Genomic DNA, 57671 nt, shown 5'->3' on the forward strand with positions numbered 1-57671 from the left:
CTAGCCTTTTCGTGGATTATCCAGCATGTATCACGATGAATCATTACCGGAATACGGTAATTCCTCACCCGGTCACAGCCGCGTCCCACGGCCGAACCTGGAGGTGTGACATGCCCACGAATGACTCCGCTCCCGCCCGTCGGGGCTGCGGCACGATGCCGGTGCATCATCTGCTGATGGCCGAGGACCCGGCGTACGCCGCGGCCCGTGTCCGGATCGAGAACCAGGCCTTCGCCTACGAAACCGGCGCCGAGGCGACGGCGCGTGTCGGCCTGACCCACATCCCCGTCGTCGTGCACGTGGTGTTCAACACCGCCGCGCAGAACATCGACGAGGAACAGATCACCAGCCAGATCGACGTACTGAACAAGGACTTCCGAGCCGACAATCCGGATATCGAGCAGGTACCGCCGGTCTGGAAACCGCTCGTGGCCGACAGCCGCATCGAGTTCCACCTCGCTACGGAGGACCCGGACGGACAGCCCACCGACGGCATCACGCGTACACAGACCCAGACCACGAAATTCAACATCCGGACCAACGACGTCAAATCGGCGGCGAGCGGCGGCCACAAGGCATGGCCCGCCGACCGCTACCTCAACCTCTGGGTCTGCCCGCGCATCTTCGACCCCAGGGACGACAACGAAATACTCGGCTACGCCCAGTTCCCCGGCGGTCCCGCGAAAACGGACGGGGTGGTCATCGGCCACCAGTTCTTCGGTACGACCGGCACCGTCTCCGCCCCCTACAACCTCGGGCGCACGGCGACCCACGAGGTGGGGCACTGGCTCAACCTGCTGCACATCTGGGGCGACGACGGCGACGGCTGCAACGGCAGTGACTTTGTCGCCGACACCCCGAACTCCGGCGGCCCCAACTTCCGCGTCCCGCACTTCCCCAAGCTGACGTGCGGCAATGGTCCCGACGGCGACATGTTCGTCAACTACATGGACTACACCGACGACAAGGGCATGTTCATGTTCACCAAGGGCCAGGTCGCCCGCATGGAGGCCGCCCTCGACAGCGACCGGTCGTCCTTCAACGGCGCCTGACGCCCGACAGGTCCTCGCCCTGGTCGGCGCGGCGTCAGACGCTCGACAGCACCTGCGGTGCGAGGTTCTTGATCATGGTGTTGGTCCAGCGGATCTGCCGGAGCGTTTCCGGGTGGCAGGACGAGGCGGTCTCCAGGAGCCGGTTGTCCCTGGTGGCTTGCGCGGCTTGGGCGAGCATCTCCCAGTGGACCGAGTTGCCGGAGGCGGAGAGGTAGAGGTCGCGCAGATCGTGCAGGAGGAGGAGTCCCGGTTCGGGGCGTCGGCCGAGGGCTTCGGCCGTCTTCTCGCGCACGGTGGCCAGGATGCCGGGGGGCGCCTGGCCATCGGGTCCGGCGAGATCGAGACCGTAGTGCCGGGCGGTGTCGGCGAGCCGGGCCACGTGCTCACGGGACCAGCGGGCGAGGTCGGTGGCCACGTGGTGGATCTCGTGCTCGGTACGGTGGCGCTGAACCGCCGCGAGCAGGTCCCTCTCCAGAGACCGCTCACCGTGGTGCAGCGCGCGCAGCGTCAAGGTGATGCCCTTCACGGTCGGCCCTCCTCCACGGCCCCGGCCGTCGTGTGGACGGCGTACGCGTCGGGGCCGCCGGTCGTGGGCGGGACGCTGCCGGGTACGGCCGGTGCGGACGCGGTGGTGGTCGGCGCGGGGGCGGGGGTGCCGTCGCCGCGTTCGACGAGGGCGATCCGGGCGGCGGCGGTCTTGAACAGCGGTTGCTTGGAGGCGGGGTCCCAGTCGGTGACGGTGGTCTCGTTCGCCGCGCGCCCGGCGCCCTCGGACGGGCGGTGGCCCCCGGGCGTGTCCCAGTAGCCGTAGTGAAAGGGCAGGAAGACCGTGCCGTCGCGCATGGCGGTGACCCGCAGCCGGCCGCGGACGGCGCCGCGAGCGGTGGTCACCTCCACCACGTCGCCCTCGCCGAGCCCCCGCGTCGCGGCCTCGGCGGCGGAGAGCTCCACCCACACCTCGGGGGCGGCGGCGTTCAGTTGCGGGGCACGGCCGGTTTTCGTACGGGTGTGGAAGTGGTAGAGCGTGCGGCCGGTGATGAGCTGGAGGGGAAAGTCCGGTGAGGTGTCCTCATGCGGGGGCAGGTAGCCGGCGGCTTTGAGGACGGCCTTGCCGTCGGGGTTGAGGGAGCGGTACTCGACCGGTTCGACGGAGGCGCCGGTGACCAGGTCCTTGCCGTAGCTCTCGCACACGTCGGGGTGGGCCCAGGTGATGCCGCCGGTGTAGAGGCGCTCGGTGCCCTGCGGGGCCTGCTCGTTGCAGGGCCACTGGATGCCGCTGCCGCCGCGCAGCTTCTCGTAGGTCAGGCCGGTGTAGTCGCACGGGCGGCCCGCGCTGCACCGCTTCCACGCCTCGAACGCCGATTCCGCGTCCCGCCAGGTGATCAGCGGGCCGCCGTCCTTGTCGCGGAAGTCCATGCGGGCGGCGTAGTCGAGGAAGATGTCCAGGTCGGGCCGGGCCCCGCCGGGCGGGTCGACGGCCTTGTCGGACAGGTGCACCGTGCGGTCGGCGTTGGTGAAGGTTCCGGTCTTCTCGCCCCAGGTGGCGGCCGGCAGCACGACGTCGGCCAGCTGCGCGGTCTCCGTCAGGAACAGGTCCTGGACGACGACGAACAGGCGCTCTTGGGCGAGGATCCGCCGGATCCGGGCGAGTTCGGGCAGGGAGACGGCCGGGTTGGTGCCGCTGATCCACAGCATCCGCACGGAGCCCTGCTCGGCGTAGCGGAAGATCTGCATGGCATGGGTGGGAGGCGCGTAGTGCGGGATGCTCTCCGGCGTCACGTTCCACACCTTCGCCAGGTCGGCGACGTGCGCGTCGTTCTGCCAGTTCCGGAAGCCGGGCAGGTCGCCGTCGGCGCCGCACTCGCGGGTGTTCTGAGCGGTGGGCTGGCCGTTCATCTGCAGTACGCCGCAGCCGGGGCGGCCCAGCATGCCGCGCAGCAGGTGCAGGTTGTTGACCTGCACGGCCGCGGCGGTGGCCTGGTGCGACTGGTAGACCCCCTGCAGAACCGTCGACAGCAGCCGCTCGGCACCGCCGATGACCTCGGCGGCCCGCTCGATCTCCGGCGCCGGCACGTCGCAGATCCGCGCCGCCCACGCCGGGTCGCACTTCTCCACGCGGGCCGCCAGTTCGTCGAAGCCCACCGTGTGCGCCCGTACGTACGCCTCGTCGACGCGGCCCCTGCGGATGGTCTCGTGCAGCAGGGCGTTCAGCAGCGCGACGTTGGTCCCCGCCCGGGGCGCCAGATGGACCGTGGCGCGGCGGGCGACGGGGGTGGGCCGGGGGTCCACGCAGACCAGACGGGGCGGTGCGCTTCCCGCGAGGCGGTCCAGGACCCGCATCCACAGCACCGGCTGTGTCTCCGCCATGTTGTGCCCGAACAGCGCGATGACGTCGGCGTGATCGACGTCCGCGTACGAACCGGGCTGGCCGTCGCAACCGAACGTCTCCTTCAGCGCCTCCGCGGCGGTCGCCGTGCACAGGCGGGTGTTGCCGTCCAGGTGATTGGTACCGATGCCGGCCCGGGCGATGACTGCCAGGGTGTAGTACTCCTCCAGGAAGAGCTGGCCGGTGGTGTAGAAACCGAGCGAACCCGGCCCCCGCTGCTCCAGCAGCTCCTTCGACCCGGCCACGACCCGGCCCATGGCCGTGTCCCAGTCGGATTCCACGAGCCGCCCACCGTCGCGGACCAGCGGCCGGGTGAGTCGGTCCGGGGACGCGTTGGCCTGCCAGCCGAAGAGGTCCTTGGGGCCCAGCCGACCGCGGTTGACCCGGTCCCCCGCACGCCCCCGCACCCCCACGATCCGGTTCCCCGCCACCGCGATGTCCATCGCGTCACCGTTGGAGTGCAGAATCGACGCCGACCGCACCCACCGCTCGACGTCCCCGGGCGCCAGGCCCTCCCGCAAATGCGTGTCGGTGCGGGCCGGCCAGGCACTGCCCGGTCCGTACGGCGTACGCACACCCCAAGGCTCGGCGATCCGATCCGTCATGGCTTCCACAGCCACACACCTCTACCAGGTCCGGCGTCCGCGCCACGCGTACCCGCGACCGCACATGGGCACGCCTCACCCGCACAGCTCCACGGCCCGCACCCACGGGGGTGCGATGCGGCGGATCCTGCGGCCGGTGCACATGTCCGAGATGTGCCGACCGGGCGACGGCACCCACGGCAGGCCGCTGAGGGCCCGTCCGGGCCCTCAGCGCAGTCGGTGACGGTCACTCATAGGCCGTGACCAGGGCGAACGCCTCCTCACGGACGTCCGGGTGGGCATGCCGGCGCAGTGCGCGTACATGTTCGCGCCAGGGCGACGCCCAATCGGCTCGGTCGCCACCGACCTCGGTGAGGGCGACCGCGAACAGTCCGGCGGCGTAACCCCCGTCGTCGACCAGTGTCCGTGCCGCGTGGGCGAACGCCTCGGCGTCGCCGTTCCGCGACCGCAGGGCCCGGCGGAGGTGGGCGGCCGTAGGGGCGGCGAGCGCCGGGCGGCCTTCGTGCACCTCGGCCAAGTGCGTCAGTGCGGCTGTCAGCGTGTCCGCCCCGGCGTCCGGATCGAAGGTGTGGAGGAGCATCCGCACCGCGAGGGAGGTGAAGTCCGGGTGGCCCGCGAGCAGATCGGCGATCTCGCGGGCGACCGGCGCGCTGACGCGGGCGCGTCGGGTGCTGTACGGGGTGAGGATGTCGACCATGTGCTCGACCCGTCGGCGGGCCGGGCGGTCGCGGTCGGTGGCCGCGTCGGGCGTGCCCGCGCGGGCGTCGGCGGCGATCAGCGCGGCGAGCGTCTCCATGAGGGGAGCCACGTCCGGTGTGCCGGTGGGGGGATCGGTGGCCATGGCGCAGAGCGCCCCGGCGGCCGTCGACCAGGTGTCGCGGTTCTCCAGGTCGGTGACGGCGGCGGCCAGGGTTCCGGGCTCGGGCCCGATCCGGCCCGACCATTCGGCCAGCGCCCGGTATCCGTGGAGGACGACCTCGCGGTCGTCGGAACGGCACAGGGCGGCGACCAGCCGGGCGTAGCGGTGGCGGTGGTGCTCCGGCACGTCGGGCGACCGGACCCCGAGCACCGCCACTCGCTCCTCGCGCCGTCCGGCGGCCGCCGTCTCCACCGTCTCCCAGGCCTCTTCGCATGCCAGCAGCCCCGTCGTGAGCGCCAGACAGACGGCCCGCACGTCCTGGTGACGGGAATGGGCGTACACGTCCCGGAGCAGGACCGCGGCCTCCCGCACGGGAAGCAGGGCCGCCGCGATCCGCGCCGCTTCCTCCTGGCTGGTCACCCGCGTGTCGCCCCCGTCGAGCAGCGGCGGGCGCAGAGCCCCGGCCAGTACGGAGGGCGGGACGTGGCGCGCCGCGCGCCGTGCCGCGGCCATCGCGATCCTGGAGCGGCTCCCCTCTGCGTGGGCGAGCAGCGTGGACAGGTGCTCGTGCGGACGCTCCGTCCTGGCCAGCGCGGCGAGCGCGGCCTCGGCGACCGCCGTGTTCCCGGAGGCGGCGTGCCGCAGCAGGATCCCGGTCCCGTTCCCCGGGAGCCACGCGGCCGGCGCGACCGCCCGTGCGCGCAGGCCATCGGGGAGCCGGGTGTCGTCGGCGACGCGGGCCAACGAGCGGGCCGCCATGGCCTGCTGACGTGGCAGCCAACGGCGTGCCGCCCGGCCGACGGGCGGCAGCCAGGGGTCGCCCTCGGGCAGGAGGCGCCCGTACGGGGGTGTGTCGCCGAGGACGAGGTCCAGCAGATCCGTACGGCGGTACGCCAGCGTGCGGCCGATGGACGGCAGGGTGGCGAAGGAGGCGTCGAGGGTGAGGAGTGCGGCCAGCCGTTCGTCGTGCGTCCTCGGGTCGCGCAGCCATAGGACGGCCGCCTTGCCCGCGGTGTCCTGATCGCCGTCGCGGACCGCTCGCCACAGGAGGTCCTGCAGGCCCTGAACCGCGTACGCGCGCTCGCCGAGGCGCGAGGCCAGCGCGAGGACGTCCGTGAAGTCCGCGGCCCGCGCACGCGCTTCCAGTTCGGGGCGCAGCGCCTCGAACGCCTCGTGTTCACGCCCGTGCCGCACGGCGAAGGGCCGCGGTGGCGCGGTGTCCGGGAGCCGCTTCAGGGTGCGCAGCGCCCAGTCCTTCAGCTCCCCGCGGCCGGCCCCGCCCCCGAGCCCCGCCACGTCCGCGTCACGCAGCAGGGACACGGCCAGGCCGCCCAGTGCGTGGCGGCTGTCCCACGAACAGTCGGCGGCCTCCAGCGCGTCGGCCGCGAGACGTTCCAGGTGAGGTGCCGCCTCCTCGGCGAACAGCGCGGAGGGGATGGCGGCGATCGCGTACAGGGCGCGCCCGCGTACGAGTTCCTGTTCCTCACGCAGCCCTGTGCAGCGGGCGAGCCGGTCGGTGACGACGGAAGGGTCGCCCGAGCGGGCGGCATTGAGGAACAGAAGCCGGTACCCCTCCGCCCGTTCCCTCTCCGCCGGGTCACGGGTCGCGGTCCACAGCTCCTCCCCCGCTTCCGCGGGCGGCAGATACGCGACGCATTCCAGGACCGTACGCCACCGGGCTCCGCGACGTGCCCGGTCGGCCATCCGCCGAGCCTCGGCCTCGCGCCGCACCCTGGGAAGAGAGGCGAGAACGCGCTCGGGCGGCAGGGACGGTTCCGCGTCCCGTCCGGCCATCGCGGTGTCGAAGCAGTCGGCCCGGCGGGAGGGCGGCAGCTGGTACAGAAGGCGGGCGAACGCGCGCTCGTCATGGCTCACGGCCCGGGCGAACACGGCGAGTTCCGGCGGGTCCCCGCGGACGAGGGTGCGCAGCGCGGACAGCGTCAGCGTGAGACGTTCCGCCGGTTCGCGCCGCGGCGCGAGCAGCAGCCGGACCGTGCGGCCCGGGTCCGCGGTCATCAGGCCGCCGAGGGCGTCGCGGAGGGGCCAGGGCAGCGGCCCATGGCACAGGCGCTCCAGCAGATCGAACACCCGCTCAGGCGCATGGGCGACGGCCGCCGCCACGCACGCCCCGTGCGACTGCCACCAGTCCTGCCGCCGTGCTTCCGGCTCGGCGGTGAGCCGGCGTTCCACCTCGTCGAGGACGACGTCGACGTGACGGCGGGTGAGCGCCGCCCACTTGCGGACGGAGGGGAGTCCCGTGACGTCAGGGAAGAGCTCGGGCAGCAGTTCCGCGACGGTGCCGGGCCCGCACGCGGGCAGCAGCCCGGCCGCCTCCACCTCGCCCCAGCGCGCGCGGAGGGGCCGCACGAGGGCGTCGGCGAGCGCCGTGCGCCGTCCGGTGACGACGGCGCCTATCAGCTCTCGCCGTACGACGGCGGGCGCGTCGTCGAACGCCTCCACCACGGCGGTGTCCGGGACGATGCCCGCGCGCACGGCGGACACGGCCTGGCGGCGTACGTACGGATCGGGGTCGGTCAGCCGCGTCCGCAACCAGTCGGCGTCAGCGGCCGCCCGGGCGGCCACACCCGCGAGGCCCCGCTCGTACCCGCCGCGTCCCGCCAGCTCGGCCAGCACCGCGGCCAATCCTCCGGCCGCGCTCAGTTCCCTTGCGTGGAGGGCCATGCGCCGGACGCGGCGGGGGTGGGGCAACGGATCGAGGGCGGCGAGCAGCTCGTCGACGCTTGCCGCCACGGATATATCGCTCATGAGGGGATTCTCATGGACGCGGCTCCTTTCGCCCCAGTGCTTTTCCTTGACGGCGCGTGCGTCCGGCGGCTGTCCTGTAGGAGCGTGGCAGTGCCCGGCGCTGTGCCGGCGCCGCCGCCGTTGAACCACTCGGTCGTCGGGTGCCTGGTTCGACGATTCCGCGTGGTTCACGCGGACACGGGCGCCCTTTCCTGGCCGGCTGCGTCGAGCAGCAGTTTCGCGGCCACTGTCGCCCCGTCGGTGCGGATCGTGCCGGCCACGGCCCGCGCCCGTGCTCGGGTCTCGGGCGTCAGGGCCGTGGTGAGCGCGGCGGACAGGGAGTCGAAGGTCGGCGTCGGGCCGTGGTGAGCCGAGCCGATGCCCAGCTCGGCCACTCGGGCGGCCCAGTACGGCTGGTCCGCGATCCGGGGGACGACCACCTGAGGTGCGCCGGCCCGGGCGGCCGTCGTCGTGGTGCCCGCGCCGCCGTGGTGCACGACGGCGGCCACCCGGCGGAACAGTGCCTGCTGGTTGACCTCGCCGACGACGAAGCAGTCGTCGACGTCGTCGATCGGGGCCAGGCCGGCCCAGCCGCGGGCGAGGAGTACGCGGCGGCCTTGCGCGCGGATCGCTTCAATGGCCACCCGGGCGATGTCCTTCGGGGCGTGTGCGGCCATGCTGCCGAAGCCCACGTACACCGGCGGTGCGCCGGCGTCCAGGAACGCCTCCAACTCTTGCGGAAGTGGACGGTCGTCGGGCAGGATCCACGCCCCGGTCTGGACGACGTCGAGGTCCGTCATGCCCTGCGACGGACACAGCGTCGCGTCTGCCGCCAGCCACGGCTGGTCGGTGAAGACGTGGTCACGGACGTTGTCCACCGGCGGCAGGCCGATCGCCGCCCGATGGCTGTTGAGCGCCTCGCCGTACAACGCGTTCACCCTCTGGGCGTCCTGCTCCCACAGCACCCGGTTGTCGGTCTCGTCCTGCGGAGACGGCTTGCCCGGCCGCCTCCCCGGAGGGAAATGCCGCGACGGCAGTCCGAAGATGTGGAAGCACGCGAGCACGTAGCGGATGCCCAGTTTCTCGGCCACGTCCCGTGCGCCGGCCGGCATCAGGCCGGTCGCCAGCAACGCGTCACATCCCTCGGCCGCCGCGGTGAGCGTCTCGAACCGCGCGGCGACCAGCTCCGGAGCGAGCCGGAACGCGTCTTCCGCCGTCGGCGGCTTCGTTCCGGCGACCACCGAGCGCACCGTCGGGCCGAGCGGGATCAGCGGTACACCGACACGCGCCAGCAGCGCCGCGAACTCCTCGTCCGGCGGCGCGCACACCCGCACCTCCGCGCCGAGTTCCCGCAACCCCACCGCCAGCCCCGCCAGCGGTTCGACGTCTCCGCGCGACCCCCATGTCGTCAGCAACACTCGCACTTCGCATCCCCATTCCCGCAGGTTGTGGCTTTCGGCCGCCGATTCTGCGGTACGACCTGGGTCTTGCCGCAAGCCCCCTGGTGGGTTATAAGTTGAGAGTGGCAAGGAGTGGCATCTCCTTGCCTTTGCTTTTGCCTCTTGTCGTCCGCTGTGGCCGGACAGCCTCCTGGCGCAACACCACGACCACTCATGCGTGGCTGCCGCCTCAGAGGCGACGGCGTGCACCATGCCGTGTGCGAGATCCTCCGCCTGCGCAACTTCCACCTCCGACATGCTGAGGGGGTGCGAGTGGCGAAACGACTTCGACCGGCGCATTCTTTAGCTACGTGTCGAGACAGGAGGGCCATCGTGAGCAGCAGAGATTATGAGGAGCTTCCTACAGACAGGGTCGTCACGCTGGAGGAAGCATCCGAACACAAGAGGAACGTCGCGGCTCGCCGAGACGCCAAGCAATGGCACTGGAACGGAAATTGCGGAGACCCATTCCAGGTCGCAACCTTGGCGAATCAAGATCCGGCGCAGGGTGCCGGGGAAGTGATATGCACAGTCAACGGCAGCCTCTTCCCTCTGTGGCTCTACTACTGAAGTAAAGCACCAGAAAAGGCGAAGGGCTCAGCCCAAGAAGGGCTCGACCGCCGTGGAGTGGACGGCGTGACCGCGCACGAGGGCGAAGCTCGGCGCGGTCTGCGCGTTCATACCGATCGCGCGATGAAAGACTGATTCCCAGTGAGGTGGCACCCATGGCGAAGATGACACGCGAGGCTCCGCAAGAGTCGGTGCAAGAGGTAGAAACCTTCAACGTTGAACTGAGTCCGGATGAAAAGTCCGCGTTTCTCGCGGCTCCTGACGAGTTCGCCAAGAAGTTCCTCGAAGACAAGGGACACAAGGTCAACCGAGTCATCATCGACAGGTGCTTCTATCGTGATGGCGATGACGGCGATGACAGCGGGGAAGATTTCCCCTGCCCTGAGCCACTGGTGCTGGTGCATGCGGTAGTGGGGCACTTGACTTCCCACTGGGTGTGGATCTGTAGGCACCCCATCTAAAGTGCTGAACCGTCGGCCAGGCGTGGCGACCGCCTGTCGTTCTGTACAGTCCGCCGATGCTCCCACCGTGTAGTGCACGTACTCGCGGAGCAGGCGGAACCCGCTGGTGGCGCCAGCACGTCCCCGCTCGTCAGTCGGCGAACCATTACCAGCTCCCCGGTCAGCACCCGCACCGGTGCCGCCGAGCGGGATGTACCGGGCCGGGCAGTGCCGTGGCTGCGACCACTGCCCGGCCCGGGGGCCTCAGTCCCGCGTGACGAGCGCGGGGTGCTCGTGCTCGCAGGCGTCGTCGATTCCGTAGGTGTCCCACGCGGGGAACGGCGACCGGGAGGCTTTCGCCGTCCTGCATGAGGCAGCCGGCCAGGGCGGCCCGGAGTTGCTCGGCGCGCAGGCCGGTGCCGATGAAGACCAGCTCCTGGCCCTGCGTACTGTCCGCGTCCGCGTCCCGGGCGCCTGAGGGTTCGAAGCGGGCGACGGAGCCGGCCTGCGACCACAGGCCGGTCACCCGAGGGCGGTCGGCCAGCCAGAAGAAGCCCTTGGAACGCAGGATCCGGCCGTAGGCCCCGCTGTCGAGGCCTTCGGTGACGAACTCCCACAGGCGGACCGGGTGGAACGGCACGTCCGAGCGGAAGACCGTGCTGGAGATGCCGTACTCCTCGGTCTCCGGGACGTGGTCCCCGTTGAGCTCCATGACCCAGCCCGGAGCCTGCTGTGCACGCTCCAGGTCGAACAGTCCGGTCCCGAGGACGTCGCCGAGGGCCACGCGCCCGCGGGTGGCGGCCACGATCCGGGCCGGCGGGTTGAGCCGGCTGAGGGCGGCCCGTAGCCGTTCGGCGCTCTCCGCGTCGACGAGGTCGAGCTTGTTGAGCACGATGACGTCGGCGAACTCGATCTGATCCATCAGCAGGTCGCTGACGGTGCGCTCGTCATCCTCGTACTGGTCGAGCCCGCGCTCCGCGAGCCCGTCCCCTCCTTCCAGTTCCGGCAGGAAATTGGCGGCGTCGACGACCGTCACCATGGTGTCGAGGCGCGCAAGGTCACCGAGGATGGCCCCGTCGTCGCGAGGGAAAGCGAAGGTCGCCGCCACGGGCATCGGTTCGGAGATGCCGCTGGACTCGATCAGGAGATGGTCGAAGCGGTCCTCGCGGGCGAGGCGGTCGACCTCCTCCAGCAGGTCGTCGCGCAGGGTGCAGCAGATGCACCCGTTGGTCATCTCGACCAGGCGCTCCTCGGTCCGCGACAGGGCGGCCTCGCCGCCGCGCACGAGCGCGGCATCGATGTTGATCTCGCTCATGTCATTGACGATGACCGCGACGCGCAGGCCCTCGCGGTTGCTCAGCACGTGGTTGAGCAAGGTGGTCTTGCCGGCTCCGAGGAAGCCGGACAGGACGGTCACGGGCAGTCGTCCGCTCATGCCCGTCAGTCCTCGGGGTGCAGCAGACCGCGCTCGTAGGCCTTGGCCAGGCGCTGCGGCACCAGATGGGCGACGCCGTCGACGGTGACCGGCACGAGCGGCGGTGTGACCGCCTTCCACTGGGCTCGGCGGTGGCGGGTGTTGCTGCGGGACATCTTCCGCTTGGGTACGGCCATGGGTACGGGGGTCCTCTCCGGTCGGTGCGGACCCGACGCTATCTGAAAATGGATCCCATTACCAACTTCACGGTCGGTGACCGGAAAATGCTCATCAACGTCTTGAAACTCAGCATTCCCGCAGCCCAGAGGGTTATCTGGAGGCACTGGTGGTTGTGGTCGGCAGCTGCAAACGGAAAGCCCCCGGGTGGCGGGGGCCGCGGCAAGGCGAACCTGCGGGTGGACCCGGCTTCCGCACGAGGCGGCGGGGCGGTGGTCGGCGATGACGCATCATCACCAGCCGCAGCTGACGCGCGGTCGCCTGACCCAGCGGACGCAGCCGCTGATATTCGGTGTTCCGGCTGTCAAGGCACGTTCTTCCACTCGGATCACGGGGCGTCGAGAACTCCATGATCTTCGGAGCCCGTGCGCGGGCTGGCCCCAGCTCCGGTGACGCGCAGCGCGCACCTGCGCGAGCTGCCTGGCCTCCCTCGACGAACAGCGCTGTGGGCAGGTCGGACAACGCCTGGATCCGCACCTAACCGAGTACCGGCGGGTGCTCGGCTGGACGGCGTCCCCAGGCCGAGATCAGCGGCGCGAGTGTCAGGTCGAGTTCGCCCGCGTGGATGGCGGCCAGGTGCGCGTCGATCTCGGCGTCGTCGGCCAGGCCGGCCGCGAGCAGCTCGCCGCGCACGTGCCGGATGGTCGCCGCCTCCAGCCGGTCGCAGGCCAGCCCGCCGACCGGGAAAGAGCCCGCCGCGGCGACATCTACCAAGCCGGCCTCACGCAATGCCCGCGGCAGTGTCCGGCCGTAGCGCAGGTCCGCGCCGCGGCGCGAAAGCAGCTCCCGGACCGCATCGCGCAGCCGGTTGGCCCGCCGCTGCGCAGGGCCGCTGTCGTCCAGGCATGCCAGTGGCTGCAGAGCGGTATCGGCGTCCTCGACCAGCAGCCAGCCGCCGGGCCGTAGCGCTGCCGCCATCGTGGCCAACGCGCGAGCCCGGTCGGGTACATGGACCAGCACGAGCCGGGCGTGCACCAGATCGAACATCCCCGGCTCCGGGGGCGGATCAGCGGCGACGTCGTGCTGGCGCACCTCGTACCCGTCGCCTGCCTTCAGCCACGACGGGTCGATGTCCGTGGCCAGCACGTGCCCGGTCGGACCGACGGCCGCCGCGAGCGCCTCCGGGATACTGGGGCCACCGGCCCCCACTTCCCAGCAGAGCGAACCAGCCCTGACCCCCAGTCGATCGAAGTGCCCGCGCGTCACACCGTCGAACAGCTCGGCCAGCCAAACGAATCGCTCGCCCGCCTCGGCGCGTGCGTTGTCCAGCAGGTACCCGCGGGCGGGTGCGGGCTCTCCACCGAGCGCGGTAGTCCCGTCCATCGGATCCGGTCGGCCATCGACGTGCGGCGGGCGGGGCGAGGAGGTCATGACTACATGGTCAACCTCTCCAGGCCACCAGCGCCACGACGACGGGAGAGGGATGTCTCACACAGCCAGCGAACCCCCGTACGTCCTACAGCACGGTTCTGCACCGTGACGCGCCGGAAGGGGTACATGCACTCGACCCCCACAGCCAGCGCACCAGGCGCGGGACAGCGCGCTGACCGGACTGTCGGCTACGGCCGGTTCGACCTCTTACCGGACGCCTTCGATCACGACGTAAAGTCGGGGCCAGCGGATCCAGCAGATGTACGTCCCCGTTCATGACGGGTGGTACCTCTTCTCCGGTTCGGGATCCGGGGCTCTCCGGCACTGTCTTACTCCCAGGGCTTCCCACCTGACAGACCCTCATGAACCGGACACCATCCGACTAACTGATCCCTACGTTGTTCTGCGGAGACAGACGCTGGCGGCCCCGTGGAACAATCCCTTCAGCCGCGGGCTCAGGGGAGATGACGTTAGCGGGTGCGAAGTCGTTTGAACCGGTGCTGCCAGGCGAATGCGCGCTCGACCGCCCAGCGCACCTTGCCCAGTCCGGAACCACGGGCGACACCGCGTCGGGCGATCAGCGGTTTGATGCCGCGCTTCCACAGCAAGCGGCGGCACTTGTCGAAGTCGTAGCCGCAGTCGGCATACAGGCGCCGGGACTTGCGGCGGGGGCGTCCCCGCAGGCCCGCGGATCGGTGGGACGGCGTCGAGCAGGGCCACCCGCTCCCACAGGTCGTCCGGAACAAGATCAGCACGCACCCGGATACCCTGCCGACCGAGATCGGCGAGTGCAAGGCTCGCAGGTCAAGTCATGCTGAAACTATCAGTTAGGGAAGACGTACAGGGCTATGGTGGGGGAGCCGATGTCCTTGCAGAATCCGTTGGCCCACCAGCCCTGGGCGACGCCGTACGCCCGACGCGCACCGCAGCGTACTTCCGCATCCGCACGCTCCGCGTTGTTGTTGAAGTAGTAGTAGCTGTCGATTATCAGACGAGAGCCAGTTACGGTCGGCGTCGTGGTGGGCGTGACCGCCTCGGCGACCCCTCCGCTCAGGCCGATTAGCAGCGCCGTTGCGAGACCCAGAGCTGCATTGCGTGCACGCATCGCCCTCTTCTCCCTGTTCTGTGCGGGATGGATGCAGATATTCTCAGACGTTCGCAGGGCGGCCCAGAAGAACAAGGGGTGAGGCTGACTGGAAACACCGAAAGAGAGGCAGGGAACGCCTTCTTGACGGAGGCCATGGGAGCAGGGCCAGTGGGCCAAGCGGGCCGGCCCGGGCGATCAGTTGGCTACCCGCACCTCGGTCAGAAGCGGTTGCAGCGACCGCACTGCGGACCGCAGGTCCTCATCCGTGACATCAACAGTCTCCGGCAGGCTCAGCCCGTACCGGCGTAGCCGCCAGAGGTCGAAGACTCCGCTCCCGTCAGCTGCGAAGCCCACATCGACCTCCGTGCCGTTGTCACTGACGAAGCGGCAGCCTAACCCCATGAACCGTGTAGGAGTAGGCACCGATGTGATCACTCCGGGCTGATCCGGCGCGACCAGGCCAGAACGAGGACATTTGCCAGTCGCTCAAGTGAGGGGATCGCCATCCTCACGGCCACTGCGTAGTGACGCTGCCGCGTAAGCCACTTCGCCGCATATTCGAACCACTACACGGCCCTACGCGGACTCCTCTGTCAGCATGGCGACGCCCTCATCGAGAAGATCGAATCGGGCACCGGCATGCCCATTCACTAGGTTCTTCTGCTTCTTCAGCGGCGCCCAGCCGCACCCGGTGACGCTGGAGGTCGACCTCGGCGACCTTCACCGTTCTCACGACCCCCGGCCGGAGCTGGTTGATCAAGGACTGCATGCGAGGGTCAGGGGCTGGCTCGGACATGGAGGTGAGCCCAGTCGGCGCCGACCGCACTGGTTCCAACTCCCGTGGCCAGGTTCCAACTACCATGCCCCGGCTCACGACTTTGCTGACCGCTTCTGAACCAGAGTGGCCAACTGAAACGCTCAGTGGCCAACTCGGGTGCTCAGTCACAATGGTGCGACTGAGCGCCGTACCTGGCCAGACCCCCGTGAGGCCGTCGCACTCCGGCCCGGCGGGCGCTGCGCCAGGGCGGGCACCACTCCTTCAGGGGACGGCGCCGCCGGGCGCTGTCGCCCATCATGATCAGACACACTCACCGCCGCAGGGCTGGCCGTGGCCTCCCTCGCCCTGGCCACGGACGCCACGTCCGCTGCACCCGCACCCGCCCCGGCCGCCGCAGTCCAGCCTGCCTTACGCCAGCCTCATCGAGGTCTTCCGGGGCCGGGCGCAACCGACGCCGGTGTCCGTGCCGCGCGGGAGTGGATCCCCCCGGAGTCGCACTCCTGCGCGGCGGGAACAGACCCACGACGGTGTCCGCTCACACTCCGCTCGCGCCCGCAGGCCGGGGCCCTTCGGCGGGCACGGACTGGGCAGTAACTCACTGTCGAACACCCCCTGCTTCTTGCCAAGCTTCGCTCGGAACAGGTCACGTGGCAAAGGTCGACGAGCCAGGAGCCGGGCAACTCCGCCTTGCCCACCGGCTGCTCGAGTCCGACCACGCAGCCGTTCGCGCCAGCGGCGAAGGCCATGTCAGAGGTCGATGCCGACCAAGCGGCCAGATACCGCCCTGCGTGACAGGTTGGCCGGTTCGAAAGCCATGATGTTGCCGGGGAGTCAGCACAGGGGCACGATCACTGTTCGTATCAACCTGATCACTCATCCAGGAGCCGAGAAGTGATACGCAGAACCGCTCCCCGCACCCTCACCACATTCGCCGTGACCACGACCCTCGCCCAGCCTCTCACCCAGGGAGCCCAGGCAGCCGCCCCGGGCACGCCCGCCCCGGCGACCGGTGCCACGATCAACACAGGCGACGACAGTCCCTTCCGCTGGATGGAACTGGACGGCCTGCGGGCCGACTTCCCGTTCATGCGCTCCCGCGCGCGCGTCGAGGTCCGCTACGGCGACCCCGATTACCCGGGCCGGGCCCGCGTCGTCGCCTCGGCGACGACCCTGATGTAGCGAGCGTCCCCGACCGGGCGACCGAGTCGCGCGCCCGGCCCGCCGACGGCCACCACGGTCATGACCGGCGAAGACCGCGCCGCCGGCGCCATCTCCCGCATTCGTCTCGCCGCAACCCCCTCCCATGCATCGTGCTCTCGCATGCCCTCGTTCCACGAGCCTTCACCACAAGGGAGTTATTGATTTCCATGTACAAACGTCGGAGATTTCTCGCCTTCGCCACTGTGGGTGCGGTCGTATGCACCGCTGGATTGACGCCGGCGGTCAGCCAGGCCGCCGGCGGCGATGGGAGGGAGAAAGAGTCCTACGCCGTGACGCACGGCCTGACGGCGGATGATGTCAAGAACATCAACGCACTGAACGAAATGGCCCTGGCCCTGGGTCAACCTGGCAAGCCTCCGGTGGAATTGCCTCCGGGTGCCAGCACACCCTCCCGGACCCCCGACTCTGTCGACGACAGGGAAACCCCTCCCGCCGAGCCGCTCGACAGGATGCCTGACGCGTACCAGGCCTACGGAGGCAGGGCCACTACGGTCGTCAACAACTACATACGCAAGTGGCAGCAGGTCTACAGTCACCGCGACGGCAAGAAACAGCAGATGACCGAAGAGCAGCGAGAAAGGCTGTCCTACGGTTGCGTCGGCGTCACGTGGATCAATTCGGGCCCCTACCCGACGAACAAATTGGCGTTCGCGTTCTTCGACGAGAACAAGTACAGGAACAACCTGGCCAACACCAGCCCCCGGCCCAATGAAACGCGGGCGGAGTTCGAGGGTCGCATCGCCAAGGCCAGCTTCGACGAGGGGAAGGGGTTCAAGCGGGCGCGTGATGTGGCGTCCATCATGAACAAGGCCCTGGAAAACGCCCACGACGAGGGGACTTACATCGACAAACTCAAGGCAGACCTCACGAACAAAAATGATGCCCTGCTCCACGAGGACACCCGCTCGAACTTCTACTCGGCGCTGAGGAATACACCGTCCTTCAAGGAAAGAAACGGAGGCAACTACGACCCGTCCAAGATGAAGGCGGTGATCTACTCGAAGCACTTCTGGAGCGGGCAGGACCAGCGGGGCTCCTCCGACAAGAGGAAGTACGGCGACCCGGAAGCCTTCCGCCCCGACCGGAGTACCGGCCTGGTCGACATGTCGAAGGACAGAAGCATTCCGCGTGGTCCGATCAACCCTGGCGAAGGCTGGGTCAATTTCGACTACGGCTGGTTTGGGGCTCAGACGGAAGCGGATGCCGACAAAACCACATGGACCCACGGCGACCACTATCACTCGCCCAATAGCGCCCTGGGCCCCATGCACATACACGAGAGCAAGTTCCGGAACTGGTCTGCCGGATACGCCGACTTCGACCGCGGAACCTACGTGATCACGTTCATACCCAAGAGCTGGAACACCGCCCCGGACAAGGTGGAGCAAGGCTGGCCGTGACAGGCCGGCACAACGCCCTCTGCCGACTTCGGCCGTGGGCCCCGCTGCCCGGGAATGGGGTGATGCCCGGCCGCACCAGCCGCCGGGCATCACCGGTGCACCGCGGGTGTCAGTCCCCCGTCTCGTCGGGTCCGGCGGAGGGGTCGAAGGGTGCGAAGAACCAGCGCTGGGAGGCGCGGCCGCGTTCGCACTGGTTGGCGTTGACGATGTCCGTGCCGGTGTTGGCCGACAGCTGGTCCAGGTCCAGGCAAGGCTCAGTGCCGAGGACGCGCTGGTCGTTGCGGAGCCGGAAGGTGTTCTCGGCGGCCGGCTCCACGTGCCAGGTCTGGGCGCGGGAGCCGTTGCAGGCCCGCAGGTCGAGGCCGAGCAACCCGTCGTTCGGGACGTTCGCGTCCGTCTCGATGCAGAGGCCGGTCGCCGTGTCGCGCATGCGCAGCCGCTCGGCGCCGACCCATTCGGGGATCCACTTCTCCTCGTTGGGCGTGGGCTTGGTGCGGTGCGGGTGGGCGCGCACGCGGGTGCCGCTGAGCCCGCGGGGTTCGCCGGCCAGCATCCGGCCGGTGCGGACGTTCTCCAGCCCGAAGGGGCCGGGGTGGGCGATGGACAGGTCGCCCGCGAAGAAGTTGGCCCTGGGGTCGGAGTCGGCGGGGGGACCGAGGAACCAGTGCTGGCTGTCCTTCGCCTTGCAGGGGTTCAGCTCGAGGCCGTAGAGGTCACGCGGGCCGGTCGACGTGCCCGCGTCCAGGCACAGTCCGAGCGGGATGTTGCGGATCTGGTACTGCTCGTTGCCGAACGAGAGCAGCCGCCAGCGTTGGAGGCCGCTCTTTCCGCAGTCGAACATGAGGGGCTTGCCGTGGTCCCGGCGGTCCGGCAGGCTGGAGAGGCACCTGCCCTTGGGGAGCCGGATGCGGACGGCTTCGGTCCCGTTGAATTCGAGGTCCCAGCGCTGGGCGAACCCTCCGTTGCGCTGGTTGGTGAGGGCGGGCATGCCGTTGAGCGCGCCCCCGCCCAGGGCCTCCAGCGTCCCGCCGCTCTGCATGTTCTCGATGTGGCGGGGGCTGGTGAACAGGGGCTGCGGCTCGCCGCCCGCGCGCATGCCGCCGACGGCGACGGCATAGTGGTCCGCGGAGGCGCCGTTGAGCCGCCGTCTCGGGTGGTCCGGGATATTGACGGACGCCACCACGTAGTCCAGCTCGCGGCGGCCCTCGTGGGTGGGCAGACCGGTGGCGTAGGCGTGGGCGCCGGGCGGGAGGGCGAAGTTGCCCGGCTCGTTGTTGAAGTCGGCCCCGACGGTCCACGACCGGCCCGGTACCTGGTTCACGAAGGCCGCGATGCGGGCGAGCATCACGTCCGACTCATTGGTCGGGTTGTTCCTGCTGGTGGGCCGGGCATGGAAGGTGAAGTACCAGTCGTCGCCGAACCGCACCCCGAGGGCGGCCCGCCCGTCGGCGATCGGGCTGGGCACGGCGGCCACCTGGTCCGGTGTGCGCTGCGTGACGACGGCGACGTTGTTGCGGCCGCCCTCGTAGCGTCCGCCCATGCGGTCGGTCTGCAGGAAGTAGACCTCGTAGTCCGCGGACCTGTACGTCCAGCGGTGGTGCTGGATGTATCCCGCCCGGCCGACCTGCGGCAGTCCCGCAACGGGGGTGGTGCTCTGGAACCTGCCGGGCGGCGTCGGACCTGCCTCCTGCAGGGTCACGATCTCGGCGGCCTGGATGTAATTGCCGACTGTGGTCGTCCACTTGCTGTCCTGGCCGCTGGTGGCACCGAGCATGTTGTACGTGATGAGCGGAGTGCTGCGGAGCGGCGAGGCCTGCGCGGGCGCTGTCGGCAGGACCGCGATCGCTGCCGACGCGACGACCGTCACCAGGGCGGTGAGGTCGGCGACCGGCCGGCGGCGCGGCTTTCTCGCGGGGTGTGCCGGCGGCTTCGCACGTCGCTTCGATAAGGGGCGGAGTAATCGCCTCATGTCTCTCCCGTACGTCGGGTGGCGCTCTGTCGCGCACCGACTCTCTGGCGATCCAAGTCACCTTGGCGAGATGGAAGTTACTGTCCAGAATCCTGTCTATCGAATCCGGGAGTGGAGTTTCCAGGGGGTCGGTGGAAGAGAGAACGCGTCCTCGGTCACGCGCTGCCGTGCCGACACCGGCGAGCGATCCCCGGAGCAGCGATCGACCCACCTTTGCAGGCCAGAAGTATCGCGATCCGGGTCGCCGCGACGGTGGCCTCGCCTCGGGCACGGGCTGGCTCGGCCTCGGCCAGCTGGGCCGGCCTTGTGAACCCCTCGGGGTCGCGGACCTCGGCCATGAACGGGGCCAGGTGGTTGTGGGTGCGGTGATCATCCAGGCCAGGTCGGGACGGATGACATCGCCGCGGACCAGCATCAGCAGCCCGGAGGTCAGGTCAACACGCACATACGACCGCGACGGCCCACTCTGGCCAAGAAGCGCAGCGGGAGATCTGTCCAATCCGCGCCGGGGATCTACTCGGCGCGGCTGCTCTTCCAACGCTGCTGCCAGGTCTCCCCTGGGAGGCTGGACAGCCAGCTCAGAAGCTTTGTGAAGACCCTGAAGTTGTGAACCTCGGCGACCCTCCCAGTCACGACCTGCCCTCGTTCGAACACGAGGAGGAAGGCCCGCAGGGCCGGAATCTCGCACGCCCTGGCGCAGAGGCCTGGCCCTCGCCTCCGACGACCCCTGGGCCCGCCGCCGCGGCGTCCGCCTGGCCGAAGTCGCCACCCGCACCCTCGCCATCGACCGCCGCACCGGCACCACCACCTTGAACCTGTGGCCCGAGACGGAACGGCCCGGCGCCGAGCACGTCCACGACATCGACGACTGGCTCGCCGCCATCGCCTCCGGCCACTGCGTCGGCGTCACCCCCCAGGCCACCGCGGCCCAGTGCCGCCCCGACGGCATCACCTACCGTCCTCTGCGCGACGCCGAGCCCGTCCCCGTCCACCTCATCTGGCGCCGACAGGATCCCCACCCCGCCACCCGCGCCGCCGTCGCCCTCGCCCTCGCCCTCGCCCTCGCCCTCGCCCTCGCCCTCAACCTCTACCGCACAGACCACCAAGGCCCGACACGCTCTCGCAGCTGAGCCGTGGCGGTCTATCGCCACAGCTTCCCCCGCGCCCGTGACCTCCCGCTGTTCACGACCGCTCAAGACCGGAGCGGAGTACCGTTTCCGCCCACACCGGAGTTGAGGAACCCAGCCGATGACGTACACGACGACACCCGACGGGACCCGCATCGCCTACCAGCTCCAGGGCAACGGAGCGCCACTCGTCCTGTTGGCGGGCCAGGCCAACAACCACCACTGGTGGGACCCGGTCCGCACCGACTTCCACCCCGCCCGCAGCACCCTCACCCTCGACTACCGCGGCACCGGCGACAGCGACAAGCCCGACACCCCCCACAGCACCGAACTGTTCGCCCAGGACGTCATCGCCGTCCTCGACGACCTCGGCATCGACCGTGCCGACGTCTACGGCACGTCCATGGGCGGCCGTGTAGCCCAGCAACTCGCCGCCCGCCACCCGCACCGAGTCAGCGCCCTGGTCCTCGGCTGCACCTCACCCGGCGGCCCGCACAGCATCGAACGCGGCAACGACGTCCGCCAGGCCCTGGCCCAGTCTCAACCTGGAGCCGCGCGGCAAGCCCTGCTGGAGCTCATGTACACACCCCGCTGGCTCACCGACCACCCCGGCCCGCACCACACCCTCGGCGACCCCCGCATGCCCGCCCACTCCCGGCGCCACCACCTCGCAGCCAGCAACCGGCACAACGCCTGGGACCTCCTGCCCGGTATCAGCGCACCCACCCTGGTCCTCCACGGAACCGACGACCTGCTCAACCCCACCGCCAACGCACCCCTGCTCGCCGACCGCATCCCCGACGCCCGACTCCACCTGATCCCCGACGCCCGCCACGCCTACTTCGAGGAAGCCCGCACCGACGCCAGCCCCCTGGTCCTGGACTTCCTCACCGCTACCTCGCACCAGCCGTAGAAGCGCGGCGGGCCGCCCGCCGCTCAGCGGACCCGAGCCCTGCCTGTCGTCAAACGATCGTTTGCCGACAGGGCGGCCCGCGCGTCCAATGAACCCGTGCAATCCGGGGGTTCGCGGAGGCGCGAATCCAATCAGATCCGATGGTGATTGCTGACAGGGTTTGACGACAGATTGGGTCCATTCTTCCGTACGGAAGGGGGCCCACGAGTGGCGAACCTGGTCTACAAGCGGGTCTCGACCGACCAGCAGTCGACCGCCCGGCAAAACCTCGTCCCGGACGAGGCAGGCATCGAGGACCCGGTCGTCTTCGAGGAGGACCCGGGCACCTCCAGCCGCCTCCACCCCCTCCAGCGGCGGAAGTTCCGCGAGCTGCTGACGTACGCGCGGCCGGGCGACACCGTACACATCTCCGAGATGTTCCGCCTCGTACGCGGCACCGGGCACATCCTCGACGTGCTCGACGTCCTCCACCGCGACCAGCTCGCCCTGCGCATCCACGACGGCGCGTTCTCGGCGATGGACCTCACCGCCCGCCACCCACGCACCGGCGAACTGCTGTCCACCGTGAAGTTCATGGTGCAGACCCTCGCCGCCGCCGGCGAACTCCAGCGCGACCTCCAGCGCGAGCTGACCTACGACGGGCTGCGCGCCGCCGAGGCCAAGGGCAGCAAGGGCGGGCGCCGCCCCGCCGTGGCGGCCGAGAAGGCCGGCGACGTCCGCAGCGCGTACCTGGAGGGCCGCTCGATCGCCGCCCTCGCCCGCGAGCACGAGGTCAGCCGCGGCGCCATCCGCACGGCCGTCGCCGACCTCCTGCCTGACCACACCGCCATCGAGGAGGACGTCCCGGCCCCGGAGCTGCCGGTCACCCTCGACATGCCGGGCAAGGTCGCCGACTTCCTCCACTCGGCCGACCTGGAGGCCGCCGAGCGGGCCGTGCTCGACCAGGGGGTGACAGTACGGCGCGGCCAGGGCTACACCCTGCGCGTCACCGCCGCCCCCGCCGTGCACCGCAGCCTCCTCACCCGCTGTCAGCCGCTCGACGGCGGTCATGGCGTCCCGGCCATTCCGGCCCAGCGCAAGGCCCGTCGCGAGTACGAGAACCGCGTTAGCACCCTCACGTCGATCGGACCATGATCGTTCTCAGCGCCAACCCCTGTACCGATGTTCCCCGAGGCCGTAGAGGTACGTGGGTTCAGAGAAACTGAAGGTTGTTCACCGCGAACCCACGGGTGGATCTCCTGATTCTGGCGGTTGGGCCCGCGGGTTCGTGGTCAACCCCGCTGGGCCGGACTCGGGGTGTGAAACTGGCGACCTCGCGAATTCGGGAGTCGCGTATTCCTCAGTAGTCGAGGCCTCACGGTCACCGTGAGTGGTCACCGAGAGCATAGTGGCGCCAGGTTCTTCCGGCCTCTTCGGTGAGGCGGGCGGTGGCGAAGTGCGTGGCAGCCGAGCCACCGTGCCACGACCGGAGCCGGGGCTTGGAGGACAAGGCGGCGGATCGCCGCTGTGCGTCCGGGCGGGGTTGGGAAGCCCAGGTGGTGGAACCGAAGTTCCGGAGCGTTCCGGCAGCATCCGGCGGGCGAAGCCCGGGGGTGGTGCGGTCAGGCTGGATGGCGGGTCAGTGCGTTGTGGTCGGCAGGCGGCAGCCAATGGCTCGCCGGGTCGTACTCCAGCCAGCCGCCCGTACGTGCGCAGTCGACAAAAGCGTCCAGCAGCAATGGCAGTTGTGGGTGGCGCACATCGGTGCGCCACAGCAGGTGCCAGGCGTACAGCGGAGTCGGGTCGGCCATGGGCAGCGCCCGTACTCCGCTGCCGTGCGGGATCTCCACTTCGGTCGGGAGGATCGAGAACAGCTCCGGGCGGTCGTGCAGTTCGTCAAGGAATGCGTCCAGCCCCAGATTGGCGCCGCCGAAGTCACAAGGTACGTCGAACTCCTCGGCGAATCGGCTCAGGAAGGTGACCTTCTGCGGTGCGGCCGGGAACCAAAGGCGGTTGCTGCGCAGGTCGGCCGGGCGCACGGTGCCGCATGCCGCCATCGGGCTGTTCTCGCTCATGACGGCCTTGACCGGCTCCAGCCGCACCAGACGGCTGGTGAGTCCGGCGGGCCACGGCTCGTCGAGGGCATGCACGCGGCCCAGCGCCACGTCGATCTCGCCGGCGCGCAACGCGGCGAGCGCCGCGGAGAATCCTGGACGAGGACCGATCTCGATCTCCACATCCGGTACCGCGCGGACCACCGCACGGATGGTGCGCAGCGGCGCGAACATCAGGCCCCATACGCTCACCCGCAGCGGGGGTCGGCGCTCCTCGCGGGCGGCGGCGACAGCCGCGTCCCCGGCGCGCAGCGCTTCCGTGGCCGGGGCCAGGAAGCGGCGCCCGGCGGCGGTCAGCTCCACGCCGCCCCCGGCACGCCTGAACAGCTGGACCCCGAGCGTCTCCTCGAGGCGGGCGATGCGCTTGGACAGCGCCTGTTGGCTGATGTGGAGTCCGGCCGCGGCTTGGCCGAAGTGCAGTCGCCGCGCTGCTGCGACAAATGCCCTCACCTGCGCCAGGTCGAGATCCACCACCCTCACCTCCCCTGACAATCAGCGGTTGTCGACTCCGCCGAATGGATGTTGGACACCCCTGCCCACCAGGTGTTTTCCTTGATTTCAGCCAGTCGCGGAGCACGGAGGAAACCGACCCTTCGCAAATCAACCGAAGATCAAGGAGTGTGTCATGCCCGCCGTTGTGCAGCCGGGACGGGGGATGCGATGAAGGCGCTGCTGCCCACTGGACGGGCTGTGAGCCGGTCGCTCTCGCCGAGGCCGATAAGCCGGCGTCCGCCCCACCGAACCAAGCCCTGGTCGAGGTCGGGCCGTTCTCGGTCAGCCGCAGTGAGTTCCTCCAGCTCGACGGGGTGCTGGCCGTCGGCGACCGGCCGGGGAAAGGACATCGCGGGACTCGTCCAGACCGCCGCCGACGGCAGTGGGCCCCAGGCGGGTCAACGTGTTGTGGGCCACCCGTCGGCCGCTGGGTCGACGGAGTACGCGGCCGTTTCCACCGATGCGCTGGCCGTGCTGCCGCAACGGGTGTCCGCGATCACGGCAGCACCACTGCTGCTGGCGGGACCCTGCGCGATCGCCGCATCCGCGGCAACGCGGTATTCGCCATCGCCTGACCTGCTTACCAAACCGACAGGAAGCCCACAGGAGTTCACCATGCGCACCAACGATCCGAAGGCTGTCGTCGTCCGCTATGTCGAGGCAGTGATCGCCGGCGACATCACGGCGATCCGCGACAGCTTCGCCGAGGACGCCACCTGGACCTACCCGGGCGATGTGCCGGTACTGTCGGGTACGTGGACCGGGCGCGACGTGATCGTCGACGACTTCCTCGGCGCCGCGGCCGGCAGCCTGTTCGTCCCCGGCAGTGTGACGATCGAACTCACCTGGATCATCGCCGAAGGCGACCAGGTGGTCGCCGAATGGACCGCCAAGGCCCAGGCGGTGAACGGCGGGACTTACGACAACCGCAACATCGGAGTCTTCACCGTCCGCGACGGACACATCAGCGCCGTCCGCGAGTTCACTGACACCCACCACGCGGCTACCGTCCTCGTCCCCCAGCGCGCCGCCTGAGGACCTCACCCGACGCAGATGAGTAGCGATGACGGCTGGTGCCCCGACCTCCACCATGCTCGAACTGCCGGTGCTCGCACCACAGTTCATGGAGGTTCCGAGATACGCGCCACAGGGGCAACGGGATGATGTTGAAGCCCTGAGCGCCGGGCCCGTCCCGTATTTCAGAGGGACACCCGTGCTGTTCTGCCAGCGGCAGAACACCGGCCGGACCGGGCTCGACGACCACTACAGTCCAGTCTCATGACGAAGATTACGACGCGTACGGTCGAGTACCCGGCCGACGGTTTGACGATGATCGGGCACCTCGCGCTTCCGGCCGGTGTCGACCGCCGGCCCGCGGTGCTGCTCGGACCAGAGGGCATGGGGCTCAGCGACGTCGAGCGCCGCCGGGCCGACGCTCTCGCCGAGCTGGGATATGTAGCGCTGGCCTTCGACCTTCATGGCGGGCGCTATTTGGGTGACCCCGAGGAGATGCTGGCCCGTTGCATGCCACTGCTCGCTGATCCCGACCGGATGCGGCGCATCGGCCACGCGGCACTCGACGAGTTGCGCACCGAACCGCGGACCGACCCCGACCGGATCGCCGCCATCGGCTACGGCACCGGGGGCGCCATCGCGCTGGAACTCGGGCGAGGCGGCGTCAACCTGCGCGCGATCGGGACAGTCAACGCAACTACCACGGGCCGACCGGGCGAGGCGGCGCGCATTCGCTGCCCGGTGTGGGCCGGGGTCGGGTCGGAAGACCCGATCATGCCGCCCGCGCAACGAAACGCGTTTACCGCTGAGATGCAGGCCGCGGGCGTCGACTGGCGCCTCGCGGTCTACGGCGGAGCCTTGCACGCCTTCCACCACCCGCCGGTCGACCACCCCGTGGTCCCCGGCGTCGGCTACCACCGACAGCACGCGCAGCGAGCCTGGCGCGACGTCGTCGACCTGCTCGCCGAGTGCCTGCCCGTGACGGAGGACCTGGGGGCATGACCCCAGGCAGACATGCTGGTGCCAGGCCTGGTCGGCGTCGCGCACTGACAGTCTCCTCCCCTCAAGCCCTCACAGCAGACCCGCATTCGGACAGTTGTGCGGTCGCGGAGACGTGTTCCCAACTACCGCAGTAAATACCGGATTTACTGCGGCGGAGCCCTGGCCGTGATCGTCGCGACCTGCGGCGGACCGTTCCAGGGGGCGAGATGTATGCTTTTACTGCGGCGTCACTGTGCTGACCACGCGTAAAGCCGCATCAGGATCTACTCATTGCCTCCTTGCCGCGTATCTCGGCTGAACCCCGACTCGGCGGCCTGTTCCAGCAGGGCTCGTGCGGAGTCCGCGTAGCGCATCGCGGTCTTCTCGTCGAGCCCGAAGACCTCCGCGAGATGGAGTGGGTCAGGCCCGTGGGTCAGGGCTTCTTCGAGTCGCCGGTCAACGCGAAGCCGCTCCAAGGTGGCGTCCTGTCCTCGCATCGGAGCACTGATCCAGTGGTTGCTGGCCCGGCCGGTCGTGTTGGCGGTCTGGTTGTTGATCAGCAGGTGGAGGTTCGCGGTGCTCGGCCACCGGCGTCGCCGGTGGTCCAGCCAGTCCGTCAGGAGCTTCAGGGTGAGGTCGTCGAGAGGCCGGGCGCGTCCGGCGTTGGTCAGCCGGCGGTTGCCGAGATCGACGTCGTCGAGCACGAGGGCGGCGATCTGGGCGACCCGGGCGGCGTGGACCGCCGCGAGGGCGAGGACGAGCCGCGCCGCCGGCGTCAACGCAGCCGCGACGGAGCGCTCGACCTGTTCGGGGAGGAGAGGTTGCAGCACGGCGTACTCGTTCTGCCCGACCTTGATCCGGCTGGTGGGGTTGCGGAAGATCAACCCCTGCCGTTTGGCCCAGGTGAACAGAGACCGCAGGGCGACGAGCTGGTCACGTCGCTGATGACCGTGCAGCGTCTTGACGTGGGCGAGGACATCGTCGCGAGTCACCTCCCGCAGGTGGTCGTAGCGGTTCGACCACTCCAGCAGGGCCGGACGGACCTGGGCGAACGCCGCAGTCACGACTACGTCCGGGCCGGCACCACGGCCCTCTTCGCCGCCCTCGAGGTCGCCACCGGCAAGGTGATCGGCTCCCTCCACCGCCGTCACCGGGCGGCGGAGTTCAAGAAGTTCCTCACGAAGCTCGACAAGGAAGTTCCCGAGGGCCTCGACGTCCACCTGATGCACGGAACCGGCGCGAGCCGAACGCCGCCCGCCTCGACGCCGGAGGGGGAGCACGAGCAGCGGCACTCCCATGAGACTGAAGCCACGAGAGTCAGCACAGAGCAATATCAGCCCCCCCCCCCGCCCGACGCAGGGCTTCCTTGACACGGAGCCCTCGAAGCGATCAGCCTCTGTACCGCACGACCCTCACGTTGAGTAATCTCCCCTAAAAATGATTACCCGTCAGTAAAGTCAGCAAGAGGTCAGCATCAGTGCCGCCGGAGTCCGCCGTCGACCGCCAGAGACCGCCAAGTCCAACTGACCTCTTCACCCCCACTGACCTGCGGAAACGCAGGTCGCGGGCCTGACTTTCCATCACCCCAGGAGCCCACCATGAAAATGCTCATCAACGTGCCCGAGACCGTCGTCGCAGACGCCCTGCGCGGTATGGCCGTCGCCCATCCCGAGCTGACCGTCGATGTCGAGCGGCGTGTCGTCGTGCGGCGGGACGCGCCCGTCGCGGGCAAGGTGGCGCTGGTGTCCGGTGGTGGGTCCGGGCATGAGCCGTTGCACGGGGGGTTCGTGGGGGCCGGGATGCTGGATGCCGCCTGTCCCGGGGAGGTGTTCACCTCGCCCGTGCCCGATCAGATGGTGCGGGCGGCCGCCGCCGTCGACAGCGGCAAGGGTGTGCTGTTCATCGTGAAGAACTACACCGGTGACGTCCTGAACTTCAACATGGCCGCCGAGCTGGCCGAGGACGAGGGCATCCAGGTCGCCAGCGTGCTCGTCAACGACGATGTCGCCGTGACCGACAGCCTGTACACGGCGGGCCGCCGGGGCACCGGTGCCACGCTGTTCGTGGAGAAGATCGCGGGCGCGGCCGCCGAGGAGGGCGCGCCCCTGGAGCGGGTGGAGGCGATCGCGCGGCGGGTGAACGAGTCCTCGCGCAGCTTCGGCGTGGCGCTCGCCGCCTGTACGACGCCCGCCAAGGGCAGCCCCACCTTCGACCTTCCGGCCGGTGAGCTGGAGTTGGGGGTGGGCATCCACGGCGAGCCCGGACGGGAGCGGCGCGCGATGATGACGTCGGCCGAGATCGCGGACTACGCCGTGGACGCGGTGCTGTCCGATCTGCGGCCGAGCGGGCCGGTGCTGGCGCTGGTCAATGGCGCGGGCGCGACGCCGCTGCTGGAGCTGTACGGGTTCACCTCGGAGGTCCACCGGGTGCTGCGCGAGCGCGGGGTGCCGGTCGCGCGGACGCTCGTCGGCAATTACGTCACCTCGCTCGACATGGCGGGCGCCTCGGTGACGCTGTGTCAGGTGGACAACGACCTGCTCCGGCTGTGGGACGCGCCGGTGCAGACCGCCGGGCTCCGCTGGGGTCGCTGAGCGCCGCCGCCCCGTCGCCGCCGTTCCGCCGCGTCCCGCCGAAGGGTCACTCCTGGAGGACGATCCTGCCCAGCGGCGTGCTGATGAGGGCGAAGCGGTCCGCGTGGATCAGTCTGCGGCTCACCGGCAGTGCCGTGCCGCCCGCGGTCACCGTGCCGGTGGCCGCGGACCGGTCGGTCAGGTAGGTCTCGTACTCCTCGATGAGGAGCCGGTGCCGGGACAGCGCCGGCAGTTGCGGGGACGGTGGGGCCAGGTCGCCGGACCATACGAAGCCGGTGCCGCGCGGGACGCAGGTGAGTTCGAGGATGGATTCGGTGGTCACCCAGTCCAGGTCCCCGCCGCCCGGGGCGAGCTTCTGCACCGAGGCGACGACGCGGCGGCTCGCCGCCATGCCCGGCAGCCCCGGACCCACTCGCCTGCCGAGGGCGTTCAGGGCGACCGGGCCGCCGAGCTCGATGTGGAACAGGCCGCCGGGCGTCATGGACGCGGTGACCGTGCGGTCGGGCATCAGCTGGGTGAACTCCGCCGTGACGACCTTGGACAGATGGAGCGAGTCGACGGAGTGCGGCTGGTAGCGGGCGAGGGCCAGCCGCAGGTACGGGAAGTAGGCCGCCGCCGCACTGTCGCCCAGGTCCACGTCGATGTCGCAGAACCACAGCCCCTGACGGGCGTCGAACTCCGGCTCGTACGCCACGATCTTCGCCGCGGCGACCGTGCCGACGACCGGCTCCGCCAGCACCACGTCGGCGGCGGTGAGCCGGGCGCCCGGGAACATCTCCGCCGTCAGTCGGGGCAGCACGGTGGCGTCCGCCCATACCGGGTCGATGCCGCAGCGGCTGACGAGCTCGTCGGGCAGCTTCGGGTCGGTGACGCGGCCGGGGTCGAGGACGACGGCGAGGAGTTCGCCGTCGCCGGAGGAGAACCACGGGCGCTCCAGGTACACCCGGACGCCGGCGTGCCGGCGGGTGCTGGTGACCCGGTGCGCGGTGTGGTCGGCGGACCGTTCCCAGCGGAAGGTCGGCACGAGGTGGCGGACGCCCGGCGGCTCGGGCCGGCGTGAGCTGGGGACGGGCCAGCCCGCGCCGGTCTCCCCCGTACTGGCCGGACCGACCCGGGTGATCAGCTCGGGCCGATCGGTGATCGCCGGGTGGAAGTACTCCCGGAACCGGGTCGTCGCGGTCGGGGTGTAGGTGACGTCGCGGTGCCTTGTGTCGCGGAAGTCGTGCCGAAGGTCGCCCAGCGGGATGTCGTCCCGCCCGCGCTCCACGGTGACGTCGCCGACGTGGGCGTGGCCGGTGATCCGGCGGGGCGCCGGCTCGGTGACGTCGTCCAGCCATTCCTCCCACGTCGCGTCGATGTCGACGCGGCCGGTGCTGCGGGAGTGCGACCCGACGCGCCCGACGATCCGGGCGAAGGTCTGCTCGGCGGTGCGCGGGAAGCGCAGCTCGCCCAGCTTCGGTGGATCCAGGGGCTTTTCGACGGCGTGGACGAGGGTGAGCTCCGTCCAGGGGGTGATCATCCAGTTCTCGCCGCCGGCGGCCGCCGAGGTCAGTTCGTCCTTCTTCTCCTGCGGGAGCCCGGTCGTCGGGTCGTTCCAGAGCTCGGAGCCGGTGAGCAGCTGCCAGTTGCGGAAGAGTTCGAGGTCGTCGGGGTGGAGGTGGCAGCTCATCCTGACGGTCGCGAACTCGGCCTTGGGCAGGAAGACGGTGAGTTCGCGGCCGAGCGGCCCGGTCCACCGGGGCCGGCCGTCGCCTTCGAGGATCTTCAGTCGGAGCGGTTTGGCCTGCGGCCAGGGGCCGGGGAAGTCGAAGGTCTCGTTGGGGTCGGCGCCCGGCAGGCCGCGCAGCGAGAGTCCGCGGGCGAGGACGTCGGGCAGGTAGGGCAGCAGCAGTTGGTCGGCCGTGTGGAGGACGTACTCGCCGGGCTTCAGGCCGCTGCCGCGCGCCACGGGAAGCTCGGTGAGCGGTTGGGTGTCGTGGACATTGTGTTTGGCGACGCGGATCTGCCGGAGCAGCTTGAGGTCGTGGCTGAGGTCCGGGTTCTCCGCGAGACGGACCACCGTGTCGAGGTAGCTGCCGTCCTCGCGGGTGGCCGCGGCGAAGTACCGGCGGCGCACGATGTCCGGCTTCCCGGGTCCGAAGACGGTGTCGTGGACGCCGTGCTGCTCGGCCATCTGGAGCGAGGACTTCGACGGCGAGATGTGCCGCTCGTCAAAGGGGCGGTACCGCCGGTCGAGCCGGTCGACGGGCGATTCGCTCTCGTGGTCGGGCACTTGGCCGTTGCGCTCCAAGGCCCATACGGCCGGTGCCATCGGTCGGCCCTCGTCGTCGACCGTGGAGCGGATGACCATCCGGGGCTCCGACTCGCCCTCCAGGAACGGCCACTTCGGTACGACCACGGGAGGCGGCACCGGCTCCCACCGCCCGTAGGTCACCGGCGCCGTCGCCCTCCCCTCGGGGGTGTCCGCGTCGGGGCCGAGGCTGTTGCCCGCGAGGTCGACGAGGCGGGCGCGCAGCCGGTACGTGCGCCCGTAGCGCAGCGCCGGCAGGGTGCCGACGGTCGGCCGGAACCGGGTGTCCAGGGGGAACTCCGCCGAGACCTCGGGGTCGGGCACCCGCGGCTTGTTGTCGGCGCCGATGGTCCTGCCGGGCAGGGGGGCGGCCAACGACCAGCCGTGCCAGCCGAACAGCGCCTGGTGCACATACAGCTCGTCGTCCGGCTTGAGCTTGTCGCGGGTCACCGCGCTCGCCTTGACGTGCCCCTCGTCGGGGGCGACCGTGAGCGGGACGGGTGGCAGGCCGGGGCGTCTGATGGCGTAGGTGCCGGTGCGGGCGCACAGGGGGTGCCAGGCGGTGACCCGGCCCGTCGCGTCGTCGACCGCTCCCACGTCGACGCGGTAGCCGCGGACCAGGTGGGAGGCGTCCAGCACGGCCACGGCGGGTTCGGTGCCGACAGGACCGACGCCGGCGACGTGCCGGGCGTCGTCCTCCATCTGCTGGGCGAGCGCGGCGTCGCGGGCTTCGTGGAGCACGGTGAGGCCGGCGCCGTGCAGGGCGGGCAGGGCGGTGTTGTCCGGTGGGACGGAGACGTCCGGGTCGTTGAACGCGGCCACCGTCTGCTCGACGAGCCGGGCGAATTCGACGAACTTCATCGCCGCGCCGTCCACGTCGAGGTCGGTGACGCGCACGTCCGGGCCGGCCAGGCCCAGCATCCGGCGGCCGTACGAACCGTCGTCGGCCGCGTACGGCTCGAAGCGCCGGCCGGCGGCGTGGCGCAGCCGCGTCCACGGGCGCAGTGACTCGTCGATGTCGAGCTGGGCCTGGGCCGCGGTGAAGGCCACGCGCGCCTGCCACTGGTCGGCCAGCCCCGGCGGCGGGGTGACGAGCAGGTCGGCGGCCAGGCCGAAGCGGCGCAGCAGTTCCGGATAGTCGGCGAGCAGGGAGCAGGCGGTGTGGAAGTCGAGGTCGGGCCGCTCGGGCGGGGGTTCGGGCGGGGCCCCGGGGGTGGTGGGCACGGGGGGCCGGTCGTAGAAGCGGTACAGCTCGGCGAAATACAGCATGGGGCCGCCGGTGCGGTACGGCTCCTCGTCCCGTCTCATGTGTTTCGGGCGGAAGGGGTTGGCGGGCTCGGCGGCCGCCGACCCATCGACTGTGGGGCCGGTGCGGCCGGTGAGGAGCCCGTCGAGGAGGGGGTAGGACTTCTCGACGGCCCGGGCGAGGGTGCGGATGGGGCCGGTGAGGGGCGTGAGGAGGTCGTCCAGCTCGGGGTGGTCCCAGCTGGGCGGTACGGGCGGCGCCTGTGCGCCGTCCGTACCGGCGCTGTCCGATTCGCCGCCGCTGGGGAAGGCGCGGCTGCGTGCGGTGGTGGTCACGGCGGTCTCGTAGAGCGCGCCGATCTGCTGGTGCACGGCCTGGCCGGGGAAGGAGCGCAGGATGGGGGGTGTGCCGCGGGCCACGGCCGCCGCGGTGAGGGACGACGGTTCGTGGACCTTGGTGTCCGGAGGGAAGAGTGCCTTCCAGAGGGTGGTGTCGGGTGGCGGATAGCGGTTCGGCTGGAGTGTGGTGGGCACGGTGGCCTTGACGCCGGCGGGCGAGAGGAACTCGATCTGGAGCGCCGGGAGGTAACGGCCCAGGGTCACCGGCCACTCGACGAAGCCGCCGAAGGCGCCGAGCCGGTCGGCGCCGGTGAGGCGGGGGCTGATCAGGACGGTCAGCCTGAGCTGTCCGTCGGCGGTGACCCCGTCGGGCAGTACGGTCCAGCGGATCGTCTCGGGCATGGCTTCAGCTCACTTCCGCGAACGCGGTGCAGTATTCGTCGACGGGGTCGCGCCGTGTGCCGGTGACGGGGTCGGGGTAGGGCGCCATCATCTCGGCGAAGGTGGGCGGCCGGACGCCGTCGGCGGCCGGGCCCGCGAGCCCCGCGAGGGTGGTGGGCCCCGAGCCCACGAACCGCTTCTCGCATTCGATGGTGACGGACTGGGACCAGAAGCCGATGTGGACGCTGATGGTGATCCTGGCCCGGCCGAAGACTGTGTGGGTGTCGATGCCGTAGGTCAGTTCGAGGTAGAGCTCGATGGAGGCGGAGATGATGCCGAGGACGTCGACCTCGCCGCGGGCCCGGAAGTAGCCGGTGAGCCGGGCCTTTCCGCTGTCGAGCTCCAGCCGGAAGTAGATGCCGGCCATGACGGACAGACTCCCGCTCGCCACGCCGAAGTTCATCGACAGGGCGGCCCCGAACTCCAGCGACGCCTCCAGGACGGCCACGCGCTTCGGGGTCACCACGATCCCGAAGAAGCCTCCGCCGCCGAGCATCGACACGGTCAGCCGGAAGGGCGCCTGCCGGGTGCAGAAGGAGAAGCGGACCTCCAGGGCCCGGCCGACGAACGGCATGTCGAGCGAGGCGTCCAGGCGGAGGTTCTCCAGGCTGAACACGCCGATCGCGAGGTTCGGCAGGGGCAGCCCGTACGAGGCGGTGATGCCGCTTCCGGTGACCTGGATGCCGGGTGGGTCGCTGAAGCCGTCGACGGGGATGAGCCGGCGCAGCGTCTCGACGAAGGTCAGCGGGCCGGTGAACCGTACGCCCTTGAAGCCGACGTCGACGTCGAGCTTCTTGCCGGCGCGGGCGGTGAAGCGGATGCGCTCGAACTCCAGCTCCATGGCTTCGAAGTCCGGCACGAGGACGAGCTTGAACTTCTCCAGGGTGCAGGTGATGTCGGCGCCGGCGGACAGGTCGGAGCGCAGCGATCCGCGCAGGTCGACGACGAGGGAGAGCCGCCCCAGGCGCGGGTCGGGGATGAACACCGGTTTGTCCCCGGGGCCCCAGGGCTGGATCTCGGGGTTCCATTCCAGTCGGGCGTTGACCGTCTCGGGCAGCTTGGCGCCCTTGGCGGCCCGCTCGACGGCCTGGCGGAGGGCCAGGGCGCCCCCGGCCGTGCTGGTCCAGGTGGCGACCTGCTGCTGGACGCGTACGAGCAGGGTGCGCACGCCCGGGTCGGCGTCCGGCGGGAGGGCGTTCAGGAGGGCGGTGAGGGCGGCGGCGAAGGCGTCGAAGGCGGTGTCGACGTCGTGCATCGTCAGCGGGCCGGGCTCCTGGCCGGGCTTCCTGGCGAGCTCCTGGGCGAGGAAGTCGCCGACCGTCTTGACCAGGGTCTGGGCGGTGTCCACGACCTGGCGGGCGGCGGGCGGATAGCGGCCGGCGTCGCGCTCGATCTGTTCGCGGACGCGGCGCAGGTCGGAGAGGAAGCCGGTGACGGCGGTGATGGTCTCGGTGAAGAAGTTCGGGACCTTCAAGGGCTGGTCCAGCCGCGCCGCCGCGACCAGATCGGCCAGCGGGACGACGCCCAGCAGGTTGGCGCCGAGGGCCCGGAAGAAGTCCTTCGGGTCGAAGAGGCCGCTGGCGACCTTCTCCAGCTCCTCGGCGCCCTTGGCCGCGACCGGTCCCGTGGCCCGGGAGAGCGCCGCGACGTCGAAGCTGGGCGCGACCAGTCCGCCGGAGCGGTCGCTGTGTCCGGCGAAGTCCATCTTGAGGGGGTTCTGCGGCAGGAGGCTGAGGAACACCTCGCCCGCGTTGCCGGTGCGGGGGCCCTGGTCGACCTTGGAGAAGCCGGAGAGGGCGTAGCGCTTGGCGTAGCCGACGGCGACGGTGGTGTCGGCGTCGCGGCCGCCGAGTCGGCTGACGGCGGGGACGGTGACGTTCGCCCAGCGCACCTGGGGGATGAAGAGGGCCTCGCCGGGGGGTTTCGCGGGGTCCGGCTGGGCGAGCCCGGGCGGCGCGGCCACGCCCCACACGAGGTGGGCGACGTCGACGCTGGTGTCGTCGGGCTTGCGGCCGGGGGCGAGGGCCACCGACTGCCCGAGCAGGTCGGCGCTGGTCTCCACGGGCGGCCGGGGTGGCGCGGCCGTCGCCGTGGGCGGTGGCATCGGGGCGAGGCGGGTGTACTTCTCGACGATGTCGGCGAGCCGGGAGCCGGAGCCGCGGTTCTCGGTGAGGAAGAGCAGTGGTGTGCGGAATTCGACGATCCGACCGTCGTGGTCGACCGCGGTGGCCTTGAACCGGAAGGGCGTCTCGGCCGCCGTGGCGGGGATGAACTCGCAGTCCTCGGGGTGGTCGATCCGATTGCTGAGGTTGGGTGTCACCAGGGTGTCGAGGCGCACGGTGGTGAAGGGGAAGAGCACGTTCGTCAGGGCGCTGGTGGGGTCCCGCGGGTCGGCGGGCAGGGCGCGCTCGGGGTCGTACGTCCGGACCGGGCGGCGGACCACGACGTACAACCGCTTGAGGAGGAAGGCGGCGCGCGAGTCGGTGAACTTCCGCTCGGTGACCTGGACCAGCTCCGCCCGGTGCCCGAAGGGGCACAGGAAGCCGGAGAACATCACGCGTACGTAGTGGTCGCGGCCCATCGCCGCCCGGTGCCGCCACTCCGAGAGGGTGACGTCCACGGGCCGTACCGGCCAGCTGCCGAGGCTGTCCAGCCAGCCGCCGACGGCCGAGAGCATCAGATTGTCCACCGCGACCGGCGAGGGGACGAAGGGCTCGCCGCCGGGCGTGCGCAGGCCCTCGCCCGAGCTCAGGTCGACGATCGCCGAGCGGTGTTCCGGTGCGAGCGACGCGGGGAACGGCGGCGGGGGGCCGGGGTCGGGGTCGCGCTCGCGGTTCCACACGGCGCGGACCGCGGTGGCGTCGGACCTGGTGTGCCACAGCTCGACGCGCTCGCCCGGCGGCGGGTCGGGGAGCGCGTCGTCACGGTGGTGCCAGCGCGTCCTCTGGGACGGGGAGAGCGTGAGCCGGTAGGGCAGTTCGATGGCGGTGCGCGGGTGGGCGGGGTCGGCCAGCGGGTCCTGGGGGCCGCCGCGGACGGCGGCGGTGTCCGGCGGACGCGAACCGGCGCCCGTCTCGATCACCGCGCCGGCGGCCTCGGCGGCGGCGAGGGTCGTCTCCAGGCCGTAGCGGGCGGACAGCTCGGCGGTGGTGCGCAGCAGCCGCAGCAGGGCGGAGGCCCTCGCGTAGGGGGCGTCCCGGGAGTCCGGACCGTCGTCGCCGGCGGGCAGCCGGATGGCGGTGGGGGGCGGCGGGTCCGGCTCGCGGGCGGCGTCCACGACGCGCAACGGCAGCCGGCGCATGGCGCCGAGCAGTCCGGCCTCGTCGTAGTCGATCGAGTCGTCCGCGCCGACCTCGAAGACGAGCACGCTTCTGCCGCTGATCAGGGACTCGACGGGCAGGTCCCGCGGTTCGGTGGGCTGTTCCTCGTCGAAGGCCCGCTCCAGGACGTGCTGCGGACCGAAGGTGACGACGAGCAGGCCGTCGGCCGCGGGATCCGCGCGGACCAGCCGTCTCGGGAACGGTCCGGCGGTGAGTCCCAGTCCGATGAAGCCGAACGTGAGGTCCAGCAGATCGGCGCTCCGCAGAACACGGACCGGTGTCGGTGTGCTCATATCGCCCCCCCATGACGTCATCCCCCACCTACCCCGAACGGAGCACCGCCAGTTAGCCCGAACGGGTCATACCGCTCCATGGCGGCCGGTACCGGGCGAGCGGCGGGCCCGAAGGGGCCGTACCCCAGGGAAGAGTGCTCCCGGTGTGGCACCGGTGAGAGCGGAGGTGGCGATGGCGGACAAGGGCTCCGAGGGCCTGAACGAGTGGGGGCGTCATGAGTCGGTGGAGGAGCGGGCCGACCGGCGGTGGGGGGAGCTGCTGCAGGAGCTGCGGGTGGCGCAGACGGGCGTGCAGATCCTGCTGGGCTTCCTGTTGACGGTCGTCTTCACGCCCCGCTTCGCCACCCTGCCGTCCACCGACAAGGACATCTACGTCATCACCGTGGTGCTCGGCGCGGCGACCACCGCGGCCCTCATCGGCCCGGTGTCGATCCACCGCCTGCTCACGGGGCACCGGCTCAAGCCGCAGACCGTCGCCTGGGCGTCGGCCCTGACGCTGCTGGGGCTGCTCCTGCTGCTGAGCACGGTCATGGCGGCCATGCTGCTCGTCCTGCGGGTCGCGCTGCGCGACCCCGCGGTGGCCTGGATCGTCGCGGGGCTGGGCGGCTGGTTCGCCCTGTGCTGGTTCGCCCTGCCGGTGTGGGCGCTCGTCCGCGCCGGCCGCGAGTGAGGATGCCGGAGGACGGGTCCACCCCGGTCCCGGCTCGGCGCCGGGGTCCGGGGTGGGGTGGGCTCAGCGCCCGAGTGCGCGCTTGAGCTGCGCCTTGTTCATCGACGAGCGGCCGTCGACGTTCCGGCGCCGTGCCTCCGCGTAGAGCTGGTCGTACGTGGGCCCCTGGGAGCCGCTGTGCGAGCGCTGTCCGCCTCGCTTGGAGGAGGACATGTCCTGCGTGGAACTCTTGCTGGCGGTACGGGACTCGCCCGCGCGCGCCCGCTCCTTGTTCACGGTGCGGGCCGCGATCTCCTTGGCGCGCTTGGTGCCCTCGCCGCGCTGTTCCGTGCTCTCCTTGATGTGCTCGTACTGCCGTTCCCGCTTGGGGCTGGAGCCTGTGGGCATGATCTGTCGTTCCTCGCCTTCTGCGGGTCGGCCCGCTCAGTGCTTGAACTTCTCCTTGGCCTTCGTCACCGCTTCCTCGGCCTTGCCCTCCACCTTCTCGGTGCGGCCCTCGGCCTCCATGCGCTTGTCACCGGCGGTCCGGCCGACGCCTTCCTTCAGCTTTCCCTTGACCTGCTTGGCCTTCGCCTTGCCCTTCGCCATGACGCGTGTCCTCTCTCCGTGAAACCAGTCGTGTCCGCGGCCGTGTGTCCTCGCGGAAGCGGTCGCCACTGTGCGGAATAAGTCATTCCGAAACCACCCTGCGACCGCCACCGGGCGCTCGCAACCGCTGGTCACGCCCGGCCTCGCATCTCGTCCACGACGCCCTTGTCCAGCGCGGCCCGGACGAGCGCGGCGGCGAACGCGGCCGTCTCCTCCCCCTCGACCAGCCTCGCCAGGGCCCCGGGGTCCTGAGGCAGACCGAGGCGTTCGGCCCCCTGGAGGGCCTTCGCGTCGAGGTAGGGCCGCAGACCGGGCCAGACGCCCTGGGCCTCGCGCAGGAAGATGTCCGCCCCCGCCGGGCCGATCCCCGGCACCCGGCGCAGCTCCTCGCGGAGCCGGTCGTGGTCGCCGTCCGCGGCGTCGCGAAGACGCCGCAGGTCACCGCCGTAGTGGTCGCGCACCAGCTCGGCGCCCTCGCCGAGCTGGGTGGCCGTGCGCTCGTCGTAGCGCCGGTAGCCGCCCTCGCCGAGCGCGTCCACGCGCTGCTGCCAGGTGGCCTCCGCCATCCGCCGGGGGTCGCGCATGCCCGCCTCGAAGAGGCAGCGGGCGGCGGCGGTCGCGACCGAGGCGCGGATGCGGGCGCTGAGCAGGGTCGCCAGGACGAGCAGCTGGTAGAGCGGCTGCGGGGTGTCGCGCAGCTGGATGCCCGCTTCCTCGGCGTACGTCCGGCCGTGCGCGCGCAGCAGGTCGCGCGCCGTCTCCTTCTCGCCGCGCCTCACCGTTCGCGCACCTCCCGGGCGAGGGCCTCCTCCATGCGGCCGAAGGGGCTGCCGTCGAGGTCGGCGAGGAGCGCCGCGGCGTCGCGGTAGACGGCGAGGGCGCCGGCCCGCTCCAGCTCGGCCCGTCCGATGCCGCCGGAGAGCAGCGCGACGCAGCCGACCCCGGCGCTGCGGGCCGCCTCCACGTCCCAGACCGTGTCCCCGACGAAGAGCGCCCGCGCCGGCGGTACGCCCGCCTGCTCCAGGGCCTGCCGCACGGGGTCGGGGGCGGGCTTACTGACGTCGACGTCGTCGCCGCTGGTGGCGTCGCGGATGGCGTCGTCCGCGTCGACGGCCCGGCGCAGCGCGGTGAGCTCGGCGCCCTTCGCGGAGGTGGCCAGGACGACCCGCCAGTCCCGGTCGGCGAGGGCGCGCAGCAGGTCGGCGGCTCCGTCGAGGGGGGCCAGGCGGTCGAACCAGGTGGCGTAGACCGCCGTGTGGGCGGCGCTGATGGCCTCGTCCTGGTCCCGGTCGCGGTCCTCGCCCAGCAGCCGCTCGATCAGCCGGTCCGATCCCATGCCGACGGTGTGGTGGATGTCGGTCATCGCGACCCGGTGACCGGCCTGGTGGAAGGCTTCCCACCAGGTCACCGCGTGGAGGTAGTTGGTGTCGACCAGGGTTCCGTCCACGTCGAGGAGGGCGGCGCGCGGGAGGGCCGGGCCCGACTCGGTGGTGAGGTCGTCGTAGGCGGTCATCACAGTTCGCGCAGGGCGGGCAGGAGTTCGCCGGAGGCCCACTTCAGGAAGGGTTCCTGCTGGCCGCCGCCGATCTGGACCAGGGCGACCTCGTCGAATCCGGCGTCGGTGAACGCCCGTACGGCGTCGACGAAGTCGTCGGTCTTGGCGCCGCAGGGGATCGCCTCGGCGATGTCGTCCTTGGTGACGGATTCGGTCGCCGCCGCGAAGGAGCCGTCGTGGGGCAGTTCGGCGTTGACCCGCCAGCCCAGGCCGGACCAGCGGAACTGGTCGTGGGCCCGGTCCAGGGCGGCGTCGCGGTCGGGATCGTAGGAGATCGGCAGCTGTCCGACGCGGGGCTTGCCCGTTCCGCCGTGGCGGTCGAACGCCGTCAGCAGCTCCTCGCGGGGCTCGGTGGCGATGACGAGGTCGGCGAGGTGGCCGGCGAGCCGGCAGGAGCGGTCGCCCGAGACGGCGATGCCGATGGGCGGGGCCTGCTCGGGCAGGTCCCAGAGCTTGGCGTGCTCGACGTCGTAGTGCGTGCCGTGGTGGGTGAGCGTCCGGCCCTCGAAGAGGGCCCGGATGATGCCCACGGCCTCTTCGAGCTTCTCCAGCCGGACGGCGGCGGAGGGCCAGCCGCCGCCGACCACGTGCTCGTTGAGGTTCTCCCCCGAACCGAGCCCGAGGCGGAAGCGCCCTTCGGACAGCAGTTGGACGGTGGCGGCCTGCTGGGCGACCACGGCCGGGTGGTAGCGGGTGGTCGGGCAGGTCACGTACGTCATCAGCGGGATCCGCGAGGTGGCCTGCGCGGCGGCGCCCAGGACGGCCCACGCGTTCGGGGAGTGGCCCTGGGAGGCCAGCCACGGGAAGTAGTGGTCGGAGGTCACGGAGAAGTCGAAGCCCGCGTCCTCGGCCCGCACCACGTGCTCGACCAGCTCCCGGGGGCCCGCCTGTTCGGTCATCATTGTGTAGCCGATTTGCACCATAACGCCCGGGTTCCCTTCGTCGCGGCGCGGAAACGCGGCACCTCAGGAGAAGCGGCAGATCCCACCGATCCCCGTGGCCGGCGCGCCGGAGGTGTCCGGGGCCAGCACGCGTACCTCGGCGCCGGTCAGCAGCGCGGAGCGGACGGCGACGTCGGCCAGCGGGGCGTTCATCAGCGGTCCGCTGCCGTTCGGCACATGGTCCTCCCGCCGTTCGTATACCTCGGTGGGCGCCTCGCCGAACCAGGCCGTGCGGGTGTCCCGCGGATCGTCGGTGACCACGAGGGTTCCCATCCGGCCCATGGCCAGCGCGCCGATCGTCTCGCGCACGCCCTCCACGGCGTGGCCGCCCGGGGCGCGTTCCTCCGCCAGTCGCCGCAGCAGCTCGGCGGTGCGCTCCTGTGCGTACCGCGACGCCTCCGCCGTCACCTGGGCCACCCGCTCGCCGCCCGACCAGTCCTCGCCGCGGCTGCCGCCGACCTGGCCGGCGGTCACGTCCTTGCGCACCCCGGCCGGCAGGTGCTTGGTCAGGTACTGCCGGGCCCGCACGTCCCCGGCCAGCAGGAGCAGGTGTGCGGAGACCTCGCCGAGAGCCTCCCCCACGGCATCGGCGACGGCGGCCGCGTTGTGCTCCCAGGAGTCCTCGGCCCGGTGCTGGAAGCGCATCTGGGGCTGCCCCGGGCTCCGTACGATCTCGTCGTCCGGACCGGTGACCGTCCGCCGTACGGGCTCGGAGGATCCCTCCGCGTACAGCAGGAGGTCGGCTCCGGTGCGGTCCGCGACGGCGACCACGTGCGCGGGGTGGTCCCGGCGCCATTCCAGCAGCGGCAGCAGATGGGGCAGCGGGCCCTTCAGGGCCAGGTCACCGCCGCGCTGCGCGCCGGGCAGTTCGACGGCGTGGCGTACCTCGCCGGCCGACGCGAACGCGGCCAGGACCCCGGTGCCCGGCAGCGACCCCAGGACCCGGTCGGTCAGCGCGTCCAGGGTGGCCTTGTCGGCCCCCTCCTCCGCCAGCCGCCCGGCCAGGCCCCGCCACCGGGACTCGGCCGCCTGTGCCAGCTGGGGGCGCGCTTCACGGTCGAAGTACACCGATACGAAGGGGCCCGGCGCGTTCAGCAGGTCGCGCAGGGTGCCGGTGTCGGTGGCAATGGCAGTGGTCATGGGGGTTCTCCTTCGACGGGACAGCGCTGTTCCCTCGGGCGCCGGCCCCACCGGGCCCGTGGGTCCGGCCACCTCTTCCAGGTGACCAGACGCGGCGGCATCGTGCCATCGGTGGAGCCGTCGGCCAGGCGGGGGCACACTGGACCGCACGGGAGGGGCCGAGCGTTCTGGAGGTGCCGTGGCGGGAAGAGCCCGGACGAGCGGGGCCCCGGAGGGCTACGACGCGCGGCCCTTCGTCCCCGAGAAGGCCGGACTGGCGCGCCTGCGGGAGGCCGCCGGGGACTGCCGGGGCTGCCCGCTGTACCGGGAGGCCACCCAGACGGTCTTCGGTGCCGGTGACACCTCCGCGCGCCTGCTGCTGGTGGGAGAGCAGCCGGGCGACCAGGAGGACCGTCAGGGGCAGCCCTTCGTCGGCCCCGCGGGCGGTGTGCTGCGCCGGGCGATCGACGAGGCGGGGATCGATCCGGCGTGGACGTACGTCACGAACGCGGTCAAGCACTTCAAGTTCGAGCAGGCGGCCCGGGGCAAGCGCCGCATCCACAAGGCGCCCGGTCTGCGCGAGATCAGCGCGTGCCGGCCCTGGCTGGTGGAGGAGGTGCGGCTGATCGACCCGGAGGTGGTGGTGGCGCTCGGCGCCACGGCCGGCAAGGCCCTCCTCGGCCCCTCGTTCCGGGTGACCGAGGAGCGCGGTGTCGCGCTGCCGATGCCGTCCCTGGACGGCGACGGCGCGGGCACCGGCTCGCTCGTGGCGACCATCCACCCCTCGGCCGTGCTGCGCGCCGACAGCGCCGCCCGGGAGGCCGCGTACGCGGGCCTGGTCGCCGACCTCCGGGTCGCGGCGGCGCTGCTGGACTGAGCGCCGGGGGCCGGGCGGGCCCCGGTCACCCCTCGTCGTCGGGCTCGGCGCCGTGCCAGACCGTGGTGACGTTGCAGAACTCGCGGATGCCGTGGCCCGACAGCTCGCGTCCGTAGCCGGAGCGCTTGACGCCGCCGAAGGGCAGGGCCGGGTGCGAGGCGGTCATGCCGTTGAAGAAGACGCCGCCGGCCTCGATGTCGCGTACGAAGCGCTCCTGTTCGCCCCGGTCGCGGGTCCAGACGTTGGAACTGAGGCCGAAGGGGGTGTCGTTGGCGATCTCGACGGCCTCGTCGAGGTCGCGCACCCGGTAGAGGGTGGCGACCGGGCCGAAGGTCTCCTCGCGGTGGACGCGCATCTCGGGGGTGATGCCGGCCAGGACGGTCGGTTCGTAGAAGAAGCCCCGGGGCTGTTCCTTGGGCCGCTGCCCGCCGCACAGCGCCGTGGCGCCGCGCCGGACGGCGTCGTCGACGAGCTCCTCCAGGTCGGCGCGGCCCCGCTCGCTGGCCAGCGGGCCGACGTCGGTGGAGCCGTCCATCGGGTCGCCGACGGTCAGCTCCGCCATCCTGGCCGCGAACCGCTCGCTGAAGGCGTCGTAGACGTCGGTGTGCACGATGAACCGCTTGGCGGCGATGCACGACTGGCCGTTGTTCTGCACCCGGGCGGTCACGGCGGTCCGCGCCGCGCGGTCGACGTCGGCCGACGGCATCACCACATAGGGGTCGCTGCCGCCCAGTTCCAGCACGGTCTTCTTGATCTCGTCGCCGGCGATCGCGGCGACCGAGCGCCCGGCCGGCTCGCTCCCGGTGAGCGTCGCGGCGGCGACCCGGGGGTCGCGGAGGATGCCCTCGACGGCACCGGAGCCGACCAGCAGGGTCTGGAAGCAGCCGTCGGGGTACCCGGTGCGGCGGAAGAGGTCCTCCAGGTACAGCGCGGTCTGCGGCACGTTCGAGGCGTGCTTGAGCAGCCCGACGTTGCCCGCCATGAGGGCGGGGGCGGCGAAGCGGACGACCTGCCAGAGCGGGAAGTTCCACGGCATCACGGCGAGGACCACGCCGAGGGGGCGGTAGTGGACGCGGGCGTACGCGGCGCCGGAGTCGCGCACCTCGCTCTCGGAGGGCTCCTCGTCGGCCAGCAGGATCTCGGCGTGCCCCGCGTACCAGCGCATCGCCTTGACGCACTTGGCCGCCTCGGCGCGGGCGGCGGCCAGCGGCTTGCCCATCTCGGTCGTCATGGTGCGGGCCACGCTCTCCTGGTCCTCCTCCAGGAGGTCGGCCGCGCGGCTCATCAGGCGCGCCCGTTCGGGGAAGTCCGTGGTGCGGTAGCGCCGGAACGCCGAGGCCGCGGCGGCCAGGCGCCGCTCGATCTCCTCGGCCCCCATCTCGGGGAACGTCTTGAGCGTCTCGCCGGTCGCCGGGTTCACCGTCGCGATGGGCACGGGTGTCCTCCTCCTGCTCGATGCCTCGACCTTGCAGCGCGCCGCCCGGCCGCGCAAGACGTGCCGGGCGGCGGGGCCGCGCCGGGCGCGCTCAGCGGGGCGGGCTCTCCGGCACGTCGTCCGCGGTGTGCGCCTGACCGGGCAGCGGGACCGCGCCGGGGCTCCGGCCGGGCCGGAGGGCGGCCCGCCGCCCCGCCGGGACCACCCGGCCCGGCAGCGCGCGGGCGCGGTGCAGCCAGACCACGGCCAGCGCCGACGCCAGTCCGAAGAACAGGCAGGTCAGCCAGGGCAGCCAGGGCCGGCGGGTGCGGTCGGCGAGGTCCATGGCCCAGCCGACGACGGCGTTGCCGGCGGCCGCCGTCGTGCCCGAGACCACGTAGAACAGTCCGAAATAGGTGCCGGTCAGGCGCTCGCGCCCGAAGCGCGGGATGAGCTCCATGACCGATGGGTAGGCGACCATGCCGCCGAAGTACAGCAGCAGCGATCCGGCGGTCATGACCAGCAGGCGGGGCACCACCTCGTGGTGCTCCGGCGGTTCTGCGCCGCAGATCAGCAGGGGCGGTACGAAGCCGAGGCCCATCAGCGCGAACCCGGCCGCCACCCAACGGGCCTCCCCGCCGCGCCGCTCCAGCGTCGTGGTGATGCGGAACTGGAACAGCAGGGTCGCCACCGCCCCGGAGGCCAGCAGCAGCCCCGCCGCGCCGCCCCAGCCGGAGACCTGCCGTGCCCCCTCGGGCAGCAGCACGAAGAGCTGGTTCTGCAGGATGAACAGGCTGGCCGTGGCCGAGCAGAAACACATGAACCGGCGGTTGCCGAAGACCTCGCGCCAGCCCCTCAGCACCGTCTCGCGGACGCCGCCGACCGGGCGCGGCGGGAGGGCGACCGCCTGGGCCGCGGTCAGCGCGGCGAAGACGCCGGTCGCCACCAGCGCGGCGATGCGGAAGTCCGTCAGGAGCAGCAGGCCGCCCAGGAGGAGCCCGACCAGGGAGCCGCTGGTGGAGAAGGCGTTGAGCAGGGCGAACACCTCGGCTCTGCGTTCTCCGGCCTCCTGGACGACGTAGGTGCGTACGGCGGGGTAGAACAGCGCCCCCGCCAGGCCGCAGAGGACGGAGGCGCTGAGCAGCAGCGGCCGGCAGTAGCCGAAGGTGAGGAGCGCGAACGCCGCGGTGCGCAGGGCGCATCCGGCGATGATCACGGTGCGGGCGCCGACGCGGTCGGACGCCGTGCCGCCGAGGACGAAGAGGCCCTGCTGGCTGAGGTTGCGCACGCTGAGCACCAGCCCGACCAGGGCCGCGGACAGCCCGAGATCCTCTTTCAGATAGGCCGCCAAAAAGGGAATCAGTAGATAGAAACCAATGTCCACCCCAAAGTGATTGATGAATAGCAATCGCAATGCGAGCGGAGACTCGCGGACCGCTCGAAGAGTTTTCATGCGCGTCCCTGCGTTCGGCCCGAGCAGGACGGATATCCACGGCCGAGTGGGCGTCAGGCGCCCAGAGGTGTTGCCGGTGCGCATCGCGAGGGACGGCGGTCGGGGCGACAGCCTGCGGATTTCGGCCCGTTCACGGGCCGGGGCAGCCCCGGATGACGGCTCGTCAGTTCGCTTGCTGGCGGCGGGAGACGGTCGCGCTCGCCCTGGACGGCGAGCGGTCGGTCATATGCTTTCGCGGTCCATCTTCGGCGCCCCCCGACTGTGTTCGGCAGGATCTCGGCAGACACTTTAGCAAAGCGGGTTGCTCGTCGGATAGGGCGCACAAGAGGGCGGCTCGCCCGCTCCGGCGGAGCCGTCCGGGCATGTTCGCAATCCCCTCCGGGTTCCCTCGGATTGATGAATCGGCGATATGAAATACGCCAGGGCGCCGACCAGGCGATCCCATGGGGGCGAACCGTCCGCCCGCCCGGCTCGTTACACGTCCCGAAGGCCGCCCACGCCGTGGTGGGCGGTGGGGCCCGCACCGGCGTGCCCGCGCTCGGTCATGACTCGGTCATGGCCCGGTCATGGGAGGCCACGCAGACGTGCTCGCACAGCCCTCCGCCGCTCTGGCGGTCAATCTCCTGGACGCCTCCTCACTGCTCGCGGCGTTCGGCGCGCTCGGCATCGCCGTGGTGCTGTTCGCCGAGACCGGCCTGCTGATCGGTTTCTTCCTGCCCGGCGACTCCCTGCTGTTCACGGCCGGCCTGCTGTGCCGGGCGGGCGCGCACTCCGGCCCGCATCTGGACCTGACACAGGTGCTGATCGCCTCGGTCGCCGGTGCCCTGGTGGGCGCGCAGTGCGGGTACGTCCTCGGGCGGCGCGGCGGGCGCGCCCTGCTCACCCGCTCCCGCAACCGCCGGCTGCACGAAGGGGCCGCGCGGGCGGAGGAGCTCCTCGACCGGTACGGGCACGCCCGAGCGATCGTCCTGGCGCGGTTCGTGCCGGTGGTCCGTACGGTGCTCAACCCGCTGGCCGGGGCCCTCGGGGTCGCGCCGCGCACGTTCGCCGTGTGGCAGGCCGTCGGCGGGCTGGTGTGGACGGTCGGGCTGGTCCTGGCCGGCTACGCGCTGGGCTCGGCGGTGCCGAACGCGGACCGCTATCTCCTGCCGATCGTCGGCGCGGTCGTCGTGCTCTCGCTGCTGCCGCTGGTACTGGAACTGCTGCGCTCCCGCCGCACCGCCGACGTCCCCACCGGGTCCACGGGGGGCGACGGGGGTCTCGAATGAGGATGGCGGGCGCGGTCCAGGACAGCCGCACGACCTTCAGTATCTCCACGGCTATCGGTCGGTGCGCGCACTTCCGCCGTCGGCCGACCGTTTCGACGAGTTCCTGGTCATGCGCGACATGATCATCCTGAATTTCGTGCTGAGCTCCCCCAATGCGGCCGTTCTGGGTTGGGGGCCGCAGCGGGCGCAGGGAATCCTGCGGCTCATGCGGCGCTACCTGACGACCGGCGCATACGACGGACACCTGCGCCCGGCGTCGTGATCCACGGCGGGCAGGCGGGCCATGGAGAGGAGTGCTTCGGGGGCCTGTACGCGCGCTGAGTCGCGCCGGTCATGTATGTGCGCCGTCGGTCCATTCACCGCCCGCGGACCGGATATCGATGCCGCCCCATCAGCGACCCTTCCGCTCCAGGACCGGATATGGCACGAACGTACCGCTGTTCTCGTCGATGGCCAGCGGCTGTCCCAGCGGTGGCACCGCCCGTTGGGGGCAGTCCAGGCGTTCGCAGATCCGGCAGCCCATGCCGATCGGGGTGGCGGCGTGGGCGTTGTCGAGGTCGAGCCCGTCGGAGTAGACGAGCCGGGAGGCGTGCCGGATCTCGCAGCCGAGCCCGATGGCGAAGGTCTTGCCCGGGTCGCCCCAGCCGCCCCGGTGGCGGGTGACGGTACGGGCGGTCCACAGGTGGCGCTGTCCGTCCGGCATGGCGGCGATCTGGACGTGTATCCGGCCGGGGGCGGCGAACGCCTCGTAGATGTTCCACAGCGGACAGGTGCCGCCGGCCCGGGAGAAGTGGAAGCCCGTGGCCGACTGACGCTTGGACATGTTGCCCGCGCGGTCGACCCGTACGAAGGAGAACGGCACCCCGCGCAACCGGGGGCGTTGCAGTGTGCTGAGCCGGTGGCACACGGTCTCGTAGCCGAGGCCGAAGCGGTCGGTGAGCCGCTCGATGTCGTAGCGCAGTTCCTCCGCCGCCGCGTGGAACTCGCCGTACGGCAGGAGCAGCGCGGCGGCGAAGTAGTTGGCGATGCCGATCCGGGCGAGGGAGGCGGTGGCGGAGCCCTGCTCGTAGTCCTCCGAGGCGAGCCGGGTGAGCTCGTCGTCGTATTCGAGGAGGGCGAGCTGGGTGGCCATCCGGAACGCCTGCTGACCGGGGCGCAGCCGGGGCGACAGGCGCAGGACGCGGCCGTCGGGGTCGTAGTGGTGCGGCCGGTCGGGGCACGCGGCGAGGCGTACTTCGTGGCGTTCGGTGAGCCGGGTGGTGAGGGCTCCGATCACCTCACCGGGGCGGATGCCGATCGCGCCGGCCAGTTCCTCGGCGGCGATGTCGGCGTCGTGGAGGTAGTTCCGGCGGCGGTAGAAGAACTCGCGGATCTCCTCGTGCGGTGAGCGCGGCACGGCCGGGTCGTCGGTGCCGCGGCCGTCGGCGGCCTCGGCGAGGCGCTCGGTCAGTGCCTGGTTGCGCCGGCCCAGGTCGAGCAGGACCGCCGCGACGGCCGGCAGCCGGGAGGCGAGCTCCGAGAGGTCGGAGGGCGAGACGCGGGCGGCGGCGATCTCGTCGGCGAGGGCTTCGCGCAGGTCCGCCAGGACGCGGCTGGTGTCGCGCTCGGAGAAGAAGCCGGGGTCGACCCCGAACGCCTCGGTCAGGCGCAGCAGTACGGGCACGGTCAGCGGCCGCGAGTCGTGCTCCATCTGGTTGAGGTAGCTGGGCGAGATGGCGAGCATCCGGGCCAGCTCGGCCTGGCTGAGCCGCCGTTCCTCGCGCAGTCGCCGCAGCCGCGCTCCCGCGTATGTCTTGCTCACCCGCACACCGTAGCCGAGCACCGGCGTGTGGGATTGGCAGAGTTGGCAGAACCGGGCGGGAAGATTCGCAGAAATTGGCATCGGGCCATGGTTGATGGCACTGAGTGCCACTGCCAGAGTCGTAGCGCGGCCCGCCGGTACGCCGCGACTCTCGTACCGGGCAGGGCGATGAGGGCACGGCGGGCCGCCTGTCACCGAGGGGAGCGATCCCTCTTCGCACCCTTGACAGAAGTTCGGCGACACCCATCCAACGACAACGTTCGACGGCGGAGACCCGACGCGGTTCCGCCCGTCGCGACACCGGGAGACGGTCATGGCGCAGGCAGGGACGACGACAGCCGAGGAGCTCACGCGGCGGTGGGCCGACGACGCGCGCTGGCGGGGCGTGGAGCGGACGTACGGCGCGCAGGACGTCGTGCGGCTGTCGGGCAGCGTCCGTGAGGAGCACACCCTGGCCCGGCGCGGCGCCGAGCGGCTGTGGCGGCAGCTCCACGAGCGGGACTACGTCCACGCCCTCGGCGCGCTCACCGGCGGCCAGGCCGTGCAGATGGTGAAGGCCGGGCTGCAGGCCATCTACCTCTCCGGCTGGCAGGTCGCCGCCGACGCCAACCAGGCCGGGCACACCTACCCCGACCAGAGCCTGTACCCGGTCAACTCCGTGCCCACCGTGGTCCGCCGGATCAACAACGCCCTGCTGCGGGCCGACCAGATCGCCACCGCCGAGGGCGACGGCTCCGGCACGGACTGGCTGGCCCCGATCGTGGCCGACGCCGAGGCCGGCTTCGGCGGCCCGCTCAACGCGTTCGAGCTGACCAAGGCGATGATCGCCGCGGGTGCGGCGGGCATCCACTACGAGGACCAGCTGGCCTCCGAGAAGAAGTGCGGCCACCTGGGCGGCAAGGTCCTGGTCCCCACCGCCCAGCACATCCGCACCCTCAACTCCGCCCGGCTGGCGGCCGACATCGCCGATGTGCCGACCGTGCTCGTGGCCCGTACGGACGCGCTCGCCGCCAACCTCCTCACCAGCGACGTCGACGAGCGGGACGCCCGCTTCTGCACCGGGGAGCGCACCGCCGAGGGCTTCTACCGGGTCGAGCCCGGCATGGGACCGGTGATCGCCCGTGGGCTCGCGTACGCCCCGTACGCCGATCTGCTGTGGATGGAGACCGGCACGCCGGACCTCGCGCAGGCCCGCGAGTTCGCCGAGGCGATCCACGCCGAATACCCCGACCAGCTGCTCGCCTACAACTGCTCGCCGTCCTTCAACTGGCGGGCGGCGCTGGACGACGACCGGATCGCGAAGTTCCAGCGCGAGCTGGGCGCGATGGGCTACCGCTTCCAGTTCATCACGCTGGCCGGTTTCCACTCGCTCAACCATGCCATGTTCGACCTCGCGCGCGGCTATGCCGAGCACGGCATGACCGCCTATGTCGACCTCCAGGAGCGGGAGTTCGCCGCCCAGGAGCACGGGTTCACCGCCGTCAGGCACCAGCGCGAGGTCGGCACCGGTTACTTCGACCTCGTCAGCACGGCCCTCAACCCCGCCGCGGAGACGCTCGCCCTGCGCGGCTCCACGGAGGAGGAGCAGTTCCACTAGGCGACCCTCGACGGGCCGGCCCGCCCCGGCCCGGCCCGTCCCCTCCGGCTCAGGAGTACGTATGACTCTCACCTTTCCGCCCGGCCGGCCCCTCGACGAGAAGGGGGCACAGGCCCTCAGCGCGGGCATCCAGCGGGTCGGAGTGGTCGGCGGCGGCCGGATGGGCGCCGGCATCGCCGAGGTCTGCGCCCGCGCCGGGCTCGACACGGTGGTCTGCGAGGCCGACGCCACCGCGGCCCGGCGGGCCCGCGAGCGGGTCGCCCGCTCGCTGGAGCGTGCCGTCGAGCGCGGCAAGACGGACGCCTCCGCCGCCGAGGACGCCCTCGCCCGGCTGCTTTTCACCGGCGACCTGGACGGCCTCGCCGACCGGCAGCTCGTCGTCGAGGCCGTCGTCGAGAACGCCGACGCCAAGGCCGAGGTCTTCGCCGCCCTCGACAAGACCGTCGAGGACCCGGAGGCCGTCCTGGCCACCAACACCTCCTCCCTGCCGGTGATGCGCCTGGGCATGGCGACCCGGCGCGCCGACCGGGTGCTGGGCCTGCACTTCTTCAACCCCGTGCCGGTGATGCCGCTGGTGGAGATCGTCACCTCGCTGCACACGAGCGCCGAAGCGGCCGCCGTCGCCGAGGACTTCGCGACGGCGGTCCTCGGCAAGACCGTGGTGCGCTCCCAGGACCGGGCCGGTTTCGTCGTCAACGCGCTGCTCATCCCCTACCTCCTGGCGGCGGTGCGGATGGCGGAATCCGGCTTCGCCTCCGCCGCCGATGTCGACGCCGGGATGGAGCTGGGCTGCGCCCATCCGATGGGGCCGCTGAAGCTGGCCGACCTGATCGGCCTGGACACCGTCGCCTCCATCGCGGAATCCCTCTACGACGAGTTCAAGGAGCCCCTCTACGCCCCGCCGCCGCTGTTGCAGCGGATGGTGGAGGCGGGGCTGCTGGGACGGAAGTCGGGCCGGGGATTCCACCTCTACGACCGGGGCTGAGGGGCCCGGGTCGCGGCCGGGGCCGAGGGGTCCGGGCCGCCGCGGGAGCGGCGCGGGGCGGCGAAGGGGGTCGCCCCGCGTCCCTCCCGCTCATGGGAACCGTGGCTCCACGGGTTCCGATGTCCACTGCCCGTATCCGAACAACCCTATGTCCGCAATCCGAACAGCCCTATCCGGGGCGCGCTTCAGCGCCTAGGGTGATCAGTGCAGCTGGTTCGCCCCTGCCCGCCAGGCAGGCGCGTCGCAAGAGGGAACCCGGTGGGAATCCGGGACTGCCCCGCAGCGGTGAGCGGGAACGACCGCCGTCATACGCACTGGACCCGGCCGGGTCCGGGAAGCGACGGCCAGTAGGTGTCTGCCTCTTTCGGCGGACGTGCCCGCGAGTCCGAAGACCTGCCACTGCCCGTGCGCGACCGTTCGCGCACGGAGATCCCGGTGACCTCGAGGGCGGGTCGGCGTTACGTATCAGGCGGGCACGCGCGGCGAGAGAGCGTCGTGGTCCGCCCGGTTCGCCGTCCCTTCGCGCCTTCGAGCCGTCCCGGAATCGTATGGGAAAAGCTCGCGAAGGAGAGTTCCTTGACCAGCAAGTCCGCAGCCGCGGCAGCACGCGCCACCGTGTACGGCTACCCCCGTCAGGGCCGGAACCGCGAACTGAAGAAGGCCATCGAGGGTTACTGGAAGGGCCGCGTCACCGCCGGCGCCCTCCGGGATACCGCCGCCGAACTCCGCCGTACGCACTGGCGGCAGCTCGCCGAGGCCGGCGTCCACGAGGTGCCGACCGGCGACTTCTCGTACTACGACCACGTCCTCGACACCACCGTGATGGTCGGCGCGATCCCCGCCCGGCACCGCGCGGCCGTCGCAGCGGACGCCCTGGACGGCTATTTCGCGATGGCCCGCGGCACGCAGGAGGTGGCGCCGCTGGAGATGACCAAGTGGTTCGACACCAACTACCACTACCTCGTCCCCGAACTCGGCCCCGACACCGTCTTCCGCGCCGACTCCGGCAAGCAGGTCGCCGAGCTGAAGGAAGCGTTCGCGCTCGGCCTCGAAGCACGCCCGGTGCTGGTCGGCCCGGTCACCTACCTCCTGCTGGCGAAGCCCGCCCCCGGCATCGCGGCCGACTTCGAGCCGCTGACCCTCCTCGACCGGCTGCTGCCGGTGTACGCGGAGGTGCTCGCCGACCTGCGGGCCGCCGGCGCGGAGTGGGTGCAGCTCGACGAACCGGCCCTCGTAGAGGACCGCACCCCGGCGGAGCTGAACGCCACCGCCCGCGCCTACCGTGAGCTGGGCGGTGCCGCCGACCGGCCGAAGCTGCTGGTCGCCTCCTACTTCGACCGGCTGGGCGAGGCCCTTCCGGTGCTCGCCAAGGCACCCGTCGACGGGCTCGCCCTCGACTTCACCGGCCCCGCCGCCGCCAACCTCGACGACCTCGCGGCCGCCGGCGGGCTGCCCGGCAAGCGGCTCCTCGCGGGCGTCGTCGACGGCCGCAACGTCTGGCTCAACGACTTCGAGAAGTCCCTGGCCACCCTCGGCACACTGCTCGGCCTCGCCGGCCGGGTGGATGTGTCCTCGTCCTGCTCCCTGCTGCACGTCCCGCTGGACGCCGCGGCCGAGCGCGACATCGACCCGCAGATCGCCCGCTGGCTCGCCTTCGCCCGCCAGAAGACCACCGAGATCGTCACCCTGGCCCGGGGGCTGGCCCAGGGCACCGACACCATCGCGGCCGAGCTCGCCGCCAACCGCGCCGACCTCGCCTCCCGCGCGGGTTCGGCCCTCACCCGCGACCCGGCGGTACGGGCCCGCGCCGCCGCCGTCACCGACGCCGACGCCCGCCGCTCGCACCCGTACCCCGAGCGGGCCACCGCCCAGCGCGCACATCTGCGGCTGCCGCTGCTGCCGACGACCACCATCGGCTCGTTCCCGCAGACGGCCGAACTGCGCACCGCCCGCGCCGACCTGCGCGCCGGCCGCATCACCGGCGCGGCGTACGAGGAGCGCATCGAGGCCGAGATCCGTGAGGTCCTCGCCTTCCAGGAGAAGGCGGGCATCGACGTCCTGGTGCACGGCGAGCCCGAGCGCAACGACATGGTCCAGTACTTCGCCGAGCGGCTCACCGGCTATCTCGCCACCCGGCACGGCTGGGTCCAGTCCTACGGGACCCGCTACGTCCGCCCGCCGATCCTGGCCGGTGACATCTCCCGTCCCGACCCGATGACGGTCCGCTGGACGTCGTACGCGCAGTCGGTCACCGACCGCCCGGTCAAGGGCATGCTGACCGGTCCGGTCACCATGCTCGCCTGGTCCTTCGTCCGGGACGACCAGCCGCTCGGCGAGACCGCCCGCCAGGTGGCGCTCGCCCTGCGCGACGAGGTCGACGACCTGGAGGCCGCGGGCAGTTCCGTGATCCAGGTGGACGAGCCCGCCCTGCGCGAGACCCTCCCGCTGCGCGCCGCCGGGCACGCCGCGTACCTCGCCTGGGCCACCGAGGCGTTCCGCCTGACCACCGGCGGCGTCCGCCCGGAGACCCAGATCCACACGCACATGTGCTACGCGGAGTTCGGTGACATCCTCCGGGCCATCGACGACCTCGACGCCGACGTGATCAGCCTGGAGGCCGCCCGCTCGCACATGCGGGTCGCCGACGAACTGGCCGGCGCCGGCTACCCCCGCGAGGTCGGCCCCGGTGTCTACGACATCCACTCCCCGCGCGTCCCGAGCGCGGCGGAGGCGGCGGCCCTGCTGCGCAAGGGCCTCGGCGCCATCCCCGCCGAACGGCTCTGGGTCAACCCGGACTGCGGCCTGAAGACCCGCGGCTGGCCGGAGGTCAGGGCCTCCCTGGAGAACCTGGTCACGGCGGCCCGCGAGGTCCGGGGCAGCCTGCCCGGAGGCGCTTCCTGACACAGCCGTGGCCGGGGCGGACGCCGATGCGCGCCCGCCCCGGCCACGGGGTTCCGCGGTGCCGGGCGAACCGTTCGGGTGCGGTCCGCAGGAATGACTTGATCTCAAGATTGGTTGAGGTTCTACAGTCCGAGTTCCAGTGGCTCGACGACTCGGAGGAACCTCGTGGACATGGAAGTCACCGCCTGGACATCGCTGCACAGCGCGATGAACGCACAGCGGGACCGGCGCCCCTTCTCCCGGGCGACCCTGCGCCGCGTCGCCGCCTTCGCACGGCCGCACCGGCGGCGGATCGGCCAGTTCCTGCTGCTGAGCGTGGTCACGGCGCTCCTCGCGGTGGCCACCCCGGTGCTGGCCGGCCGGGTCGTCGACGCGATCGTGCGCGGTGACGACACCGGCAGGGTCACCCGGCTCGCCCTCCTCATCGCCCTGATCGCCGTCGCCGAGGCGGCCCTGGGCCTGCTCACCCGCTGGCTGTCCGCCACCCTGGGCGAGGGGCTCATCCTCGACCTGCGGACCGCGGTCTTCGACCACGTCCAGCGGATGCCGGTCGCCTTCTTCACCCGCACCCGGACCGGGGCGCTCGTCAGCCGCCTCAACAACGACGTCATCGGCGCCCAGCGCGCCTTCAGCAACACCCTGTCCGGCGTGGTCTCCAACGTCGTCACCCTGCTGCTGACGCTCGCCGTGATGCTCAGCATCTCCTGGCAGATCACCCTGCTCGCCCTCGCCCTGCTGCCCGTCTTCGTCGTGCCCGCGCGCCGGATGGGCTCCCGTATGGCCGGACTCCAGCGCGAGGCGGCGAACCACAACGCCGCCATGGGCACCCAGATGACCGAGCGGTTCTCCGCGCCCGGCGCCACCCTCGTCAAGCTCTTCGGCCGGCCCGCCGACGAGTCGGCCGAGTTCGCCACCCGCGCCCGCCGGGTGCGGGACATCGGCGTACGGACCGCGATGACCCAGTCCGCGTTCGTCACCGCCCTCACCCTCGTCTCGGCCCTGGCGCTGGCCCTGGTCTACGGGCTCGGTGGCTTCTACGCGCTGCGCGGCAGCCTGGAGCCGGGAGCCGTCGTCGCGCTCGCCCTGCTCCTCACCCGCCTCTACGCTCCGCTGACCGCCCTCGCGGGCGCCCGCGTCGAGGTGATGAGCGCCCTGGTCAGCTTCGAGCGGGTCTTCGAGATCCTCGACCTCAAGCCGCTGATCACCGAGAAGCCGGACGCCCGCCGGGTGCCGGACGGGCCGGTGTCCGTCGAGTTCGACGGCGTCCGGTTCGGCTACCCCTCCGCCGACAAGGTCTCCCTCGCCTCCCTGGAGGACGTCGCCACCCTGGACACCCGCGGCGGCACGGAGGTGCTCCACGGCGTCTCCTTCCGCGCCGAACCCGGCCGCATGGTGGCCCTGGTCGGCTCCTCCGGCGCGGGGAAGTCGACGATCGCCCAGCTGCTGCCGCGGCTGTACGACGCCGACGCCGGATCCGTACGCCTGGGCGGCGTCGACGTGCGCGACCTGAGCGCCGCGTCCATCCGCGAGACGCTCGGCATGGTCACCCAGGACGGCCACCTCTTCCACGACTCGGTACGGGCCAACCTGCTGCTGGCCCGGCCCGGGGCCACCGAGGACGAGGTCTGGGAGGCGCTGCGCCGGGCCCGGCTCGACGGCCTGGTGGCCTCCCTGCCCGACGGGCTGGACACGGTCGTCGGCGAGCGCGGCTACCGGCTCTCCGGCGGTGAGCGGCAGCGGCTGACGATCGCCCGCCTGCTCCTGGCCCGGCAGCGCGTCGTCATCCTCGACGAGGCGACCGCCCACCTCGACTCGACCTCCGAGGCCGCGGTGCAGGAGGCGCTGGCAGAGGCGCTGGAGGGCCGTACCGCCGTGGTGATCGCCCACCGCCTGTCCACGGTGCGGGCGGCCGACCTGATCCTCGTGATCGAGGACGGGCGGGTCGTGGAACGCGGCACCCACAGCGATCTGCTCGCGGCGGGCGGCCGGTACGAGGAGCTGTACCGCACCCAGTTCGACCGGCCGGGAGCGGAGGTGCCGGGGAAGGCGCAGGAGGCGGAGCCGATCGGCTGAGCCCGCGGGGCCGGGGCCGGGGCGGATTACCGGCGGCCCGGCCCAGGGGGTGTACCGGGCCGCCGGGGGTGGATCCGAGGGGAGCGGACCGCCCGAACGGAACACCGTCGGGCCGACGAGGAGGTGTCGTCCCGGGATGTTCGTCCACGTGGCGCCGGGGCTCGCCGTCGCGAGCGCGGTACGGGGGGTTCGACCCGTCGTAGTCCCGGGCGCCACCCGTAGTAAATATATTTACCGCCAAGTAAGCAAGCGTATGAAAAAATTCATTCGCTTCCTGGGCTGTAAATGCCGAAAATCCCGGCACCACCGGGCGCCGACGCGTGATCACTGATCGAGGAAGAAGGCGTGCTGCTCGGCGGCCTGCTCGTACTTCTCCAGCCTGAGCTGGGTGCGCTCGGGGTCCGCGTCGGCCATGGCCTGGAGGATCCCCGCCGACAGGACCCCAGGGGCCGCGTAGGAGTCGAAGACGAGCCGTGACCCGGTGCCCGCCGTGAGCGCCACATCGGCCTCCTCCACGAGCGGCCCGAGCGTCTGGTCCGTGATCAGCGCGATCCGCAGCCCCGCGCTGCGCGCGGCCCGCATCGCCGCCAGGGTCTCCTTGGCGTGCCGGGGCATGGCGAACGCCAGCACCCACGTCCCGCCCGCCTCGCGCGACTGGAGCAGCGCGTCGTAGGCGACGCTGCCGCCCCGGGACACCAGGCGCACATCGGGATGGATGCGCTTGGCCGCGTACGCGAAGTACTCCGCCAGCGAGACGGAGATCCGCAGGCCCAGGATGGTCAAGGGCACGGACCTGGCGAGGTCGCGGCCGAGGTCGAGCACCTGGTCGGTGTCGGCGAGGACGTGCCGCAGGCTCTCCAGGTTGGCGATCTCGGCGTCGACGGCGGCCTGGAGACCGTTGCGGCGGTCCTCGTCCCTGCTGTCCGGCACGCCGGCGACCGTCCTGAGGGCGAGCGGCTGCAGGGCCTCCCGGAGCGCGGGGTATCCGCTGAACCCCAGGGAGGTCGCGAAGCGGGTCACCGAGGGCTGGCTGACGCCCACGCGTTCGGCGAGGTCCGTGATGGACAGGAACGCGGCCTCGGTGAGGTGGTCGGTGATGTACTGCGCGATGCGCCGTTGCGCGGGGGACAGCCGGTGGCCTCCGAACAGGGCGCGAACCCCGTCCGCGGGGGGTGGCTCACCCCCCGGGAGCCGCTTTCCCGGGGTGATCGCAGACGCCTGCGCGCGTGCCTGCTGCCCTGATGGCACCGGTGTGCCTCCTTCTCGCCTGTCCGGCTCAACATAACCCACCCACCAGGGCCCCCAGGGGCGAGCGTCCCCGAGGCGGCGGGTCCGGTCGGAGGTTCGTCGGCCGAGCCCTCGCCGGCCCGTCCGGCAGCGTGTCCGGGCGGGCCGGGAGCGGTACCTGGAGGGTGGCGAAAATGCCTGGTCACGGGCCACGGGCTGTGTTTCCATGCCGCGGTGGAGAGCGAAAGCGTCAGCACCTCCGGCGGACGTACGTTCCGTCGGGTCCGGCAGCGCACCGATGGCGACCTCGACGCGTGCGTCCGGGCGCTCGCCGCGGTCCATGAGCGCGACGGCTATCCGGTGAACTGGCCCGACCGGCCGGGCGAGTGGCTGTCACAGGCCGCCACGCTCGGGGCCTGGGTCGCGGAACTGGACGGCCGGCTCGTCGGTCACATCGGCCTGTCCAGGAGCGGGGCGGGCGATCTGGCAC

The 57671-nt window shown here is 71.4% G+C and carries 41 protein-coding genes, 4 pseudogenes and 1 riboswitch (1 of these 46 only partly in view); of the genes and pseudogenes, 19 read left to right on the plus strand and 26 right to left on the minus strand.

The window, feature by feature from the left end:
* The first annotated feature begins 110 nt into the window (after window positions 1-110).
* Window positions 111-1052, plus strand: coding sequence for a zinc metalloprotease (locus tag ACZ303_RS24775; RefSeq protein ID WP_467342477.1), 942 nt, complete (start codon window positions 111-113; stop codon window positions 1050-1052).
* A 34-nt stretch (window positions 1053-1086) separates the two neighbouring features.
* Here the strand turns inward: ACZ303_RS24775 and ACZ303_RS24780 are convergent, their stop codons facing one another.
* The 4 genes from ACZ303_RS24780 to ACZ303_RS24795 form a co-directional block, all read right to left on the minus strand.
* Window positions 1087-1578, minus strand: a complete 492-nt coding sequence (locus ACZ303_RS24780) for a hypothetical protein (RefSeq protein ID WP_467342478.1) — start codon at window positions 1576-1578, stop codon at window positions 1087-1089.
* A complete protein-coding gene (locus ACZ303_RS24785; RefSeq protein ID WP_467342479.1) occupies window positions 1575-4052 on the minus strand; it encodes a molybdopterin oxidoreductase family protein in 2478 nt (825 codons plus the stop codon). The genes ACZ303_RS24780 and ACZ303_RS24785 overlap by 4 nt, the downstream gene beginning before the upstream one ends.
* A 217-nt stretch (window positions 4053-4269) precedes the next feature.
* Window positions 4270-7668 (minus strand): hypothetical protein, encoded by a 3399-nt coding sequence (locus tag ACZ303_RS24790; protein WP_467342480.1) that lies wholly within the window; start codon window positions 7666-7668, stop codon window positions 4270-4272.
* Window positions 7669-7835: 167 nt separating this feature from the next.
* Window positions 7836-9071 carry a glycosyltransferase gene (locus ACZ303_RS24795; RefSeq protein ID WP_467342481.1) on the minus strand — a complete coding sequence of 412 codons (1236 nt, stop codon included), beginning with the start codon at window positions 9069-9071 and terminating at the stop codon, window positions 7836-7838.
* Between the two features lie 740 nt (window positions 9072-9811).
* Here ACZ303_RS24795 and ACZ303_RS24800 point away from each other — a divergent pair.
* Complete coding sequence (locus tag ACZ303_RS24800; RefSeq protein ID WP_467342483.1) at window positions 9812-10117, plus strand: hypothetical protein; 306 nt, start codon at window positions 9812-9814, stop codon at window positions 10115-10117.
* Window positions 10118-10360: 243 nt separating this feature from the next.
* Here the strand turns inward: ACZ303_RS24800 and ACZ303_RS24805 are convergent.
* The 7 genes and pseudogenes from ACZ303_RS24805 to ACZ303_RS24835 all read right to left on the minus strand — a co-directional run.
* Window positions 10361-11531, minus strand: a pseudogene (locus tag ACZ303_RS24805) (GTP-binding protein).
* A 5-nt stretch (window positions 11532-11536) separates the two neighbouring features.
* Complete coding sequence (gene rpmF, locus ACZ303_RS24810; protein ID WP_467342485.1) at window positions 11537-11707, minus strand: 50S ribosomal protein L32; 171 nt, start codon at window positions 11705-11707, stop codon at window positions 11537-11539.
* A gap of 517 nt (window positions 11708-12224) precedes the next feature.
* Window positions 12225-13070 carry a methyltransferase domain-containing protein gene (locus tag ACZ303_RS24815; RefSeq protein WP_467342676.1) on the minus strand — a complete coding sequence of 282 codons (846 nt, stop codon included), beginning with the start codon at window positions 13068-13070 and terminating at the stop codon, window positions 12225-12227.
* Window positions 13071-13591: 521 nt separating this feature from the next.
* Window positions 13592-13832 (minus strand): annotated as a pseudogene (locus ACZ303_RS24820) (IS5/IS1182 family transposase); the annotation flags it as partial.
* Window positions 13833-13941: 109 nt separating this feature from the next.
* Window positions 13942-14223, minus strand: a complete 282-nt coding sequence (locus ACZ303_RS24825) for a hypothetical protein (RefSeq protein WP_467342487.1) — start codon at window positions 14221-14223, stop codon at window positions 13942-13944.
* 177 nt (window positions 14224-14400) lie between these two features.
* Entirely contained in the window at window positions 14401-14607 is a 207-nt protein-coding gene (locus ACZ303_RS24830) for a DUF6896 domain-containing protein (protein ID WP_467342489.1), read from the minus strand.
* Window positions 14608-15547: 940 nt separating this feature from the next.
* A pseudogene (locus ACZ303_RS24835) lies at window positions 15548-15751 on the minus strand (hypothetical protein); the annotation flags it as partial.
* Window positions 15752-15874: 123 nt separating this feature from the next.
* On the opposite strand from ACZ303_RS24835, the gene ACZ303_RS24840 reads away from it, so the two are divergent.
* The gene (locus ACZ303_RS24840) at window positions 15875-16162 is read left to right on the plus strand and encodes a hypothetical protein (protein WP_467342491.1); all 288 of its coding nucleotides are present in this window, start codon (window positions 15875-15877) and stop codon (window positions 16160-16162) included.
* A 188-nt stretch (window positions 16163-16350) separates the two neighbouring features.
* The gene (locus ACZ303_RS24845; RefSeq protein ID WP_467342492.1) at window positions 16351-17604 is read left to right on the plus strand and encodes a protein-glutamine gamma-glutamyltransferase; all 1254 of its coding nucleotides are present in this window, start codon (window positions 16351-16353) and stop codon (window positions 17602-17604) included.
* Window positions 17605-17713: 109 nt separating this feature from the next.
* Here the strand turns inward: ACZ303_RS24845 and ACZ303_RS24850 are convergent, their stop codons facing one another.
* Window positions 17714-19471, minus strand: a complete 1758-nt coding sequence (locus ACZ303_RS24850) for a ricin-type beta-trefoil lectin domain protein (RefSeq protein ID WP_467342494.1) — start codon at window positions 19469-19471, stop codon at window positions 17714-17716.
* 797 nt (window positions 19472-20268) lie between these two features.
* Here ACZ303_RS24850 and ACZ303_RS24855 point away from each other — a divergent pair.
* From ACZ303_RS24855 to ACZ303_RS24865, 3 genes and pseudogenes are all read left to right on the plus strand, one after another.
* Window positions 20269-20703: pseudogene (locus ACZ303_RS24855) on the plus strand (LysR substrate-binding domain-containing protein); the annotation flags it as partial.
* Between the two features lie 118 nt (window positions 20704-20821).
* Window positions 20822-21613: an alpha/beta fold hydrolase gene (locus ACZ303_RS24860; RefSeq protein ID WP_467342495.1), complete on the plus strand. Its 792-nt coding sequence runs from the start codon at window positions 20822-20824 to the stop codon at window positions 21611-21613.
* Window positions 21614-21820: 207 nt separating this feature from the next.
* Complete coding sequence (locus ACZ303_RS24865) at window positions 21821-22747, plus strand: recombinase family protein (RefSeq protein ID WP_467342497.1); 927 nt, start codon at window positions 21821-21823, stop codon at window positions 22745-22747.
* Between the two features lie 467 nt (window positions 22748-23214).
* Here the strand turns inward: ACZ303_RS24865 and ACZ303_RS24870 are convergent, their stop codons facing one another.
* Window positions 23215-24180 carry a LysR family transcriptional regulator gene (locus ACZ303_RS24870; RefSeq protein WP_467342498.1) on the minus strand — a complete coding sequence of 322 codons (966 nt, stop codon included), beginning with the start codon at window positions 24178-24180 and terminating at the stop codon, window positions 23215-23217.
* Window positions 24181-24813: 633 nt separating this feature from the next.
* Here ACZ303_RS24870 and ACZ303_RS24875 point away from each other — a divergent pair.
* Window positions 24814-25233 (plus strand): nuclear transport factor 2 family protein, encoded by a 420-nt coding sequence (locus ACZ303_RS24875; protein ID WP_467342500.1) that lies wholly within the window; start codon window positions 24814-24816, stop codon window positions 25231-25233.
* Between the two features lie 243 nt (window positions 25234-25476).
* Entirely contained in the window at window positions 25477-26214 is a 738-nt protein-coding gene (locus ACZ303_RS24880) for a dienelactone hydrolase family protein (protein WP_467342502.1), read from the plus strand.
* 263 nt (window positions 26215-26477) lie between these two features.
* On the opposite strand, the gene ACZ303_RS24885 is transcribed toward ACZ303_RS24880, so the two are convergent.
* Window positions 26478-27413, minus strand: a complete 936-nt coding sequence (locus tag ACZ303_RS24885) for a hypothetical protein (protein WP_467342504.1) — start codon at window positions 27411-27413, stop codon at window positions 26478-26480.
* Window positions 27414-27791: 378 nt separating this feature from the next.
* On the opposite strand from ACZ303_RS24885, the gene dhaK reads away from it, so the two are divergent.
* Complete coding sequence (gene dhaK / locus ACZ303_RS24890; RefSeq protein ID WP_467342506.1) at window positions 27792-28784, plus strand: dihydroxyacetone kinase subunit DhaK; 993 nt, start codon at window positions 27792-27794, stop codon at window positions 28782-28784.
* 46 nt (window positions 28785-28830) lie between these two features.
* Here dhaK and ACZ303_RS24895 read toward each other — a convergent pair whose 3' ends face one another.
* Together ACZ303_RS24895 and ACZ303_RS24900 are read right to left on the minus strand one after the other, a co-directional pair.
* Complete coding sequence (locus tag ACZ303_RS24895) at window positions 28831-33060, minus strand: hypothetical protein (protein ID WP_467342508.1); 4230 nt, start codon at window positions 33058-33060, stop codon at window positions 28831-28833.
* Between the two features lie 4 nt (window positions 33061-33064).
* Entirely contained in the window at window positions 33065-36712 is a 3648-nt protein-coding gene (locus ACZ303_RS24900; RefSeq protein WP_467342510.1) for a hypothetical protein, read from the minus strand.
* 172 nt (window positions 36713-36884) lie between these two features.
* On the opposite strand from ACZ303_RS24900, the gene ACZ303_RS24905 reads away from it, so the two are divergent.
* Window positions 36885-37382 carry a DUF6328 family protein gene (locus ACZ303_RS24905; protein WP_467342677.1) on the plus strand — a complete coding sequence of 166 codons (498 nt, stop codon included), beginning with the start codon at window positions 36885-36887 and terminating at the stop codon, window positions 37380-37382.
* A gap of 63 nt (window positions 37383-37445) precedes the next feature.
* Here the strand turns inward: ACZ303_RS24905 and ACZ303_RS24910 are convergent, their stop codons facing one another.
* The 6 genes from ACZ303_RS24910 to ACZ303_RS24935 form a co-directional block, all read right to left on the minus strand.
* Window positions 37446-37769 (minus strand): plasmid stabilization protein, encoded by a 324-nt coding sequence (locus ACZ303_RS24910; RefSeq protein WP_467342512.1) that lies wholly within the window; start codon window positions 37767-37769, stop codon window positions 37446-37448.
* Between the two features lie 36 nt (window positions 37770-37805).
* Complete coding sequence (locus ACZ303_RS24915) at window positions 37806-37970, minus strand: CsbD family protein (protein ID WP_467342514.1); 165 nt, start codon at window positions 37968-37970, stop codon at window positions 37806-37808.
* Between the two features lie 131 nt (window positions 37971-38101).
* On the minus strand, window positions 38102-38749 hold the full coding sequence (locus ACZ303_RS24920) for an HhH-GDP family DNA glycosylase (RefSeq protein WP_467342515.1): 648 nt from the start codon (window positions 38747-38749) through the stop codon (window positions 38102-38104).
* A complete protein-coding gene (locus ACZ303_RS24925) occupies window positions 38746-39483 on the minus strand; it encodes an HAD family hydrolase (RefSeq protein ID WP_467342517.1) in 738 nt (245 codons plus the stop codon). The genes ACZ303_RS24920 and ACZ303_RS24925 overlap by 4 nt, the downstream gene beginning before the upstream one ends.
* Window positions 39483-40448, minus strand: coding sequence for an LLM class F420-dependent oxidoreductase (locus ACZ303_RS24930; protein WP_467342518.1), 966 nt, complete (start codon window positions 40446-40448; stop codon window positions 39483-39485). The genes ACZ303_RS24925 and ACZ303_RS24930 overlap by 1 nt, the downstream gene beginning before the upstream one ends.
* Before the next feature lie 42 nt (window positions 40449-40490).
* Window positions 40491-41606 carry a baeRF2 domain-containing protein gene (locus tag ACZ303_RS24935; RefSeq protein ID WP_467342519.1) on the minus strand — a complete coding sequence of 372 codons (1116 nt, stop codon included), beginning with the start codon at window positions 41604-41606 and terminating at the stop codon, window positions 40491-40493.
* Window positions 41607-41784: 178 nt separating this feature from the next.
* On the opposite strand from ACZ303_RS24935, the gene ACZ303_RS24940 reads away from it, so the two are divergent.
* Window positions 41785-42462 carry a UdgX family uracil-DNA binding protein gene (locus ACZ303_RS24940; RefSeq protein ID WP_467342520.1) on the plus strand — a complete coding sequence of 226 codons (678 nt, stop codon included), beginning with the start codon at window positions 41785-41787 and terminating at the stop codon, window positions 42460-42462.
* A 25-nt stretch (window positions 42463-42487) separates the two neighbouring features.
* Here the strand turns inward: ACZ303_RS24940 and ACZ303_RS24945 are convergent, their stop codons facing one another.
* Together ACZ303_RS24945 and ACZ303_RS24950 are read right to left on the minus strand one after the other, a co-directional pair.
* Complete coding sequence (locus ACZ303_RS24945) at window positions 42488-43897, minus strand: NADP-dependent succinic semialdehyde dehydrogenase (protein ID WP_467342522.1); 1410 nt, start codon at window positions 43895-43897, stop codon at window positions 42488-42490.
* Between the two features lie 91 nt (window positions 43898-43988).
* Entirely contained in the window at window positions 43989-45329 is a 1341-nt protein-coding gene (locus tag ACZ303_RS24950; RefSeq protein WP_467342523.1) for an MFS transporter, read from the minus strand.
* Window positions 45330-45895: 566 nt separating this feature from the next.
* Between ACZ303_RS24950 and ACZ303_RS24955 the strand changes: the two genes are divergently transcribed.
* Window positions 45896-46597, plus strand: a complete 702-nt coding sequence (locus ACZ303_RS24955; RefSeq protein ID WP_467342524.1) for a DedA family protein — start codon at window positions 45896-45898, stop codon at window positions 46595-46597.
* 61 nt (window positions 46598-46658) lie between these two features.
* A complete protein-coding gene (locus tag ACZ303_RS24960) occupies window positions 46659-46859 on the plus strand; it encodes a hypothetical protein (protein ID WP_467342526.1) in 201 nt (66 codons plus the stop codon).
* Between the two features lie 129 nt (window positions 46860-46988).
* Here the strand turns inward: ACZ303_RS24960 and ACZ303_RS24965 are convergent, their stop codons facing one another.
* The gene (locus tag ACZ303_RS24965; protein ID WP_467342528.1) at window positions 46989-48398 is read right to left on the minus strand and encodes a short-chain fatty acyl-CoA regulator family protein; all 1410 of its coding nucleotides are present in this window, start codon (window positions 48396-48398) and stop codon (window positions 46989-46991) included.
* Between the two features lie 313 nt (window positions 48399-48711).
* Here ACZ303_RS24965 and aceA point away from each other — a divergent pair, with 313 nt between their 5' ends.
* The 4 genes from aceA to ACZ303_RS24985 all read left to right on the plus strand — a co-directional run bounded on the left by aceA (window position 48712) and on the right by ACZ303_RS24985 (window position 55954).
* Entirely contained in the window at window positions 48712-49995 is a 1284-nt protein-coding gene (gene aceA / locus ACZ303_RS24970) for an isocitrate lyase (protein WP_467342530.1), read from the plus strand.
* 61 nt (window positions 49996-50056) lie between these two features.
* A complete protein-coding gene (locus ACZ303_RS24975; protein WP_467342531.1) occupies window positions 50057-50980 on the plus strand; it encodes a 3-hydroxybutyryl-CoA dehydrogenase in 924 nt (307 codons plus the stop codon).
* A 193-nt stretch (window positions 50981-51173) separates the two neighbouring features.
* A riboswitch (cobalamin riboswitch) is annotated at window positions 51174-51395 on the plus strand.
* Between the two features lie 161 nt (window positions 51396-51556).
* Window positions 51557-53881, plus strand: coding sequence for a 5-methyltetrahydropteroyltriglutamate--homocysteine S-methyltransferase (metE, locus tag ACZ303_RS24980; protein ID WP_467342533.1), 2325 nt, complete (start codon window positions 51557-51559; stop codon window positions 53879-53881).
* 165 nt (window positions 53882-54046) lie between these two features.
* Entirely contained in the window at window positions 54047-55954 is a 1908-nt protein-coding gene (locus tag ACZ303_RS24985) for an ABC transporter ATP-binding protein (RefSeq protein WP_467342535.1), read from the plus strand.
* A 324-nt stretch (window positions 55955-56278) separates the two neighbouring features.
* Here ACZ303_RS24985 and ACZ303_RS24990 read toward each other — a convergent pair whose 3' ends face one another.
* Entirely contained in the window at window positions 56279-57202 is a 924-nt protein-coding gene (locus tag ACZ303_RS24990) for a MurR/RpiR family transcriptional regulator (protein ID WP_467342537.1), read from the minus strand.
* A 213-nt stretch (window positions 57203-57415) separates the two neighbouring features.
* On the opposite strand from ACZ303_RS24990, the gene ACZ303_RS24995 reads away from it, so the two are divergent.
* On the plus strand, window positions 57416-57671 hold the 5' portion of the coding sequence (locus tag ACZ303_RS24995) for a GNAT family N-acetyltransferase (protein WP_467342538.1). The gene runs 287 nt beyond the window's last position; only the first 256 of its 543 coding nucleotides appear in the window; it begins with the start codon at window positions 57416-57418; its stop codon lies beyond the right edge, outside the window.

This window comes from Streptomyces sp. NPDC023527, assembly GCF_055560115.1.

Coding starts and splice junctions, on each gene's coding strand:
- ACZ303_RS24775 (WP_467342477.1), top strand. CDS start 111: ATGCCCACGAATGACTCCGCTCCCGCCCGTCGGGGCTGCGGCACGATG.
- ACZ303_RS24790 (WP_467342480.1), bottom strand. CDS start 7,668: ATGAGCGATATATCCGTGGCGGCAAGCGTCGACGAGCTGCTCGCCGCC.
- ACZ303_RS24800 (WP_467342483.1), top strand. CDS start 9,812: ATGGCGAAGATGACACGCGAGGCTCCGCAAGAGTCGGTGCAAGAGGTA.
- rpmF (WP_467342485.1), bottom strand. CDS start 11,707: ATGGCCGTACCCAAGCGGAAGATGTCCCGCAGCAACACCCGCCACCGC.
- ACZ303_RS24815 (WP_467342676.1), bottom strand. CDS start 13,070: ATGGACGGGACTACCGCGCTCGGTGGAGAGCCCGCACCCGCCCGCGGG.
- ACZ303_RS24825 (WP_467342487.1), bottom strand. CDS start 14,223: ATGCGTGCACGCAATGCAGCTCTGGGTCTCGCAACGGCGCTGCTAATC.
- ACZ303_RS24830 (WP_467342489.1), bottom strand. CDS start 14,607: ATGGGGTTAGGCTGCCGCTTCGTCAGTGACAACGGCACGGAGGTCGAT.
- ACZ303_RS24845 (WP_467342492.1), top strand. CDS start 16,351: ATGTACAAACGTCGGAGATTTCTCGCCTTCGCCACTGTGGGTGCGGTC.
- ACZ303_RS24860 (WP_467342495.1), top strand. CDS start 20,822: ATGACGTACACGACGACACCCGACGGGACCCGCATCGCCTACCAGCTC.
- ACZ303_RS24875 (WP_467342500.1), top strand. CDS start 24,814: ATGCGCACCAACGATCCGAAGGCTGTCGTCGTCCGCTATGTCGAGGCA.
- ACZ303_RS24880 (WP_467342502.1), top strand. CDS start 25,477: ATGACGAAGATTACGACGCGTACGGTCGAGTACCCGGCCGACGGTTTG.
- dhaK (WP_467342506.1), top strand. CDS start 27,792: ATGAAAATGCTCATCAACGTGCCCGAGACCGTCGTCGCAGACGCCCTG.
- ACZ303_RS24895 (WP_467342508.1), bottom strand. CDS start 33,060: ATGCCCGAGACGATCCGCTGGACCGTACTGCCCGACGGGGTCACCGCC.
- ACZ303_RS24900 (WP_467342510.1), bottom strand. CDS start 36,712: ATGAGCACACCGACACCGGTCCGTGTTCTGCGGAGCGCCGATCTGCTG.
- ACZ303_RS24905 (WP_467342677.1), top strand. CDS start 36,885: ATGGCGGACAAGGGCTCCGAGGGCCTGAACGAGTGGGGGCGTCATGAG.
- ACZ303_RS24910 (WP_467342512.1), bottom strand. CDS start 37,769: ATGCCCACAGGCTCCAGCCCCAAGCGGGAACGGCAGTACGAGCACATC.
- ACZ303_RS24915 (WP_467342514.1), bottom strand. CDS start 37,970: ATGGCGAAGGGCAAGGCGAAGGCCAAGCAGGTCAAGGGAAAGCTGAAG.
- ACZ303_RS24925 (WP_467342517.1), bottom strand. CDS start 39,483: ATGACCGCCTACGACGACCTCACCACCGAGTCGGGCCCGGCCCTCCCG.
- ACZ303_RS24930 (WP_467342518.1), bottom strand. CDS start 40,448: ATGGTGCAAATCGGCTACACAATGATGACCGAACAGGCGGGCCCCCGG.
- ACZ303_RS24935 (WP_467342519.1), bottom strand. CDS start 41,606: ATGACCACTGCCATTGCCACCGACACCGGCACCCTGCGCGACCTGCTG.
- ACZ303_RS24950 (WP_467342523.1), bottom strand. CDS start 45,329: ATGAAAACTCTTCGAGCGGTCCGCGAGTCTCCGCTCGCATTGCGATTG.
- ACZ303_RS24955 (WP_467342524.1), top strand. CDS start 45,896: ATGGGAGGCCACGCAGACGTGCTCGCACAGCCCTCCGCCGCTCTGGCG.
- aceA (WP_467342530.1), top strand. CDS start 48,712: ATGGCGCAGGCAGGGACGACGACAGCCGAGGAGCTCACGCGGCGGTGG.
- ACZ303_RS24975 (WP_467342531.1), top strand. CDS start 50,057: ATGACTCTCACCTTTCCGCCCGGCCGGCCCCTCGACGAGAAGGGGGCA.